This window comes from Stenotrophomonas sp. AB1(2024) (assembly GCF_037482345.1).
Lineage (GTDB): Bacteria > Pseudomonadota > Gammaproteobacteria > Xanthomonadales > Xanthomonadaceae > Stenotrophomonas.
Genome location: NZ_JBBHKO020000001.1, coordinates 513,896 through 565,738, shown reverse-complemented (window position 1 = coordinate 565,738; position 51,843 = coordinate 513,896). Strand labels below are relative to the sequence as shown.

At 64.3% G+C, this 51,843-nt stretch carries 77 protein-coding genes, 6 tRNA genes and 1 pseudogene (2 of these 84 only partly in view); 55 read left to right on the top strand and 29 right to left on the bottom strand.

What is annotated here, in order from left to right:
• From uvrB to hemN, 18 genes are all read left to right on the top strand, one after another.
• Positions 1-242, top strand: partial view of an excinuclease ABC subunit UvrB gene (gene uvrB, locus WIX41_RS02740; protein ID WP_339445642.1) — the end only. The gene continues 1,783 nt to the left of window position 1, outside the view; 242 of the gene's 2,025 nt are visible here — the last part of the coding sequence; its start codon lies off the left edge, out of view; the stop codon is at positions 240-242.
• A gap of 106 nt (positions 243-348) precedes the next feature.
• Positions 349-423, top strand: a tRNA-Val gene (locus tag WIX41_RS02735).
• 172 nt (positions 424-595) lie between these two features.
• Positions 596-3,022, top strand: a complete 2,427-nt coding sequence (locus WIX41_RS02730; protein ID WP_339445641.1) for a DNA internalization-related competence protein ComEC/Rec2 — start codon at positions 596-598, stop codon at positions 3,020-3,022.
• Between the two features lie 3 nt (positions 3,023-3,025).
• Positions 3,026-3,703, top strand: coding sequence for a MotA/TolQ/ExbB proton channel family protein (locus WIX41_RS02725; RefSeq protein ID WP_339445640.1), 678 nt, complete (start codon positions 3,026-3,028; stop codon positions 3,701-3,703).
• Positions 3,704-3,706: 3 nt separating this feature from the next.
• The gene (locus WIX41_RS02720) at positions 3,707-4,129 is read left to right on the top strand and encodes an ExbD/TolR family protein (protein ID WP_070209310.1); all 423 of its coding nucleotides are present in this window, start codon (positions 3,707-3,709) and stop codon (positions 4,127-4,129) included.
• A complete protein-coding gene (gene msbA / locus WIX41_RS02715; RefSeq protein ID WP_339445639.1) occupies positions 4,126-5,874 on the top strand; it encodes a lipid A export permease/ATP-binding protein MsbA in 1,749 nt (582 codons plus the stop codon). Before WIX41_RS02720 ends, msbA begins: the two co-directional genes overlap by 4 nt.
• Entirely contained in the window at positions 5,874-6,896 is a 1,023-nt protein-coding gene (lpxK, locus tag WIX41_RS02710; RefSeq protein ID WP_339445638.1) for a tetraacyldisaccharide 4'-kinase, read from the top strand. The genes msbA and lpxK overlap by 1 nt, the downstream gene beginning before the upstream one ends.
• A gap of 43 nt (positions 6,897-6,939) precedes the next feature.
• On the top strand, positions 6,940-7,737 hold the full coding sequence (gene kdsB / locus WIX41_RS02705; protein WP_339445637.1) for a 3-deoxy-manno-octulosonate cytidylyltransferase: 798 nt from the start codon (positions 6,940-6,942) through the stop codon (positions 7,735-7,737).
• A 24-nt stretch (positions 7,738-7,761) separates the two neighbouring features.
• A complete protein-coding gene (locus WIX41_RS02700) occupies positions 7,762-9,177 on the top strand; it encodes a hypothetical protein (protein WP_339445636.1) in 1,416 nt (471 codons plus the stop codon).
• Positions 9,174-11,021, top strand: a complete 1,848-nt coding sequence (gene uvrC, locus WIX41_RS02695; protein WP_339445635.1) for an excinuclease ABC subunit UvrC — start codon at positions 9,174-9,176, stop codon at positions 11,019-11,021. Before WIX41_RS02700 ends, uvrC begins: the two co-directional genes overlap by 4 nt.
• 9 nt (positions 11,022-11,030) lie before the next feature.
• Complete coding sequence (gene pgsA / locus WIX41_RS02690) at positions 11,031-11,654, top strand: CDP-diacylglycerol--glycerol-3-phosphate 3-phosphatidyltransferase (protein ID WP_339445634.1); 624 nt, start codon at positions 11,031-11,033, stop codon at positions 11,652-11,654.
• Positions 11,655-11,700: 46 nt separating this feature from the next.
• Positions 11,701-11,776: transfer RNA gene (locus WIX41_RS02685), tRNA-Gly, on the top strand.
• A gap of 211 nt (positions 11,777-11,987) precedes the next feature.
• Positions 11,988-12,063, top strand: a tRNA-Gly gene (locus tag WIX41_RS02680).
• Between the two features lie 146 nt (positions 12,064-12,209).
• Positions 12,210-12,285 (top strand) — tRNA-Gly (locus WIX41_RS02675).
• A gap of 47 nt (positions 12,286-12,332) precedes the next feature.
• Positions 12,333-12,406, top strand: a tRNA-Cys gene (locus tag WIX41_RS02670).
• 299 nt (positions 12,407-12,705) lie between these two features.
• Positions 12,706-12,942: a hypothetical protein gene (locus tag WIX41_RS02665; protein WP_409187303.1), complete on the top strand. Its 237-nt coding sequence runs from the start codon at positions 12,706-12,708 to the stop codon at positions 12,940-12,942.
• Between the two features lie 134 nt (positions 12,943-13,076).
• Positions 13,077-13,514, top strand: coding sequence for a group III truncated hemoglobin (locus WIX41_RS02660; protein ID WP_339445632.1), 438 nt, complete (start codon positions 13,077-13,079; stop codon positions 13,512-13,514).
• A 45-nt stretch (positions 13,515-13,559) separates the two neighbouring features.
• The gene (gene hemN / locus WIX41_RS02655; protein ID WP_339449397.1) at positions 13,560-14,969 is read left to right on the top strand and encodes an oxygen-independent coproporphyrinogen III oxidase; all 1,410 of its coding nucleotides are present in this window, start codon (positions 13,560-13,562) and stop codon (positions 14,967-14,969) included.
• A 178-nt stretch (positions 14,970-15,147) separates the two neighbouring features.
• Here the strand turns inward: hemN and WIX41_RS02650 are convergent, their stop codons facing one another.
• The 29 genes and pseudogenes from WIX41_RS02650 to WIX41_RS02510 form a co-directional block, all read right to left on the bottom strand.
• The gene (locus WIX41_RS02650) at positions 15,148-16,092 is read right to left on the bottom strand and encodes a tyrosine-type recombinase/integrase (protein ID WP_339445631.1); all 945 of its coding nucleotides are present in this window, start codon (positions 16,090-16,092) and stop codon (positions 15,148-15,150) included.
• 56 nt (positions 16,093-16,148) lie between these two features.
• Positions 16,149-16,244, bottom strand: a pseudogene (locus WIX41_RS02645) (hypothetical protein); the annotation flags it as partial.
• Positions 16,245-16,261: 17 nt separating this feature from the next.
• Positions 16,262-16,450 (bottom strand): hypothetical protein, encoded by a 189-nt coding sequence (locus WIX41_RS02640; RefSeq protein ID WP_339445630.1) that lies wholly within the window; start codon positions 16,448-16,450, stop codon positions 16,262-16,264.
• Complete coding sequence (locus tag WIX41_RS02635) at positions 16,450-16,602, bottom strand: hypothetical protein (protein WP_339445629.1); 153 nt, start codon at positions 16,600-16,602, stop codon at positions 16,450-16,452. Before WIX41_RS02635 ends, WIX41_RS02640 begins: the two co-directional genes overlap by 1 nt.
• On the bottom strand, positions 16,602-16,832 hold the full coding sequence (locus WIX41_RS02630; protein ID WP_339445628.1) for a hypothetical protein: 231 nt from the start codon (positions 16,830-16,832) through the stop codon (positions 16,602-16,604). The genes WIX41_RS02635 and WIX41_RS02630 overlap by 1 nt, the downstream gene beginning before the upstream one ends.
• Positions 16,822-17,007 (bottom strand): hypothetical protein, encoded by a 186-nt coding sequence (locus WIX41_RS02625; protein ID WP_339445627.1) that lies wholly within the window; start codon positions 17,005-17,007, stop codon positions 16,822-16,824. The genes WIX41_RS02630 and WIX41_RS02625 overlap by 11 nt, the downstream gene beginning before the upstream one ends.
• Positions 17,004-17,336, bottom strand: coding sequence for a hypothetical protein (locus WIX41_RS02620; protein WP_339445626.1), 333 nt, complete (start codon positions 17,334-17,336; stop codon positions 17,004-17,006). Before WIX41_RS02620 ends, WIX41_RS02625 begins: the two co-directional genes overlap by 4 nt.
• Entirely contained in the window at positions 17,333-18,694 is a 1,362-nt protein-coding gene (locus WIX41_RS02615; RefSeq protein WP_339445625.1) for an RNA-directed DNA polymerase, read from the bottom strand. The genes WIX41_RS02620 and WIX41_RS02615 overlap by 4 nt, the downstream gene beginning before the upstream one ends.
• Entirely contained in the window at positions 18,691-19,131 is a 441-nt protein-coding gene (locus WIX41_RS02610) for a four helix bundle protein (protein ID WP_339445624.1), read from the bottom strand. The genes WIX41_RS02615 and WIX41_RS02610 overlap by 4 nt, the downstream gene beginning before the upstream one ends.
• 26 nt (positions 19,132-19,157) lie before the next feature.
• Positions 19,158-19,748 carry a DUF1566 domain-containing protein gene (locus WIX41_RS02605; protein ID WP_339445623.1) on the bottom strand — a complete coding sequence of 197 codons (591 nt, stop codon included), beginning with the start codon at positions 19,746-19,748 and terminating at the stop codon, positions 19,158-19,160.
• Entirely contained in the window at positions 19,745-20,077 is a 333-nt protein-coding gene (locus tag WIX41_RS02600; protein WP_339445622.1) for a hypothetical protein, read from the bottom strand. Before WIX41_RS02600 ends, WIX41_RS02605 begins: the two co-directional genes overlap by 4 nt.
• The gene (locus tag WIX41_RS02595; RefSeq protein ID WP_339445621.1) at positions 20,074-20,259 is read right to left on the bottom strand and encodes a hypothetical protein; all 186 of its coding nucleotides are present in this window, start codon (positions 20,257-20,259) and stop codon (positions 20,074-20,076) included. Before WIX41_RS02595 ends, WIX41_RS02600 begins: the two co-directional genes overlap by 4 nt.
• Before the next feature lie 88 nt (positions 20,260-20,347).
• The gene (locus WIX41_RS02590) at positions 20,348-20,614 is read right to left on the bottom strand and encodes a hypothetical protein (protein WP_339445620.1); all 267 of its coding nucleotides are present in this window, start codon (positions 20,612-20,614) and stop codon (positions 20,348-20,350) included.
• A 21-nt stretch (positions 20,615-20,635) separates the two neighbouring features.
• On the bottom strand, positions 20,636-21,406 hold the full coding sequence (locus WIX41_RS02585) for a lambda exonuclease family protein (protein ID WP_339445619.1): 771 nt from the start codon (positions 21,404-21,406) through the stop codon (positions 20,636-20,638).
• Positions 21,406-22,329, bottom strand: a complete 924-nt coding sequence (locus tag WIX41_RS02580) for a recombinase RecT (protein ID WP_339445618.1) — start codon at positions 22,327-22,329, stop codon at positions 21,406-21,408. Before WIX41_RS02580 ends, WIX41_RS02585 begins: the two co-directional genes overlap by 1 nt.
• Positions 22,326-22,583 carry a hypothetical protein gene (locus tag WIX41_RS02575; protein ID WP_339445617.1) on the bottom strand — a complete coding sequence of 86 codons (258 nt, stop codon included), beginning with the start codon at positions 22,581-22,583 and terminating at the stop codon, positions 22,326-22,328. The genes WIX41_RS02580 and WIX41_RS02575 overlap by 4 nt, the downstream gene beginning before the upstream one ends.
• On the bottom strand, positions 22,571-22,930 hold the full coding sequence (locus WIX41_RS02570) for a hypothetical protein (protein ID WP_339445616.1): 360 nt from the start codon (positions 22,928-22,930) through the stop codon (positions 22,571-22,573). The genes WIX41_RS02575 and WIX41_RS02570 overlap by 13 nt, the downstream gene beginning before the upstream one ends.
• Complete coding sequence (locus WIX41_RS02565) at positions 22,920-23,138, bottom strand: hypothetical protein (protein WP_339445615.1); 219 nt, start codon at positions 23,136-23,138, stop codon at positions 22,920-22,922. Before WIX41_RS02565 ends, WIX41_RS02570 begins: the two co-directional genes overlap by 11 nt.
• Positions 23,135-23,263, bottom strand: coding sequence for a hypothetical protein (locus WIX41_RS02560; RefSeq protein ID WP_339445614.1), 129 nt, complete (start codon positions 23,261-23,263; stop codon positions 23,135-23,137). The genes WIX41_RS02565 and WIX41_RS02560 overlap by 4 nt, the downstream gene beginning before the upstream one ends.
• Positions 23,260-23,511: a hypothetical protein gene (locus WIX41_RS02555; protein WP_339445613.1), complete on the bottom strand. Its 252-nt coding sequence runs from the start codon at positions 23,509-23,511 to the stop codon at positions 23,260-23,262. The genes WIX41_RS02560 and WIX41_RS02555 overlap by 4 nt, the downstream gene beginning before the upstream one ends.
• Positions 23,508-23,705 carry a hypothetical protein gene (locus WIX41_RS02550; protein ID WP_339445612.1) on the bottom strand — a complete coding sequence of 66 codons (198 nt, stop codon included), beginning with the start codon at positions 23,703-23,705 and terminating at the stop codon, positions 23,508-23,510. Before WIX41_RS02550 ends, WIX41_RS02555 begins: the two co-directional genes overlap by 4 nt.
• Entirely contained in the window at positions 23,702-23,890 is a 189-nt protein-coding gene (locus WIX41_RS02545) for a hypothetical protein (protein ID WP_339445611.1), read from the bottom strand. The genes WIX41_RS02550 and WIX41_RS02545 overlap by 4 nt, the downstream gene beginning before the upstream one ends.
• Positions 23,887-24,183: a hypothetical protein gene (locus WIX41_RS02540; protein WP_339445610.1), complete on the bottom strand. Its 297-nt coding sequence runs from the start codon at positions 24,181-24,183 to the stop codon at positions 23,887-23,889. Before WIX41_RS02540 ends, WIX41_RS02545 begins: the two co-directional genes overlap by 4 nt.
• Positions 24,184-24,211: 28 nt before the next feature.
• Positions 24,212-24,616 carry a DUF1566 domain-containing protein gene (locus tag WIX41_RS02535; protein WP_339445609.1) on the bottom strand — a complete coding sequence of 135 codons (405 nt, stop codon included), beginning with the start codon at positions 24,614-24,616 and terminating at the stop codon, positions 24,212-24,214.
• Between the two features lie 26 nt (positions 24,617-24,642).
• On the bottom strand, positions 24,643-25,062 hold the full coding sequence (locus WIX41_RS02530) for a DUF1566 domain-containing protein (protein ID WP_339445608.1): 420 nt from the start codon (positions 25,060-25,062) through the stop codon (positions 24,643-24,645).
• A gap of 3 nt (positions 25,063-25,065) precedes the next feature.
• On the bottom strand, positions 25,066-25,230 hold the full coding sequence (locus tag WIX41_RS02525; RefSeq protein WP_339445607.1) for a hypothetical protein: 165 nt from the start codon (positions 25,228-25,230) through the stop codon (positions 25,066-25,068).
• Positions 25,231-25,391: 161 nt separating this feature from the next.
• A complete protein-coding gene (locus WIX41_RS02520) occupies positions 25,392-25,763 on the bottom strand; it encodes a hypothetical protein (protein WP_339445606.1) in 372 nt (123 codons plus the stop codon).
• Positions 25,745-26,173 carry a hypothetical protein gene (locus WIX41_RS02515; RefSeq protein ID WP_339445605.1) on the bottom strand — a complete coding sequence of 143 codons (429 nt, stop codon included), beginning with the start codon at positions 26,171-26,173 and terminating at the stop codon, positions 25,745-25,747. Before WIX41_RS02515 ends, WIX41_RS02520 begins: the two co-directional genes overlap by 19 nt.
• 319 nt (positions 26,174-26,492) lie before the next feature.
• Positions 26,493-26,987, bottom strand: a complete 495-nt coding sequence (locus WIX41_RS02510) for a helix-turn-helix domain-containing protein (RefSeq protein WP_339445604.1) — start codon at positions 26,985-26,987, stop codon at positions 26,493-26,495.
• Positions 26,988-27,091: 104 nt separating this feature from the next.
• On the opposite strand from WIX41_RS02510, the gene WIX41_RS02505 reads away from it, so the two are divergent.
• From WIX41_RS02505 to WIX41_RS02325, 37 genes are all read left to right on the top strand, one after another.
• Positions 27,092-27,310: a helix-turn-helix domain-containing protein gene (locus tag WIX41_RS02505; protein WP_339445603.1), complete on the top strand. Its 219-nt coding sequence runs from the start codon at positions 27,092-27,094 to the stop codon at positions 27,308-27,310.
• Position 27,311: 1 nt separating this feature from the next.
• The gene (locus WIX41_RS02500) at positions 27,312-27,821 is read left to right on the top strand and encodes a hypothetical protein (protein WP_339445602.1); all 510 of its coding nucleotides are present in this window, start codon (positions 27,312-27,314) and stop codon (positions 27,819-27,821) included.
• A gap of 99 nt (positions 27,822-27,920) precedes the next feature.
• On the top strand, positions 27,921-28,106 hold the full coding sequence (locus tag WIX41_RS02495) for a hypothetical protein (protein ID WP_339445601.1): 186 nt from the start codon (positions 27,921-27,923) through the stop codon (positions 28,104-28,106).
• Between the two features lie 450 nt (positions 28,107-28,556).
• Entirely contained in the window at positions 28,557-29,036 is a 480-nt protein-coding gene (locus WIX41_RS02490; protein ID WP_339445600.1) for an endonuclease domain-containing protein, read from the top strand.
• 2 nt (positions 29,037-29,038) lie between these two features.
• Positions 29,039-29,896 (top strand): YdaU family protein, encoded by an 858-nt coding sequence (locus tag WIX41_RS02485; RefSeq protein ID WP_339445599.1) that lies wholly within the window; start codon positions 29,039-29,041, stop codon positions 29,894-29,896.
• Positions 29,823-30,272: a hypothetical protein gene (locus WIX41_RS02480; RefSeq protein ID WP_339445598.1), complete on the top strand. Its 450-nt coding sequence runs from the start codon at positions 29,823-29,825 to the stop codon at positions 30,270-30,272. The genes WIX41_RS02485 and WIX41_RS02480 overlap by 74 nt, the downstream gene beginning before the upstream one ends.
• The gene (locus tag WIX41_RS02475; protein WP_339445597.1) at positions 30,269-30,466 is read left to right on the top strand and encodes a hypothetical protein; all 198 of its coding nucleotides are present in this window, start codon (positions 30,269-30,271) and stop codon (positions 30,464-30,466) included. The genes WIX41_RS02480 and WIX41_RS02475 overlap by 4 nt, the downstream gene beginning before the upstream one ends.
• Complete coding sequence (locus tag WIX41_RS02470) at positions 30,463-30,639, top strand: hypothetical protein (RefSeq protein ID WP_339445596.1); 177 nt, start codon at positions 30,463-30,465, stop codon at positions 30,637-30,639. The genes WIX41_RS02475 and WIX41_RS02470 overlap by 4 nt, the downstream gene beginning before the upstream one ends.
• Positions 30,636-31,109: a hypothetical protein gene (locus WIX41_RS02465; protein WP_339445595.1), complete on the top strand. Its 474-nt coding sequence runs from the start codon at positions 30,636-30,638 to the stop codon at positions 31,107-31,109. The genes WIX41_RS02470 and WIX41_RS02465 overlap by 4 nt, the downstream gene beginning before the upstream one ends.
• Positions 31,106-31,594, top strand: a complete 489-nt coding sequence (locus tag WIX41_RS02460; protein WP_339445594.1) for a hypothetical protein — start codon at positions 31,106-31,108, stop codon at positions 31,592-31,594. Before WIX41_RS02465 ends, WIX41_RS02460 begins: the two co-directional genes overlap by 4 nt.
• Positions 31,591-31,959 (top strand): Ref family recombination enhancement nuclease, encoded by a 369-nt coding sequence (locus WIX41_RS02455; RefSeq protein ID WP_339445593.1) that lies wholly within the window; start codon positions 31,591-31,593, stop codon positions 31,957-31,959. Before WIX41_RS02460 ends, WIX41_RS02455 begins: the two co-directional genes overlap by 4 nt.
• The gene (locus WIX41_RS02450) at positions 31,956-32,243 is read left to right on the top strand and encodes a hypothetical protein (protein ID WP_339445592.1); all 288 of its coding nucleotides are present in this window, start codon (positions 31,956-31,958) and stop codon (positions 32,241-32,243) included. Before WIX41_RS02455 ends, WIX41_RS02450 begins: the two co-directional genes overlap by 4 nt.
• Before the next feature lie 219 nt (positions 32,244-32,462).
• Entirely contained in the window at positions 32,463-33,074 is a 612-nt protein-coding gene (locus tag WIX41_RS02445) for a hypothetical protein (protein ID WP_339445591.1), read from the top strand.
• A 133-nt stretch (positions 33,075-33,207) separates the two neighbouring features.
• Positions 33,208-33,600, top strand: a complete 393-nt coding sequence (locus WIX41_RS02440; RefSeq protein ID WP_339445590.1) for a dATP/dGTP diphosphohydrolase domain-containing protein — start codon at positions 33,208-33,210, stop codon at positions 33,598-33,600.
• Between the two features lie 113 nt (positions 33,601-33,713).
• On the top strand, positions 33,714-34,733 hold the full coding sequence (locus tag WIX41_RS02435; RefSeq protein ID WP_339445589.1) for a hypothetical protein: 1,020 nt from the start codon (positions 33,714-33,716) through the stop codon (positions 34,731-34,733).
• Between the two features lie 79 nt (positions 34,734-34,812).
• The gene (locus tag WIX41_RS02430) at positions 34,813-35,268 is read left to right on the top strand and encodes a hypothetical protein (RefSeq protein ID WP_339445588.1); all 456 of its coding nucleotides are present in this window, start codon (positions 34,813-34,815) and stop codon (positions 35,266-35,268) included.
• Positions 35,250-35,336, top strand: a tRNA-Ser gene (locus WIX41_RS02425). Before WIX41_RS02430 ends, WIX41_RS02425 begins: the two co-directional genes overlap by 19 nt.
• 275 nt (positions 35,337-35,611) lie before the next feature.
• Positions 35,612-36,073 (top strand): lysozyme, encoded by a 462-nt coding sequence (locus WIX41_RS02420; RefSeq protein ID WP_339445587.1) that lies wholly within the window; start codon positions 35,612-35,614, stop codon positions 36,071-36,073.
• Positions 36,074-36,087: 14 nt separating this feature from the next.
• A complete protein-coding gene (locus tag WIX41_RS02415) occupies positions 36,088-36,249 on the top strand; it encodes a hypothetical protein (protein WP_339445586.1) in 162 nt (53 codons plus the stop codon).
• A 10-nt stretch (positions 36,250-36,259) separates the two neighbouring features.
• Complete coding sequence (locus WIX41_RS02410) at positions 36,260-36,814, top strand: trypsin-like serine peptidase (protein WP_339445585.1); 555 nt, start codon at positions 36,260-36,262, stop codon at positions 36,812-36,814.
• Positions 36,815-36,826: 12 nt separating this feature from the next.
• Positions 36,827-37,204, top strand: a complete 378-nt coding sequence (locus tag WIX41_RS02405; RefSeq protein WP_339445584.1) for a hypothetical protein — start codon at positions 36,827-36,829, stop codon at positions 37,202-37,204.
• A 117-nt stretch (positions 37,205-37,321) separates the two neighbouring features.
• Positions 37,322-37,522 carry a hypothetical protein gene (locus tag WIX41_RS02400; RefSeq protein ID WP_339445583.1) on the top strand — a complete coding sequence of 67 codons (201 nt, stop codon included), beginning with the start codon at positions 37,322-37,324 and terminating at the stop codon, positions 37,520-37,522.
• 10 nt (positions 37,523-37,532) lie between these two features.
• On the top strand, positions 37,533-38,177 hold the full coding sequence (locus WIX41_RS02395) for a hypothetical protein (protein ID WP_339445582.1): 645 nt from the start codon (positions 37,533-37,535) through the stop codon (positions 38,175-38,177).
• Between the two features lie 25 nt (positions 38,178-38,202).
• Positions 38,203-38,367 (top strand): hypothetical protein, encoded by a 165-nt coding sequence (locus WIX41_RS02390; protein WP_339445581.1) that lies wholly within the window; start codon positions 38,203-38,205, stop codon positions 38,365-38,367.
• A 151-nt stretch (positions 38,368-38,518) separates the two neighbouring features.
• Entirely contained in the window at positions 38,519-38,788 is a 270-nt protein-coding gene (locus WIX41_RS02385) for a hypothetical protein (RefSeq protein WP_339445580.1), read from the top strand.
• The gene (locus tag WIX41_RS02380) at positions 38,760-40,031 is read left to right on the top strand and encodes a PBSX family phage terminase large subunit (RefSeq protein WP_339445579.1); all 1,272 of its coding nucleotides are present in this window, start codon (positions 38,760-38,762) and stop codon (positions 40,029-40,031) included. The genes WIX41_RS02385 and WIX41_RS02380 overlap by 29 nt, the downstream gene beginning before the upstream one ends.
• Positions 40,031-42,259 (top strand): portal protein, encoded by a 2,229-nt coding sequence (locus WIX41_RS02375; protein ID WP_339445578.1) that lies wholly within the window; start codon positions 40,031-40,033, stop codon positions 42,257-42,259. The genes WIX41_RS02380 and WIX41_RS02375 overlap by 1 nt, the downstream gene beginning before the upstream one ends.
• A complete protein-coding gene (locus tag WIX41_RS02370) occupies positions 42,256-42,540 on the top strand; it encodes a hypothetical protein (RefSeq protein ID WP_339445577.1) in 285 nt (94 codons plus the stop codon). Before WIX41_RS02375 ends, WIX41_RS02370 begins: the two co-directional genes overlap by 4 nt.
• Positions 42,541-42,758: 218 nt before the next feature.
• Positions 42,759-43,670, top strand: a complete 912-nt coding sequence (locus WIX41_RS02365; RefSeq protein WP_339445576.1) for a hypothetical protein — start codon at positions 42,759-42,761, stop codon at positions 43,668-43,670.
• A gap of 15 nt (positions 43,671-43,685) precedes the next feature.
• Positions 43,686-44,675: an SU10 major capsid protein gene (locus tag WIX41_RS02360; RefSeq protein WP_339445575.1), complete on the top strand. Its 990-nt coding sequence runs from the start codon at positions 43,686-43,688 to the stop codon at positions 44,673-44,675.
• 61 nt (positions 44,676-44,736) lie between these two features.
• Positions 44,737-45,048, top strand: a complete 312-nt coding sequence (locus tag WIX41_RS02355; RefSeq protein ID WP_339445574.1) for a hypothetical protein — start codon at positions 44,737-44,739, stop codon at positions 45,046-45,048.
• 9 nt (positions 45,049-45,057) lie between these two features.
• A complete protein-coding gene (locus WIX41_RS02350) occupies positions 45,058-45,678 on the top strand; it encodes a phage adaptor protein (protein ID WP_339445573.1) in 621 nt (206 codons plus the stop codon).
• Positions 45,678-47,144, top strand: a complete 1,467-nt coding sequence (locus WIX41_RS02345; RefSeq protein ID WP_339445572.1) for a hypothetical protein — start codon at positions 45,678-45,680, stop codon at positions 47,142-47,144. Before WIX41_RS02350 ends, WIX41_RS02345 begins: the two co-directional genes overlap by 1 nt.
• A 241-nt stretch (positions 47,145-47,385) precedes the next feature.
• Complete coding sequence (locus WIX41_RS02340) at positions 47,386-47,859, top strand: hypothetical protein (protein WP_339445571.1); 474 nt, start codon at positions 47,386-47,388, stop codon at positions 47,857-47,859.
• Positions 47,856-48,746 (top strand): hypothetical protein, encoded by an 891-nt coding sequence (locus WIX41_RS02335; RefSeq protein WP_339445570.1) that lies wholly within the window; start codon positions 47,856-47,858, stop codon positions 48,744-48,746. The genes WIX41_RS02340 and WIX41_RS02335 overlap by 4 nt, the downstream gene beginning before the upstream one ends.
• A 12-nt stretch (positions 48,747-48,758) precedes the next feature.
• Positions 48,759-50,285, top strand: a complete 1,527-nt coding sequence (locus WIX41_RS02330) for a lytic transglycosylase domain-containing protein (protein ID WP_339445569.1) — start codon at positions 48,759-48,761, stop codon at positions 50,283-50,285.
• Positions 50,285-51,843, top strand: partial view of a hypothetical protein gene (locus WIX41_RS02325; protein ID WP_339445568.1) — the 5' portion only. Its footprint extends 175 nt past the window's final position; 1,559 of the gene's 1,734 nt are visible here — the first part of the coding sequence; it begins with the start codon at positions 50,285-50,287; its stop codon lies beyond the right edge, outside the window. Before WIX41_RS02330 ends, WIX41_RS02325 begins: the two co-directional genes overlap by 1 nt.

The following is a 51,843-nucleotide window of genomic DNA, read 5'->3' as shown; positions in this document are numbered from 1 at the left end:
ACGTGCTGGAAGGCGCGCGTTCGGAAGCGGCCGAGAAGGAAGCGCGTGGCAAGGGCAAGGGACGTGGTGGCCGGGTGGCCGAGGAGGCGGTGGACTACCGCACCCTGGAGCCGGCCCAGATCGCCAAGCGCCTGCAGGCGCTGGAGCAGCAGATGTACCAGCACGCCCGCGACCTGGAGTTCGAAGATGCCGCGCGCGTGCGCGACCAGATCCGCAAGCTGAAGGAGGCCAGCCTGGGCTGAACAACGCATTGTGAAATACCTTCACAAAAGTGTTGCTCTTCACACGCGACGTCCGTAATATACGCGGCCTGCACCGACGCAAACGCAACGGTGCAGCGAGACAGACGGGCGGTTAGCTCAGCGGTAGAGCACTACCTTGACATGGTAGGGGTCACAGGTTCGAACCCTGTACCGCCCACCACTCCAGTCCCAGCGACTGCGGTGGAACAACAGAAAAGCCGGCCATCAGGTCGGCTTTTTTGCGTCATGGGTTCAGCCGCTGCGGCGCTTCCCGACAGCACGCTGCACGCCCGCCCGATGGCGGCGTCATTCCCACAGGCCAAACATGCAGATTCCCGTGCGTGGTGGCCTGCATGTCGATCCTGTCGACGTTCCCTTACCGTTCGCTCTCCATCCCCCTGCCCATGTTCGGCAAGGCATGTGCGGCCGCACTGCTGGCCGGCGTGTGCGCCGTGGTGTTTGCGCCGGTGCTGGCGGCCCGGCTGCCCGCGTGGTGCGCGCTGGTCTGTGGCACGGGGCTCTGGTGGGGATGCCCGCGTGCGCGATGGTGCGGCGCGTTGTTGGCTGGCGTGGGCTGGGTGGCCGTGCACGCGCATGCCGGCCTGGCCCTGCAGTTGCCTGCCAATGCCGCGCCTGCCGATCATGTGCTGCGCGGCCGGGTCGCGGAGCTGCCGCAGCATGGATCGCGCAGTACCCGGTTCCGGTTCCGCGTGGATGACGATGCGACGATGCCCGTGCATCTGCGCGGCCGTGAGCTTGCGCTCGCCTGGTATGAGGCCGCCGCTGGGAAGACGACCATGAGCCCGCCTGGTGCCGCGCCGGTGCAGCGCCATGCGCTGCGCGCGGGGGCGCGCTGGCAGCTCCACGCGCGGTTGCGCCCGCCGCGCGGGCTGCGCAATCCAGGCGGCTTCGATGCCGAGCGACACGCATTGCTGCAGCGCTTGACCGCTACGGGACACGTGCGCGCACCGGCGATGGTGCTGGGTGACCCGACCGGGCTGTCGGCGTGGCGCGAGCGCATGGCGGACGCGATCGCGGCACATGTGCCGGGCCCGGGAGCGCGTTTCATACAGGCCCTCGCGCTGGGCGACACCCGTGCGCTGGGGCAGGGCGACTGGGATGACCTGCGCGCGCTGGGCCTGACCCATCTGGTGGCGATATCCGGTTTCCACGTCGGGCTGGTGGCAGGGGTTGCGGCGTGGCTGGCGGCGCTGGCGTGGCGCGCGCTTCCTGCGCTGGGCCGTTACTGGCCGCGGCCATTGGCGGCCGCGCTGGCAGCTGTCGCGGGCGCCGCGCTGTACGCGGCAGTGGCGGGCTTCGCCCTGCCCACGGTGCGGACCGTGCTGATGATTGCGGTCGTCGCGGCCGCACGTTGCGCGCGGCGACCAGCCACCGTTGGCCAGGCGCTGGGGCTGGCGGCCCTGGCGGTGCTGCTGGTCGATCCGCTGTCGGTGCTGGCGCCGGGCTTCTGGCTCAGCTTCGCCGGGGTGCTGTGGCTGGTCTGGTGCCTGCCGGGTCGCGACGTGCACTGGCTGCGGACGTTCCTGGCTGCGCAGGGCGTGGCCACCCTGGCGCTGTTGCCCTTGACCGTGGCGCTGTTCGGGCAGGCCTCGCGCGCGGGGCCGCTGGTCAACCTGCTTGCCATTCCGTGGTGGAGCCTGGTGGTGGTGCCGATGGCGCTGCTTGGCACCGGCCTCGAGGCGCTGGTCGAGGGGGCCGGGCGCTGGCCCTGGCGCTGGGCGGCCGCCTGTTTCGACGCGAGCTGGTGGTTGTTCGGTGCGCTGGCGCGCCAGTCCTGGGCATTGTGGTGGGCACCGCAGGCGGGCATCGCGGCGGTGCCTGCCGCACTGCTCGGGGTGTTCTGGTTGTTGCTGCCGCGCGCCGCCGGGATGCGCCTGCCGGCGCTGCTGCTGTGCCTGCCGCTGCTGTGGCCCGCGCGCGCCCGGCCCGCGCCCGGCGAGGTTGAGCTGGTGGTGATGGACGTGGGGCAGGGCCTGGCCGTGTGGGTGCGCACCCGCCACCACCGTCTGCTGTACGACGCCGGCCCGGCTGCCGAGGGGGGATTCGATGCCGGCGAACGGGTCGTGGTGCCGACCCTGCATGCGCTGGGCGAGGCCGGGCTGGACCGGGTGCTGCTCAGCCATGGCGACCGCGACCACGCCGGTGGCATGCCGGCGGTACGCCGCGCCTTCCGCGACCCGCTGCTGCAGGCGCCGCCCGGTGCGGTGCCCGGCATCGGGTTGACGTGCAACCGTGGCGACGCCTGGCGTTGGGACGGAGTGGAGTTCGCCGTGCTGCACCCGCCGCCCGGCAGCGACTACGCCGGCAACGCCAGCAGCTGCGTGCTGCGCATCCAGGCTGCCCATGGGGTGGTGTTGTTGACCGGCGACATCGGCCAGGCCGAGGAGGCCGCGCTGATCGCCACGGCGCCCACCGCGCTGCGCGCCGACGCGGTGCTGGTGGCGCACCACGGCAGTGCTGGCTCGTCCAGCGCCGACTGGGTGCAGGCGGTGTCGCCACGGCTGGCGATCGTCTCGGCCGGGCATGGCAACCGCTTTGGCCACCCGCGGGCGGAGGTGCTGCAGCGCTGGCGGGCCGCCCCTGCCGAGGCGCTGAACACCGCCGACAGCGGCGCACTGCGCCTGTGGCTGGGTCGCGACGGGCTGCAGGTGCGCGAACAGCGTATTTTCGAACGCCGGTGGTGGGATGCCGCGGAGCGGGCGCGGTCGGCTGCTATCCTATCGGCGGTCATACAGGCGGCCAATGGGCCGGAGGGTTGAAACGTGTGGGAACTGGTCAAGGCCGGTGGCTGGCCGATGGTGCCGCTGCTGCTGTTGGGCGTACTGGCTTTGGCAATCGTCCTGGAGCGTTTCTGGACCTTGCGGCGCAATGAGGTCCTGCCCCCGGGGCTGGGCCAGGAAGTGCGCAACTGGGCCGCGCGCGGCAAGCTCGATCCGAATCACATCCAGTCGCTGCGGGCCAACTCGCCGCTGGGCGCGTTGCTGGCCGTGGCGCTGGAAGCGCGCAACCGTCCGCGCGACCAGATCCGCGAACGCATCGAAGATGCCGGCCGGCACCTGGTGCACCGCATGGAGCGGTTCCTGAACGCGCTGGGCACCATCGCATCGGCAGGCCCGCTGCTGGGCCTGCTCGGGACCGTGGTGGGCATGATCCAGATGTTCCTGGGCATCCTCGACCACGGCGTGGGCGATGTGAACCAGCTGGCCGGCGGCATCGGCAAGGCGCTGGTGTGCACCGCCACCGGCATGATCGTGGCCATTCCGGCGTTGATGTTCCATCGCTACTTCAAGGGCCGCATCGGCGGTTACGTGATCGAGATGGAAATGGAGGCCTCGGCCCTGCTGGACGCACTGGACGGTCGCCCCGGCGTCATGAACGCAGCACCGCGCGCCGGCACCGCGCCGGCGGCCAGTGCCGCGCCCGTCACGGCCAAGGGCTGACGGATGCGCATCCGCAACGACCGGGTCCAGGACGAAGTGCACATCGATCTGGTGCCACTGATCGACGTCATCCTCGTGCTGATCATCTTCTTCGTGGTCACCACCACCTTCGACGCGCGCTCGACGTTGCAGCTGCAGCTGCCGACCGCCAGCCAGCAGGACACCACCGAGCCGCCGCGCTCGCTGAGCGTGCTGGTCAATGCCGAGGGGCGCTATTTCATCAACGACCAGGAAGTACTGCGCACCGACGTGGAGTCGGTCAAGCAGACGATTGCTGCTGTCGCCGGCAGCGATCGTGAGCAGACCGTGCTGCTGCGCGCCGATGCCCGCACCCCGTACCAGGCCGTGGTGACCGCCCAGGATGCCCTGGGCCAGCTCGGTTTCCGCCGCATCGCCATCGCTACCGCGCCGGAGGTGCGTCCATGAGTAAACAACACGCGCCGGTCTGGCCGATCTACAAACGCCTGCTGGGCTACACGCGCGCCTACTGGGTGTTCATGGTGGCCGCCGTCATCGCGATGGTGGTCGAAGCTCTCGCCGGCTACCACTTCACCAAGCTGATGGAACCGCTGGTCAATCGTGGCTTCGTCAACCCCGAGCCGCGCATGGCGGTGATCCTGCCGTTGACCATCCTCGGGCTGTTCATGATGCGCAGCCTGGCCACGCTGGTCAGCGATTACGCCCTGGCCCGCACCGGGCGCAGCGTGGTCCGTGACCTGCGCGAGCAGGTGCTGTCCAAATACCTGCACCTGCCGTCGTCGCACTTCGACAGCGAAGCCACGCCGGTGATGGTCAGCCGCCTGAACTACGACACCGAGCAGGTCACCCAGGCCAGCGCCGATGCGCTCAAGACCCTGGTTGCCGATACCCTGACCATCATCGCCATGCTGGTGGTGATGCTGCAGATGAGCGTCAAGGTCACCGTGGCGATGCTGGTGGTGGTGCCGTTGATCGGCGTGATCGTCTCGTTCGTGGGCAAGCGCTACCGGCGCATCAGCCGTGGCATCCAGGACGGCATGGGCAGCATGGCGCAGACCGCCGAACAGTCGCTGGCCGCGCAGCAGGAAGTGAAGGTGCATGGCACCCAGGCGCACGAGATATCGCGATACTCGCGCCTGGCCAACCGCATGCTCGGCCTGAACATGAAGGTCGAAACCACCCGTGCGCTGGCCTCCAGCACGGTGCAGTTCCTGGCCGCGCTGGCGCTCGCCGTGATCGTATGGGTATCCACCCGCGAGGCGCTCGCCGGGCGCTTGAATGCCGGCCAGTTCATGGGCCTGATGACCTCGATGATGGCCATCATCCCGTCGCTGCGCCGCCTGACCAGCGTGCAGACGTCGATCTCGCGCGGCGTGGCCGCCGCCGAGCGCCTGTTCGGCATCCTCGACCTGCCGGTCGAGCGCGACGAAGGCGGCACCCGCGCCCAGCGCGTACGTGGCGAGCTGTCGTTCGAGCACGTCATGCTGCGTTATCGCGAGGACACCGGCATCGCGCTGGACGACATCACGTTCGAGGCCAGGCCGGGCACCGTGACCGCCATCGTTGGCCGCTCGGGCAGCGGCAAGACCAGCCTGATCCGGCTGGTGCCGCGTTTCTACGAGCCCAGTGGCGGACGCATCCTGCTGGACGGGGTGCCGTTGGACGACTACCCGCTGGCCGACCTGCGCCGGCAGGTGGCGATGGTCGGGCAGAAGGTCATGTTGTTCGACGACACGGTGGCGGCCAACATCGCCTACGGCATGGACGCAAGCGAGGAGCAGATCCGCGCCGCGGCCGAAGCGGCCAATGCGTGGGAGTTCATCGAACGCATGCCGCAGCAGCTGCAGACGCCTGTCGGCGAGAATGGCGCGCTGTTGTCCGGCGGCCAGCGCCAGCGCCTGGCGATCGCCCGCGCCATCCTGCGCGATGCGCCGGTGCTGATCCTCGACGAAGCCACCGCCGCGCTGGACAACGAGTCCGAGCGGCTGGTGCAGGACGCCCTGCAGCGCCTGATGCCCGAGCGCACCACGCTGGTGATCGCGCACCGCCTGTCCACCATCGAACACGCCGACCAGGTGCTGGTGATGGACCATGGCCGCATCGTCGAACGCGGCACCCACAACGAGCTGTTGGCGCTCGGTGGCCTGTATGAGCACCTGCACAAGATGCAGTTCCGCGAAAGGCAGCCCTGATGGCGTCCACAGGTTCCCAGACGCCGTCGTACTGGTACGACGGCAGTGCGATTCCGTTTGCCGCGCGCCTGCTGGCGCCGGTGTACGGCGCCGTGGTGGCACTGCGCAGATCGGCTTATCGGCGTGGCTGGTTCAAGCGCCACGCCTTGCCGGTACCGGTGATCGTGGTGGGCAACGTGACGGCCGGCGGCACCGGCAAGACCCCGCTGACCATCGCCCTGGTCGACCGCCTGCGCGAGGCCGGCTGGAAGCCCGGCGTGGCCAGCCGTGGTTACGGGCGCGAAGAGGCCAAGGTGCCGCGCTGGGTCGAGGTGGGCACGCCGACCGCGCTGGGCGGCGATGAGCCGGTGCTGATCGCCTGGAAAACCGGCGTGCCGGTCCGGGTCGATGCCGACCGCGTGGCGGCCGGCAGGGCGCTGGTCGAGGCGGGCTGCAACATCATCGTGTGCGACGACGGTCTGCAACACTACCGGCTGGCGCGCGACATTGAAATCGAAGTGGTCGACGCACAACGCCGCTACGGCAATGGTCGCTTGATCCCGGCTGGACCGTTGCGCGAGCCGGCCGAGCGCGCGCGCGACTGCGACTTCCACGTGGTCAACCTGGGCCAGGCCAGCGCCGATCCGTCCGTGCTGGCCTCCTGCGGTTTCGGCGAATGGGCGATGCAACTGCACATCGACAGCGCGCAGCCGCTCAACGGCGGCCGCGCCCGCGCGCTGTCGCATTTCCGTGGCCAGCGGGTGCACGCCGTGGCCGGCATCGCACACCCGCAGCGCTTCTTCGACATGCTGCGCGCGCACGGTATCGGCGTGGTCCCGCATGCCTTCGCCGATCATCATGCGTACCAGGCGGCGGACCTGCGCTTCGGCAGCGAACTGCCGGTGCTGATGACGGAAAAGGATGCGGTGAAGTGCAAGGTGTTCGCCAACGAGTGGCATTTCTCGGTGCCGTTGTCGGCCGATCTGCCCGCCGCGTTCTGGGTCAACCTGCTGGACCGCGTCGACAAGCTCGGCAAGCGCTGAGCACCGCTGAATCCCGTTCCCTGCGTTTTTCGAGAGGTCCCGCATGAGCCAGCCCGTCGATTTCGTCGTTGCCATTCCCGCGCGCTACGCCGCCTCGCGGCTGCCTGGCAAGCCGCTGCGGTTGCTGGGCGGCAAGCCGCTGGTGCTGCGCGTGGCCGAACGCGCATTGCTGGCCGGCGCACGCGAGGTCTGGGTGGCCACCGATGACGCGCGCATTGCTGAGGCCCTGCAGGGCCTGGACGGCGTGCAGGTGGCGATGACCGCCGCCAGCCATGCTTCCGGCACCGACCGGCTGGCCGAATGCGCCCGGCAGGCCGGCTGGCCCGATGACACCGTGGTGGTGAACCTGCAGGGCGACGAGCCGTTCGCTCCGGCTGAGGGCATCCGGGCGGTGGCCGAAGCGCTGGTCTACAGTGGTGCCGAAATGGCCACCTTGGCCACGCCGGTGGAGGACGCCGAGACCCTGTTCGATCCCAACGTGGTCAAAGTGGTGCGCCAGCAGAACCTGGATGCACTGTATTTCAGCCGTGCCCCCATTCCATGGCACCGCGATGCCTTTGCGCGCTCGCGCGAGAGCCTGTCAGGCCCGCATTGGCTGCGCCACATCGGCATCTACGCCTATCGCGCCGGCTTCCTGCACCAGTTCGCCGCGTTGCCGCCGGGTGCGCTGGAGCAGCTGGAATCGCTGGAGCAGCTGCGCGTGCTCGAGGCCGGGCATCGCCTGAGCGTGGCGCTGTCGCCGGCCGCGTTCCCGCCGGGGATCGATACCCCCGAGGACCTGGAGCGCGCCGAGGGCTGGCTGGCCCGTCGCGAAATTGACGGTGACACGACGGTTGCATGACGCCGACTCCGGCATAATCACCGCATGAACGTACAGCCCGTCCAGGATCTGCCCGAGTTCGCCACGTGGCTCAACGCCACCCCGACCACCTTGACCGAACTGCGCGGTCGCCCGGTGGTACTGGCGTTCGTCAATGCCGCCTCTGTGTGGTGCGCGCACCGGCTGGCCGAGCTCGGCCAGTGGCAGTCGCGCAACCCCGGAAAACTGCAGTTGCTGATCCTGCAGGTGCCACGCTTCGACTGCGAACGCGAACCAGAGCAGACCCTGAAGCTCCTGCGCCGGCAGGGCCTGACCGCGCCGGCGCTGCTGGACGCGGACTGGGATGGCTGGCGCCGCTTCAACGTGACGGCGTGGCCGACGCTGGTCCTGCTCGACGCGCAGGGGCGTGAGGTCGACCGCCTGGTCGGCTTCGGCGATGAACTTGATCGCGCGCTCAACGCCCTGTGCCAAGGGACCTCGAGCCCGCTCGATGGCGATGCCTCGCGCCAACGCGAGCTGCGGCCGGAGCCGCGCCTGCCGCTGCTGTTCCCGACTGCACTGGCGGTGAGCACCGAGCGGTTGTATATCGCTGACAGCGGCCACCATCGCATCCTTGAATGCAGCCATGCCGGCCGCGTACTACGCCAGTTCGGCCTGGGCACCGCCGACATGATGGACGGCGGCCCGGGCGAGGCCGCGTTCAACCGGCCGCAGGGCCTGGCCCTGGAGCGGGAGTGGTTGTACGTGGCCGACACCGGCAACCACGCGCTGCGCCGGATTCAGCTTGTCACCGGACAGGTCGATACGCTGTGCGGCAATGGCCGCCCCGGCGACCCGCGCGAAGGTACGGTGAGCGATCCCCGCCAGACCGCGCTGAACCATCCGCAGGGCCTGGCGGTGGCCGACAATCAGGTCCATATCGCCATGGCCGGCGACAACCGGATCTGGAGCTACCACCTGGGTCAACGCACGCTGTCCTGGCGCGCCGGTTCCGGGGCCATCGACGAACGCGACGGCAGTGGCCACCTGGCCGCTTTCGCGCAGCCGGCCGCACTCGCCGCCGTGCAGCAGATGCTGTACGTGTGCGATGCGCTGGGTTCGTCGATCCGTTCGATGCAATTGCGCGGTGATCTGGTGCAGACGCTGGTCGGGCAGGGGTTGTGGTCGTTCGGCGACCAGGATGGTCCGCGTACCACGGCCCGGCTGCAGTACCCGCAGGCGATCGCGATGAGCCCGGATGCGCCGGTGTTGTGGATCGCCGATGCCGGCAACGGGCGCCTGCGCACGCTGCGGCTTGGCGGTGGCGAACTGGGCACCGTGGAACTGCCACGCCGCCTGCATGGCCCGGCTGGGCTGGCGCTGGGAGGCGGGACGGTGTGGATTGCCGAAACCGATGCGCACGCCGTGTTGCGATTCGATCCCGTCAGCGGCGTACTGAGCGACGTACCCATCAGCGAATGACCCAGCCTACCGCTCCGGCCTTCGATGGAAAGGCGTTCGCGGCCCACCTGAGTACCGCGCCCGGCGTGTACCGCATGTACGCCGCCGACGACACCCTGCTGTATGTCGGCAAGGCGCGCGCCTTGCGCAACCGCGTTGGCAGCTACTTCAATGGTGCGCCGAAGACGGCGCGGATCATGTCCATGCTGTCGCAGGTCGCGCGCATGGATGTGACCGTCACCCGTTCCGAGGCCGAAGCGCTGTTGCTGGAAAACCAGCTGATCAAGTCGCTGTCGCCGCGTTACAACGTGTCGTTGCGCGACGACAAGACCTACCCGCAGGTGTTGCTGACCCGCGAAGACTGGCCGCGCATTGCGCTGCACCGGGGGCCGCGCGCGGTGCCAGGCCGTTATTTCGGGCCGTACCCGGGCGTGACGGCGGTACGGGAAACGCTCAACCTGATGCACAAGCTGTTCAAGCTGCGCAGCTGCGAGGACAGCGTGTTCCGCAACCGGTCGCGGCCCTGCCTGCAGTACCAGATCGGCCGCTGCAGCGCGCCGTGCGTGGATCTGGTCGCAGCCGAGGACTATGCCGAGTCGGTACGCCGCGCGTCGATGTTCCTGGAAGGCAGGAGCGACCAGCTGGCGCGCGAACTGGGCACGCAGATGCAGGCGGCCAGCGAAGCATTGGAATTCGAGCAGGCCGCACGCCTGCGCGACCTGGTCACCGCGCTGCGCAGCATGCAGACCCGCCAATACGTGGACGGACGCGCCGCCGACCTGGACGTGCTGGCCTGCGCCACCCGGGGCGCCAGTGCGTGCGTGATGCTGCTGGCCTTCCGGGATGGCCGCAACATGGGCACGCGGCCGTTCTTCCCGCGCACCAACGGCGAGGAAAGCGCGGAGGAGGTGTTGGGGGCGTTCGTATCCCAGTACTACGCCGAACATACGCCGCCGCGCGAGATCCTGCTCGACCGCGAGATTCCCGATGCCAGCCTGATTGAATCGGCCCTGAGTGCCTCGGCCGAAGTCAAGGTGCAGCTGAAATGGAACGTGCGCGGCGAACGTGCCGGTTACGTCGAACTGGCCAGCCGCAACGCGCAGATCACCTTGGCCAGCGAGCTCACCAGCCGCAGCGCCCAGCATGCGCGCAGCGAGGACCTGCGGCAGATGCTGGGCCTGGCCGAACAGGTCAAGCGCGTGGAGTGTTTCGACATCAGCCATACCATGGGCGAGGCCACCGTGGCGTCGTGCGTGGTGTTCGACGCCAGTGGCCCGGTACGCAGCCAGTACCGCCGGTTCAACATCAGCGGGATCGAACCCGGCGATGACTACGCCGCCATGCGCCAGGCCATCGACCGCCGCTTCCGTCGCGCAGTGGAAGAGGAGGGCGTGCTGCCCGACCTGCTGCTGATCGACGGCGGCGCCGGCCAGCTGGCCCAGGCGCAGGCCGCGCTGGCCGACCTGGGCGTGGAAGGCGTGATGCTGGTAGGCGTGGCCAAAGGCGTGGAGCGCCGCGCCGGGCACGAGGCGCTGGTCATGCCCGATGGCCGCGAGCTGCGCCCGGGCGCAGCGTCGCCGGCGCTGCAGTTCATCCAGCAGGTTCGCGACGAGGCGCACCGTTTCGCCATTACCGGCCACCGTGGGCGTCGCCAGAAGGCGCGCATGACCAGCAGGCTGGAGGACATTCCCGGCATCGGGCCGCGTCGGCGTGCCAGCCTGCTCAGGCATTTTGGCGGGCTGGTCGGTCTGAAAGCGGCCGGTGAAGCGGAAATCGCCAAAGTTGAAGGCATCAATGCTGCCCTTGCCGCACGCATCTACGCTAACCTTCATGGACTGCCCACGCCCCCTGCGGCCGGCGAGTAGAGAGACGCAATGAAGTTGACCCTCCCCACCTGGCTGACATTGCTGCGGATCGTGATGATCCCGGTGCTTGTGCTGGTGTTTTACCTTCCCTACACGTGGACCAATTTTGCCTCTGCGGCGATCTTCGGCATCGCGGCGTTGACCGACTGGCTGGATGGCTGGATCGCCCGCCGCTACGACCTTGCCTCCGCCTTCGGCGCGTTCCTTGATCCGGTTGCCGACAAGCTGATGGTGGCCGTGGCGCTGTTCCTGATCGTGCAGGCACACCCGACCCCGTGGATGGCGTTCTGGGCCGCAGTGATCGTCGGCCGCGAGATCGCCGTGTCGGCGCTGCGCGAGTGGATGGCCGAAATCGGCCAGCGTGCGAAGGTGCGCGTGGCGTTGATCGGCAAGATCAAGACCACCGCGCAGATGGTCGCGCTGCTGTGCCTGTTGTATTCGGTCGCACCGAATACGCCGGTGTCCGATATCTGGATGGGCGAACCGGTGTTCCATATCGGCGACTGGACGTTGGCGATTGCAGCCGTGCTCACCTTGTTCTCGGGCCTGCAGTACCTGCACGCGGCGTGGCCGAGCCTGCGCGAGGACGAACGCGCCGCACGTGAAACCGCGCGTGCGAAAAAGAAAGGCTGAGGGCTGTTGACAGCACCGCGTTTGGCTGTAGAATTTCGCCTCCCAAGCGGGAATAGCTCAGTTGGTAGAGCGCAACCTTGCCAAGGTTGAGGTCGCGAGTTCGAGTCTCGTTTCCCGCTCCAGATTCAAGAAAAAAGCGACCTTCGGGTCGCTTTTTTCGTTGGCGCCGCCATCCCCTGGCTGCGGCGTCGGGTAGCCGAACAGGTCCGTTTCCACCGGCGCGGCATGCGCATGCACGGCTGAACATCGCGGCATCAAACATATTGACGGCGTGAAGGAATCCCGACACAATAGCGCTCCTTCGACGCAGGTCGAGGGGAAAGCAGCAGATCTGCGGGAATAGCTCAGTTGGTAGAGCGCAACCTTGCCAAGGTTGAGGTCGCGAGTTCGAGTCTCGTTTCCCGCTCCATATTTCGACAGGGCCCCCTTGGGGCCTTGTTTTTCTCCGCGGTGGCACGCGGACGTCGACGCCGGGAACCCCGCTGGCGATGTAGGAAAAAGCGTGAAAGGGCTGGTGTGTTACTCGCGGTTTCGGTAACATATGCGCCTGATTTTGCGGGAATAGCTCAGTTGGTAGAGCGCAACCTTGCCAAGGTTGAGGTCGCGAGTTCGAGTCTCGTTTCCCGCTCCAAATCCTGACCAGGCCCCGTTCTCGGGGTCTTGTCTTATAGGGTCACCGGCCTGGTGGCAGAGTGGTCATGCAGCGGACTGCAAATCCGCGTACGCCGGTTCAATTCCGACCCAGGCCTCCAGCAGTTCGAAAACCCCCGCTTCGGCGGGGTTTTTCGTTTCTGCCCTTCACCGGATGGGCTGACATGAGGGTGTCAACGATCAGGCGGCATGCTGTCTGCGCGCGGTCAGCCTGAACATGAACGGTTCATGGCATGTTCGATCGCCCGTTCATCATTGGTTGACTTGGCGCGAAGGGCATGAAAGGGTGGGGTGAAACGTGGGTGAAGTCCCGCCGCCGCCCAGCGGCGGGGCGGCAGGTGCAGGCCTGGCAGGGGGAATTGCTCGTCCATAGATGCAGAGCAGGTCCAAGGGAGGTCGTATGCAGTACGGCGCGAATGACTTGGCTGACGGCGTCCGCACAGAGCTGGAAGCCAGCTACAGCAAGCATGGCTGTGGGCCGGAGTTCTGGACCACTTACCAGCAGGTGCTGGAACGCCTGGTGCCGCAGGGCCGCAGCCGGACCCAGGTAACAAACGAACTGGCGTTGATCATCGAGCAGCTCGGCATCGTCCGGCGGGCGCAGATGGTGCCGCCGCGCAGCAGCTGCACGCGCTGACGCCGCCTGGCGGGTCGTTCAGCATGGCCAGGGCCTGCGCACCAGGCCCTGCGACATCACGCCACATTGATCCTGATCGGGGCGGCATAGCATCATTCCCGCGCCCCCGTATAGTGTCCGTCGTCGAGGAAACCATGTCGTCCGCCGTCGTCCCCGAACTGCCTGCCGCCTCCGCGACGCTGTGCAGCGAGCAGGAAGTCACCTGCCTGGTGCACGACTTCTACGCGCGCGTGCGCCGGGAGGAGCGGCTGGGCCCGGTGTTCGAAGCGCGCATCCACGACTGGGACGGGCACTTGGCCCAGCTGGTGGATTTCTGGTCGGCCATGCTGCGCGGCACCCGCCGTTTCAACGGCAACCCGATGTCCAAGCACATGGCCATGCCCGAGCTGGAGCGCGACCTGTTCGACCGCTGGCTGCTGCTGTTCCGCCAGACCACCGCCGAATCCGGCAACCGACCCATGCAGCAGCTGGCCGACGATGTGGCCACGCGCATCGCCGACACCTTCTGGCGGCGCATCCAGATGCAGCGCTGGCCCGAGCTGCCCATCGCTGGAAAATCGCGGCTGGATTGATCTGGCTCAATGCGTGGCGGCGCCCCGGCGCGCACGCTGACGGGCATGGACACCTTCCCGCCTGCCGTCGCCGGGCTCGCCTGGCACTTCGATCCCGAACTGCTGCGCCGCCACGACCGGCCCGGTCCGCGCTATACCTCCTATCCGACCGCGCCGCATTTCCACGATGGCTTCGGTGAAATCGAGCTGCGTGCTGCGATCGCGGCCAGCAATGTCGAGGCGCTGCCCTTGTCGCTGTACGTGCACGTGCCGTACTGCAGCAGTCCGTGCTTCTATTGCGGTTGCAACCGGGTCATCACTCGCGATCACGCCAAGGGCGTGGCCTATGTTGCGCGCGTACTCAGCGAAGCCGCCCTGATCGCGCCGCTGTTTGATGCCTCGCGCGAGGTGGTCCAGCTGCATCTTGGCGGCGGCACGCCCAATTTCCTGGCGGTCACGCAGATGCGCGAGCTGATCGAGGGCCTGCGCCAGCGTTTTTCGTTCAGCGCTGCAGCCAGCCGCGATTTCTCCATCGAACTGGACCCACGTTTTGTCACCCGCGGCGACATCGCGGTGCTGGGCGCGTTGGGGTTCAACCGCGCCAGCCTGGGCATCCAGGATTTCGATCCGGTGGTGCAGCGTGCGATCAACCGCGAGCAGGGCGTGGAGGCCACGCTGGAGGTGCTGCGTGCCTGCCGCGAACATGGCCTGGATTCGGTCAACGTCGACCTCATCTACGGGCTGCCGCACCAGACCCTGGAGGGTTTTGCGCGCACGCTGGAAACCGTGCTGCGCGAACGCCCCGACCGGTTGGCGATCTACGGGTATGCGCACCTGCCGAACCTGTTCAAGGCGCAACGGCAGATTCCGGATGCGGCCCTGCCGAGCCCGGAACAGAAGCTCGCCCTGTTGGGGTTGGCCGTGCGCCGGCTGACGCTGGCCGGGTACCAGTACATCGGCATGGACCATTTCGCGCTTCCGGACGAGAACCTCTCCCGGGCCCAGCGTGCCGGCCAGCTGCACCGCAACTTCATGGGCTATACCACGCATGCGCATACCGACCTGGTCGGGCTGGGCGCCAGCGCGATCAGTCGTATCGGCAGCAGCTACAGCCAGAACCCACGCGACCTGCCAGGCTGGGAGGCCGCGATGGATGCCGGGCGCCTGCCGGTGTGGCGGGGCCTGACCCTGGATGCGGACGACGCGCTGCGCGCGGAACTGATCAACCAGTTGATGTGCCAGGGCGAGGTGGATGGTCGCGCGCTGGGAGCACGTCATGGTGTCGATTTCGACCACTACTTTGCCGACGCGCTCACCGCACTGGCGGCGCTGGAGGCCGACGGGCTGGCCGGGTACCGTGACGGGGTGGTGCGCGCAACCGCACGCGGCCGCCCGCTGCTGCGGCTGCTGGCGATGTGCTTCGACCGTTACCTGGCCCAGCCCGAACAGCCGGTGCGCTATTCGCGGGCGATCTGACGCGTTCGCGGCGGCCGTTCGCGCGGCGTGGTGCCCGGAGCCGGAATCGAACCGGCATGGGGTTGCCCCCGGCGGATTTTAAGTCACCCGCTCAAGCGTAAGTTACTGAATCATAAGGGGCGATGCCGGACAGAAATGGCACCTTTGGCCCCATCGACTGCACAAAAACTGCACCGAATTACGCGAGCCGTTTAATGGCTTCGGCGAGGTGATCCGGCGCCAGATGCGCGTACCGCCGCGTCATCGCCGTGGAACTGTGGCCCAGCACCTCCGACACCGTGTGCAGCGGCACGCCGGCCTGCACCAGCCACGACGCGCAGGTGTGGCGCAGGTCGTGCCAGCGCACGTGCTGCAGCCCGCACGCGGCGCGTGCCTTGGCCCACGAATCCCGCACCTGGTCATCGGACACGCCCAGTGGCAGCCGGCCGGCGATGCCGATCACGCGCGGGTGCAGTGGGACCAGTTGCAGGGTCTTCGTCTTGCTGGTGCGGTCCAGGTGGATGAACTCCTCCCTCACCTCATGCGCGGTAAGCCGCAGCAGGTGGCCACGCCGGATGCCGGTGTAGGCAGCCAGGCGCACGTAGTCGCCCGCCGCCGGGTTGGGACATGCCCGCGCCAGCGCCTCAACCTGCTCCGTCGTCAGGAACGTTTCGCGCGGTTTCTCCGGCAGCAGGGCAATCACCGCCGGCCGCTCCAGCCACCCCCATTCCCGCCACGCCATCCGCGTCACCTGGCGCAAGATACGGCCCTTGTGGTTGACCGTCGCCGGGGCCTTGCCCATCTCCGCCGCCTTCACCTCCGCCCACACCTGCGACACCTCCGACAGCTTCCGCCCCCGGATGTACGGCAGCAGGGCGCGCACGTGCGCCTCCGTCTTCACTGCCGAACGCAGCCGGGGCACGTGGTCCACCAGCCACTTTTTCACCGCGTCCGCGATCAGTCTTTCCGGCTGGCGACCAGCCGCAATGTCGCGGACCGAGGCGAGCATTTTGCGCTCGTAGTCCTTGGCGTCCTTGAACGACCAGTGGCGAGAAGACTTTCGAGTTGTTCGTCCGCCGACGCTGACGGTAACTTGGTAGTGTCCATTTGGACGCTTGGTGACTGGCATGTCCTTACCTTGCATTTTGCCCACCAGGCGCTTAGGTCGGCGGGGTGAATTCTGTCGGATTTCGGCCCTTGCCCGAGGCGGCAGGCGGCGAGCTGGCCGGCATCGATAGCCCGGCGCAGGGTCTTCGTCGAGCACTCGCACTTGTCGGCCGCTTGGGTGAGGGTCATCAGTTTCTCGGCTGCGCTCATGCGAACAGATCCATCTGGGCAGGGAGGGCAGGTGCAACGGGTGCCGGTCGAAGCAGGGTTGCAGCGCGCCGCCGCGCGCTCTGGGCGCCCCGGAAGGCGAACCAGAACCCGTGGCTGTGCCGCCGACTGCGGCACTCGCTGAGGAACACCTGCGCCGTGTGCTTGGCCTGGGTGATCGCGTCCATCAGGCGGTCTCCTTTGTGAGAGCGGCCCGAATGAGGTCGATATCCTCGCCAGCCTGACCACTCGCGCCATGGCGGCGCCGCAGGGCCAGAATCCCGCGAATCAAAGCCTCAACGTCGGCCGCCGGGTTCTCTGGAAAGAGCAGAAGCTGCATCACACCCCCCCCAGCTTCGTCCGCAGGTCGCGCGGCGGGGTGACGGTGGCTAGGGTTTTGGGGATAGCGGGGCGCCGCTGATTCCACAGGACGAGCGGATCGCCCAGCTCATAGCCCGGCCCGAAGGCACTGCAGGTGTGGCATTCGACCCACTGCCCCACGCCCAGGTCGGAGTTCCCGCAAAATGGGCAAGGCAACAGCTCGCGGGCCTGTTCGATGTCAGCTTTCATCGCCTTCCTCTCCCTCGGCCAGTTCGCACCAGCCGTAGTTGAACTGGTTGAAGAACTCATCACGCACCATTTCCTCGATCTGCTCTTCAGCGGTGTCGTCGTCCACTTCGATAACGCCGCACGGCTTCTCGCCTGCGTAGGGCGTTTCTATGTGGTACTGGATGCGGCGGCTCACGATCCCGCTCCTGGCGCTGCATCGCGCTGGCTGTCGATCAGGGCCTTATCTGCCTCGTCAATCGCATAATCGAGGTCGTCCATGCACTTCGTGCCTCGCGTCTCCACTACGCGGTCGCGCATGTACTTTGCAGCAGCAACTAGGTTGAGAAGATGCTGCCCTAGGTCGATGCCCTGCGCGGGCGGGGCGGCGAGGCGGGGACGGGTTGTTTGACAATCAGGGCACGGAACCCCACCTTCGTCGGGGGCGTAGAAACTCGGGCCACCGATCAGCCCACAGCCATTGCAAGTTTCGCAGATCGGCGCCGCATCACTGATCTTGGTGTTCATGCCGTCTCCTTGTGCTGCCATTTAATCGAAAGGGTCCGCCGCTCCGCTTTGAGGCTGAATCGTCGGGGTCTGGCTGCGAACCGCAGCCACGGATATCGAGCGTGTACGCGCTGCATCAGGCGGTGAGTGCTGGCGTGGCGCAGGTGTCCGGCGAAGCTGGCGACGCGAGCTGCAACCTCGCGGAAATCGGCTGGCGTGCCGCGCAGGGTGTTGCCCGAAACGTGCATCCCCTCCCATTCGGCCAGCGCCTGTTGCAGATGGATCACAACGCGGCGCCGGGCCAGCGTGTGTGTCGGGTAGATGACGTAGCCCAAGAAGTCCAGGCCATCGGTGAGGCGGCACAGCTTCTGCTCGACCTTGAGCCGCAGGCCCAGCGTGTCGGCTAGGAATGCCTCGATCTGGTCCCGCCAGGCTGCCAACTGCTCGCGGTCGTGGTGGAACAGCACGAAGTCGTCCACATACCGCAGATAGCGCTTTGCCTTGAGCTGGTGCTTAACAAACTGGTCGAGCGCGTCCAGGTAGACGTTGGCGAAGAACTGGCTCGATAGGTTGCCGATGGGCAGCCCGCGTCCTGCCGGTGCGTTGGCCAGGCGCTTATGCGGCGGCACCTGGGCCAGTTCGGCGGCGGTAGCGCGCACCTGCACGCCGGCATGGAGCGGAGAGCGCCGGAGCAATGCATGGGTGGCCTGCTGGACCGCCGCCGATACCTGGCGCTCCTGCATGCGCTTGCGGAGCATCCGCCACAGGGTCGGCCGGTGGATGCTGTTGAAGAAGTTGGCCACGTCCAGCTGCAGATACCAGCCGCCGCCATGGCCGGAATGCACCTGCCGGATGAACTGCTGAGTCCGGTGCACTGCCGCATGACTTCCGCGACCCTTGCGGTTGGCATAGCTGTCGTGGATGAAGGTGGGCTCCCACAGCGCCTCAAGCTGCGGCACTAGCCAGTGGTGCACGACGCGGTCGGCGAAGTCCGGCGCATGGATCTCGCGCGCCTTGGGACGGGTGGCGATGAAGCAGGTGGACGGGCGCGGCTTCCACTGACCGGAAGAGAGCTCACGCTGCAGCTGCAGCAGCCCGTCGGCCCACTGGTGATCGAAACGCAACTGATTGAAGCTCGGAACCTTCTGGCGGCGTGCACGCCGCCATGCTTGGTACAACTCCTGCAGACCTACCTCTCCCTGAAACTCACCGGCACGACGCACGGCCAACGCGAACCCGTTGTTGTTGCGGTGGTTGTTGTTGACGTTGCCGTTGTTGAAATTGACGTTCCACGCGGAAGCCGAAGAGCCGGCCACCGCCTCCCCATACACTTGCGACCAGGTCGCGCATCCCTGATGCGGGTAGCGTGGCTTCGTCATGAATTGGCCCTCGCAAGGGCGGTACGGGTACTCAGTTTCTGGTCACGCTGCGCGGCGCCATGGGCTTGCGCATTCTGGACATTGGGGGAGATCAGCCGGCGGCGCCAGCCACCAGCCTGCGCGCCAAGCTCTTCAGCCTGGCGTGCCAACACCTCAAACTGACCGAAGCTGCCAAAAGCGCGCAGCAGCTTGGCCACCTGCAGGAACTGCTTCAGCTCATCGATAACCCATACCAGCTCTCCGACCAGCTTTGCCTGGGCAGAGCGATCCCGCCACGCCTTGCCGGCGCGGGTGAACACCTCCATCGCCTTGGCGCGGAGATCCGCACCGATCTGGTAGCGGTGGTAGCGCGGGAACCGCCGGACAGCCTGCTCAATCTCAACGACCAGGCGTTCTGCGCTTCGGATAATCGGCGGGGGCTGGAATCTTGAAGTCATTGTTCAACTCTTCTCAAAAAGGCCAATCACTGACCGGCACGACGCACGGCCAACGCGAACCCGTCGCCGCCGCGGCGGCCGTCGCCGACGCCGCCGTAGCTGAAATTGACGCCCCACGCGGAAGCCGAAGAGCCGGCCACCGGGCCTCCGTCTTCCGGAGCCAGGGCGGTACTGGTCCAATGCCAGCTGGGCTTCACTCGCGGGAAGAGGTCGGTGTCGATCGCTGGGTTCCGGCGGGTGTCATCCACCAGGGCAGCCAGTTCGGCACGGGTCGACATCCGCCAGTCGTCATAGCCCAGCAGGCGCAGGTCGGCGCAGGCCTTGGTGCAGGCCGCGTGGTCCTGGGAATCGCCGTCCTCGTCGCCGATGGACTCAACGGCCCACATCAGGCCCGTGGAGCGGTCCACCACGGCCACGTGGTCCGTTCGAGTCGCGGTGCCGTCCACCATCGTGCCGTCGGCCAGAATTTTGGTGTGGCCGGCAGTGGGGAAGGGGTTGGCGCAGGGCAGGTCATCGGTGAAAACTGCCTGCGGGCCGGGCTGGATGCGCTGCACGGCGACGTTGCCGTCGCTGACGGTGATCTCGGTTCCTTCGGTGCGGATGGTGACGGTGTTCATTGCGTCTCCTTACGGGTGGGTTGGGTGTCAATCAGGTACTGCGGGTCGATCTTCCAGCCGGCCTCGCGGGCAGCGATCAGGCGGATTTCGTTGGCGTCGAACTCGTCCAGCTCCAGAGCGGTGATGGCGAGTTCTACGTGGTGCGGTTGCAAGTGGCGGCCGGTACGCTGGAAAGTTCGCCAGACGCTGAAGGCTTGGCAGCCCCACACGCCGGCCAGCCACTTCAGGTCGTGCCTCGCCTCATGCAGGTGCCGGCGCAGGGTGTCCCGCGCGGTGATGTGAGCAGGCGCTGCGCGGCGGAGGCTGGACTTGCCGGCGAATGCCTTCATGCGGCCACCTGCATCGCCGCCAGGCGCTCCAGGCGCTCGGCCTCGGCGGTGAGGTGGTCGTAGCGCTCCTGGGCAGTGAAGAAGCCCTGATCGCCTGCGGTGAGCGCGAACTGCGCGGCCTCGCGGTGCTTTGCGGCCAGTACTGCCGGGTCGTGGTCGAAGATGTCGAGCTGGTTGTGCATGCTGGACTCCGTGAATGAGGTTGCCGGCGTTGGGGATCCCCAGCCGGCGCGGGGTGGTGCTGCCCGTGGGGAGCGGGCAGCTGGGGAGTCAGGCTGCGGCCGGGCGACCTTCGTAAATCCAGTCGACGCCGAAGCTCTCGCCATACAGGCGGTTTGCGTCATCAGCCCCTACACAGTCGGGGACAACAACCGGCTCGCGAGCGGCGGACGGCCAACCCAGCTTCAGGTGTCGAGCAATCGAGTAGGCGACCTCAAGGCGGGGGTCTTCCGGGTGAGCGCTGCTGGCGATCAGCTCTGCCAGCTCTCGCATGACCAGCTCTTCGTTCTCACGGTTGACGATGGTGTTCTTGCTCACGGGCATCTCCTGTGTGGTGAATCAAGCCGCCAGCGGCTGCTGCAGCTGTTGGTGGAAGGTGTCGACCAGATCGGCGAAGGCGCGCAGGTCGTGCTCCATGGCAGCGATGAAGGCGTCATCGCGCTGGAACACGCGCCACCACAGATGCCGGTCGCAGTTCACCAGGGCGGGGCAGTACAGGCCGACGTGCCATTCCTTCCGGCCGGTGATCCACATGCAGCCCTGGACCTGTTCGAAAACGTCGCTCGCGTCGTTGTCGATATGGAAGGCGCGAAGGAGTGCGGGGTCGAGGAAGCACTTGTACTCGGAACCACTGTCGTCCCCGATCAGGCCGTCGGCGGAGGCGCCGAACACGCCGTCATCGCTGAGCACGAATCCGGCACGCTTCACGATCAGGCCCGATTGCACCTCATGCTCGGCCCGAGCCATCGGTTCCAGGTCGTGGCCGCGCTTCATGGCATAGGTCTGGAAGCCCTCGTCCAGCGGCTCACCGTTGATCCGCTCAACAGCCAGGCGGAAGGCGTAGTTCTTGGCCTCCTCGCTGTAGTCGCCGACCGGCTCCCCGCGCAGCGCCTTATCGATGATTGCGGACTTCGGGGCAACCTTGTAACCGGCAAGCTCCTGCGCCACCTTCGGGGTACTGCCAGCGTGGATGGCCTGCACGTAGGTCCGCTGCCGCTGGTCCAGCTCACCGACACGCTTGCGGGCGACGCCAAACATGCTGGCGGTGATCACTCCGGCGCGGGCGCTGTGCCACTCAGGGCTGCCCTGCTCGCAGGTAATGACGCGCATCAGACAACCTCCTCTGCGCCAGCCTTCTCGGCTGCGGCCTTGAGCGTGGCGTGGCCGTCCTGACCGATCATGCGGCGTTCCTCGGCAGTGAGTGCCTTCCAGGCATCCGCGTACGCGTTAATTCCACCGGTGGTGATGTCCTGAAGCCGCAGGTACAACGCGTCTCGCTCAGGACTGTCTGCAGGCGGCGGAAGCGCCCCGCGCGGCACCGTCTGGCCCACCAAAGTGGCGAGGCCCTCGCCTCCGTCGGTGTTGAGGTGGTGGATGGCAGTGGCCAGACGCTCAGTCTTCGGCCAATACTTGTACTCGCGCTTCACCACCGTCTTCTTCGCCATCTCACCCCAGTCAGTCAGCCAAGGGCATGACTTCTGCTTTGATACCCATGCCTTCCAGGCTGCCGAGCGGTCGCGAACAGCGTTGATCTCATCGACCGACATTGCGCCAGTCAGGTAGTCACCGTCAGCGGTCTTCACAACCACGTAGACTCCCACGACCTCGCCCCGGTCCTTCGCGAAGGGGTTTCGCTGGTGGGTGGGCTGCTGATCGACGCCGTTGAGGGCGAAGGTGTCGGTCTCATAGACCAGCTCCGCCTGCCCCCAGCGGATCGACCCGGAGTCGATGGCCAGGTCCATCAGACCCATGTAGCTGATGTCCAGACAGATTTTCCCGTCGCGCGGCACCAGGTACGCCTGCTTCTTCGCCGGGTTCAGGCTGATCCCGATGGCGGCGATGTTCACGACAGCAGCAGTGACCGAGGCGCGGTTCTGCATCGCAATCTTCATCGCGAAGTCGTTGCTGTAGAGCGCCTGGAGCGCGAATTCGCATTCCCGGTCGAAGTTGATGGACCGGTCGGTCAGCACCGAGGCAAACACGTCCTTCGTGCCGTACACGGAGTCTTCGATGGTCACAAGCTGAGTGCTCATTGCACGTCGTCCCTATGCGGGTTGATCCGGATCACCGGCGGAGACAGGCGCATCTCGCGACGTCGGGCCAGGTGGCGGGTGAAGGTCGGCCACGCGCGGTGGGTTTCGACCCAGCAGCGGCGGATGAAGAAGGCGGCTCCGGCCAGGCCGATCAGCACGAAGCTGGCGGCGTCGGTTTCAACGGCGCGCACGGTGAGCGCTAGGAACAGGCCGACGGCCAACATGCAGAAGAACGGGGCGATCAGGTGGCGCATTCCAGTTCTCCTGCTACAACGCCTTCATGGAATTCCTGAACTTCCTGCTCGGACCTGCCTGTGGCCTTGGCAATGAAGCCGCGCAGCAGGCACAGGGATTTCTGTCCATCCGCCCGAATGCGCCATGCATCGACTGGATGCCGCAACAGGGCTTCGTAGACGAACACGGCCACTTCCAATCCTTCGGGCGCGGCGATGATCGCGAGCCGATTGCGATTCGCACGGGCGATGTTGGACGCCTTCTTCCCTTGCCAGTGCAGCCTCGCCACCGGCTGATCGCGCTCATCTACCACCATGCCGGGCTGGGCGTCGCTGATTCGCCATGGACCGATTCCGTTACTGCTCATCACTCTCTCCTTGTGCGCAGACGCCGTAGTTCGTCTCGTCGGCGTCGATGGGGTCCAGGTAAACGCGGCGCATTGGAATTGGCTCAATGCGGAACTTGTCCCCGTCGCGGGTGACCCGCATGACGCTGGTCGATTCCAATGCGTCCGGCTTCGGGATGGGCGGAAACACCTCGGTGAAAAGGCGGTCCAACTCGGAACTGGGTGTCATGCCACAGCTCCTTGAACCAGCAGGGAGACGACCGCGCCGACGATGAAACCGCCGATGCCACCGAAGATGAAGAACGTGCGCGACACGTCGCGGGTGACGTTCTCGACCAGCTCCTCGACGCTCATTTCGCACCGCCTTTGACGCGGGCGAGCGCAGCCTTTGCCTTTGCAACGGTTTCCGTCTGATGAACCTTCAGCAGGATTTCGCAACCGATTGCATGGGTCACCAGATCGTCAGCGGCCTCGATAAGCTCGGCAACTGCGGCGCGTGCCGAGATCAGATCCGCCGCGTACGGATTCACGGGCTCGCCTTCGACCCACAGGCCGCGCGCAGCCGCGTCCATCACCGCCAGCACATCTACAGCGGCGCTCATGCTGCACCTGGCGCGGTCGCCGATTCGTAGGGGTAAGGCACAACCTGATGCGCCTGAGCGCGCAGGGTGCCGGGGCCGCAGGGGTGCGCATGCCGGGCGAGCATCAGCTGCGTCACACGGCAGTACCCACGGCGCTTTGCCTCGGCCACCACCAGCTGCTGCAGGCGGCGCTTGCTGTCAAAGTCGATGATCATGCTGCGTTCTCCTTGTAGGCGGCTGAGGCCTTGGCCGGCGCGGTGGCCTGCTGGGCGTTGATGGCGGCGAGGTGACGCTGGATGTCGCGCTGCGCGATAGAAACCTGCTCGCGGTTCACCGGCTCGAACTCCACGAATTCGACGGTCAGGCCGCTGTGGTCGAAGGTCTTCTCGACGATCTTCATGCGGCATCCCGCACGTCGTCGTAGGCGACGACCTTCATCTGCTCCTCCACACGGCCGGAGACGTTCCGGACCAAGTCGGCCAGATCGCGGGCGTAGGGGATCAGGTGCGCCGGCAGCGCGGCCGACATGAGGTGCGACATCACCAGCTCGGCGTTGCTCAGCGTCGCAACCAGCTGCGCGGTTTCGGACTCGGCCTCCAGCTCTGCCGCTACCTGGTCGCAGGCGAACTCATAGGCAATCCCGTCCGCTTCCGGCTCATCGTCACTACGGCTGGTTTGATAGTCGGCTTTCATGTCATTGCACCTATGTCAAAAAGGCCAATTACTGACCGGCACGACGCACGGCCAACGCGAACCCGCTGCTGAGGCGGAGGTTGTTGAGGACGTAGCCGTGGCTGAAATTGACGCTCCACGCGGAAGCCGAAGAGCCGGCGTACAGATCCGAGGTCCAGAACCAGCCGCACTTCGGGAAGTCAGGGAAGGCGGCGATGTCGATGGCCGGCTCGATGCGGCTCAGGTCGACGATGCTGCAGAGTTCCTGCCGGGTCGGAAGGCGCCAGTCCGTGTGGCCGGCGAAGTCCAGCGCAGTGCAGGCGTCGATGGCGCCCTGGTGGTTGAACTCGCCCGACAGAGGCTTTGCCGTCCACTCCAGCCCGGTGGTGGCGTCGATCACGGTCAGGACGCCGCCGTGGGTCTGGGTGAAGCGCTGCTGATTCTGTGCGGTCATTTCATTCTCCCGAGGCAAAGTGCAAATCACTGACCGGCACGACGCACGGCCAACGCGAACCCGTAGCTGTAGCGGAGGTTGCCGAGGACGCCGCCGTAGCTGAAATAGACGACCCACGCGGAAGCCGAAGAGCCGGCCACCGCAGTGCTGGTCCAGAACCAATCGCTCGGAATGTCACGGAAGTAATCGGTGTTGATGGCCGGGTGCCGGCGCGTGCGGTCGACCAGCAGCTGGAGCTCGTCGAGAGTCGGCATGTCCCACTCGGCGCCGAACATAGTCACGGCCTTACAGGCGGCTTCGCACTTTGCGTGCGGGACATCGCGGTCAAGGACCGGCGAGGCGGTGAAGGTCAGGCCGTGCTGCGGGAGCTCAACGGCTACCCATTCTGCGGCGGCGGCGGCCAGGCGGTTGCCCTCTGCGTCCAGCTTGATCAGTTCGAGGGTCATGGCTCAGGCCTCCTCACCGTCTGCATCAAAGCAGGGCCCAGAGATCGCCTCGACCACACCCTGAAGTTCGGCAGGGATTCCGTAGGCGTACTGCTGAATCTGGCTGCGGCAGTATTCGATCAGGACTGCCAGCTGTTCCGGGGTTGCGGTGAGTGCTTGGACGTTCACGGCTTCGTTCTCCTGCCCCGGCCCGGGATGGGTGGTGGGGCGTTGGAGAGACTGTATGCAAACACGCATAGTTCGTCAATGCACAAATGCAACAAAATGCAGATTGGCCGACGAACGGTAGGTAGGACTTATGAATAGCGCGGTCCCGCAACCCGGGCGGGTTAGAACCTACGCTCTGCCTTTAGGCAGGTTCCCCAGAATGCTGCCTTAGAGTCAGGTGCCGGGGGATCGACCCGCATAAGAAAGAGAGAGCCTGTGTAACGGTTGAGGGAGAGGGAGTAGCGAGAGCCGGTCTCGGGCACCTCAACCAAGCCTGTGTAGTTCTTGGCTCCTGCACTCAGGATGCCAATGGCGTCACCCTCTGGAGTCCATATCTTTGCCCTGAGCGTGGTGTCTGACATCTCAAAGACGATGGAGTTTGTTCCAACAGATCCCCCGATCACAGACTCGCCGGCGCAATAAAGCTCCAGCGCATGACCGCTGAAGCTTGCGCCCATGAGTGCCGCCAGTGCGACTACTTTGAGGGTGCGCACGGCGATAGCCGGTGGATTGCGCCGAGAATTGCGGTAGAGGTGTCCACCCTGGGGATGGGATTCCCGGCAAAGGCTGGACGATCTGCGTCAATCATCTTCCGCATCTCGTCAATAACTTGGTCGGTGGTCAGGGTCTCGTTGAGACAGACACGGGCACCTTGGACTGTGTAATTGGGCGTGGATGTGACAGTGGCCGCGACCGCCTGAACCATCCCCTTGCAGAGCTCCACCGTAAGCCCAGCAATAGCCTGTTCCTCGGGCGAAGCGCCTTTTAGGTATTTGGGTGCCTCCCGCATGGACTGGCACACATCCACGAAGGCTATGGCGCTGGTTACTGCACCTAAGTCCTCTGGGGTTGTCTCAGAGGCCGTGGCGGCGGCCAAGTACAGAACCACTCCTGCAATGCTCATGCTCTCTATCCTTAATGATTAGGGGTACTGCGACTTGATGAGGCCGGCATCCTCAAGAAGGATGCCTTCTGCTATGCAGTCCCGGGCTCGCTCCATATCTCGATGAAGGGAGAGGAGAGCTTCGTCCCCAAGGTGCTCGGGCCCCGAGAGGCCAAACGTGTGCTGCTTAACAAGAAATTGGAGCCTATAGGTCCGCTGCAGCCAGCGGATCCTCTCCAATCGGCACGTGCGGCTTACTGGATCCGTGTCAAATTCGTCCAGCCTGTCAACTGCTACCCGTGGGGCCCTCCCCTTGGACGGGGCACAGCCACCCATCGCCCTACTGAGCCTTTCGGCCAGCTCGGTGATCCTCTTGTCGTTCAGTGCCATTTTTCACCCCCCTCTCTAACCGCTCAACGTACTTCGTCATGAAATCGAGAACATTAGAGGAGCTGTACGCTTCCTCGGCCTCCTCAATGATCTCGATAGCCACCAGCAGCGCCTGGGCGTCGACTTGTGGGAGGGGTTCCTGGCGGATCCGGGATACCTCAGTCAGTAGCTTCAGCGCGGAAGTAAGGGTAGGGGCATCCAATCCCACAGGCTGCGACCCTACGGGTGGGGCGGCTACGGTGAGGTCGTCGTTGACTAGGCTGTCCATGGACACGCCAAAGAATCTGGCGATCTTCTGAACGGTCTGGTAGCCCGGATCGGTCGTTTTGCTCGCCATGATTCGGCTCAGGGTGGATTGGTCAACCCCTGTTGCGCGGCCGATTTCAGTCTGTTTGATGTTCCGGTGTGCCGCTAGGGCCCTAATGTTGGCGATCAATTTACTCATTTGCGAATGGTCCGCCCTACCGTTCGTCGGGTCGAATGCAAATGCTCATTGATTTACCCTCAAGACCGTTGACGGAACTATGTAAGTATGCATAATTCGGACTCATGGACCCCTCAACCGCCATTGACCGCCTCCGTAATGCTGGGCTCACCGACCAGGCCATAGGCACTGCGGTGGGTGCGCATCAATCGACCATCAACCGGATTCGCAATGGCGATACGAAGCAACCCAACTACGAAGTGGGCCGGGCGCTGGTCGTCTTGGCCGAGTCCATGGCTGGCGAGGAGTCGGCCGGCCCACCCACCCAGCAGGAGGCCGCCTGAGATGGCTACCTCAACTAAACCCGTGATTCCTAAAGTCGATGGTCGGGAGCGGGATGTGCTCGCCAGTTCTGTACCGAGCATCACAGACATTGCAGTCGAGTGTGACATCGCCCAGCCGAGCAGCACGCTGAAGGACGGACTTGACCCCCTTGTCGTAGCAGGTTTGACACAAGTGGTGGACCGGTTCGACGGCTTCTGGACTGACGCCATTCCCTGCTGGGGTGTCCTTGAGGCGGTAAACGAATATGCCGTCGGTGAGCTCGACAAGCGTGTATCGCGCGCGGTCTTCAAGGGCGTTCTGGAGTTCGGAAAGCTCACGACGCTTTTGCTCCAGCTCCGCCTGCAACTTCGTGGTGAAGTCGAATTGAACCAAGAGGTTCTGCTGAGCCTTGAGCAATTCGTCAGTGATCTTGCTGATGGCCGCGCCAGCCGCATTGAAGTCACGGACAGCGAGAGCCGCCTGCGCAGCGTCCTTGAGCGTAGCCAAGGTGCTGAACGCAGAAATGATTGAGCCGATTTCCATTCGATTTCCCAAGTAGTTGGCCGACAGGCCAATCGTACTCGGACTAGCAGCGCCAATACCTCCCTCACTGACTACCTCCATACGGACATGTACGCAGACCCGACACACATCCGCGACAACGAAGTAAAGATCCGCCTCAACGACGACGAGCTCGCCGTGATTGAGGCCCTTGCCCGATTCAACCAGCAGCAGCGCGCAGTGTTTGTACGCAAGGTGTTGCTGGCCGGTGTTCAGAGCATGCAGAAGAGTAGCCGAGCGCTACACGCCGCCTGAAGGCCGGTTCCAGGCCCGGTGGAGGCCCTGTGGAGACAACGAATCTCAGCCGCGCGGAAATGGAAGCGCTGCGGCAGCTGGCAGACCGTTTGGGAGTAACGGTCGAGGAGGCGGCGGAGGCCGCTATCAGGCGAGGACTGAACGACATGTTCCGCCTGTCTCAAATTGAGGCCCGGGTCATCCCCTTTGAGGGCCTCAATCGGCCCCGGCAGGACCCGGCAAACAAAACCAATGACCGTGAAAGGTGAATGCTGTGGCTGACGAAATCGACCGGGCCAGTGACCTGGAGTGTGCCGAGCGTGACCACGCCCTGCGCGCCCACCTGAGCCGCCCAATGAAACCCGTCCCGCCCTGCGAAGAGTGCGGCGACCAGCGCTGCCACGTAACCGCCCTGGGCGTCGTGTGGCGCTTCTGTGCCGACTGCGCCGAGCAGCGCCTGCGGGGGCAGTAATGAAGAAGGACGGCTGGCGCGATTGGCTCTCTACCCGATATGCCGGGGAAAAGTCGGACAGCCCTATCGAGGCGCTGTACACGGCCGCTTTCGACTTGGTCCGAGACCGTCTAGCGGTTCCTCGGGCGCCGCTGGTGCGGATGGAGCAGCAGGCGAAACTTGGGCCATACCGTGCGGACGTTTTGTTCACGTGCGCGTCTGCGGATGGTTCGGCAAGGCGACTGGTGGTTGAGTTGGACGGGCATGAATTCCATGAACGCACAAAGGAGCAGGCGGCAAAGGACCGATCCCGCGACCGTTGGATGCTGGCCCAGGGCGTGACCGTCATTCGCTTCACTGGAAGTGAAGTGTGGAACGACCCGTTTTCCTGTGCAGATCAGACCGCCGACCAGATTCACCAGCTTGTTCATGGCACCACGCGAAAGGCCGCTAAGGCCGCCGCGTGTATGGCCTACATGCGAGCCCTGTTCGAGGACTGACCGTGAATTATTACGAACACCACATCGGGGACTACGCAGCGGCCACGGCGCACCTGTCACTGGTCGAGGACGCGATCTACTCGCGGCTGCTGCGCAGGTACTACCTCCAGGAGGAGCCGCTGCCAACCGATGTCCGGCAGGTTGCTCGCCTAGTGGGTGCCCGTTCGCCGGGCGAAGTCGAAGCTGTCGATGTGGTGCTGGGGGAGTTCTTTGTGCTGGCCGACGACGGCTGGCACAACAAGCGCGCTGACGAAGAGATCGAGCGCTACCAGGTCAAGCAGGACAAGGCGCGTGCCAGCGCAAATGCCCGCTGGAGCAGGGATACACAGCAGGCGCAATGCGAAGGCAATGCGAACGCACTGCGAACGCATAGCGAAGGCAATGCTCTCCAGACACCAGACACCAGTAACCAAGCAGAAAAGCAAAAAGCAGGAGCGGCGCGTTCGCCTAACGGCTCCCGCCTCCCCGCCGACTGGGCTCCCTCCGCCGACGACATCGACTTCGCGGTTGCCGAGCGGCCGGAGGTCGATTGGCGCGCCGAGGCCGAGAAGTTCCGCGACTACTGGCACGGCGTCGCCGGGGCCAAGGGTCGTAAGGCGAACTGGCAAAGCACCTGGCGAAACTGGATCCGCCGAGCAGACTCGCCGCGCGGCGTCGCCCGGGCCGGGCCCGGAAACGTCCAGCAGATGGGCAAAACGGCGCAAGCGTTGATGGCATTGGAGGAATTCGGAAATGGCGGACTGGATCAAGCGGGAAATTTCGGAGGGCCTGAAACGGCTCATGTGCTTGGGCAAGGAGCGGACACCGGCGGCAGAGGTTATCCAGCTGACCGCCGCCGTCTGGTTGGAGGCGGTAACTGAGGGGCGTCAGTTCGACCAAGAGCAGGACGCGCCGCGATTCCGCAAGGGCTTCGCCGTCCTGTGCCGCGAGAGCGCGACTTGGCCGCAGCCCGGCGACCTGCTGAAGGCGATGCCGCCACGCGGACAGTTGACGCTGACCAAACAGCCGATTCCGGCTGATCCGGACTCCCCGGAGATGAAGAAGAAGTTCGATCAGATCGCCAAGCTGTTCAAGCCGTCGGCGCGGCGGCACGACAACAGTCACGGGCACGTGACCCCACGCGCCGATGGTATCCGCGCGCGCTGCGGCGGCCCGGGCATCTGCGACGTGTGCAACAAGGAGCTGCAGTCGCTAAAGGCCACGGCCCAGGCGAGGGCGGTTGGAGCCATCCCATGACCAAGGCAGACACCATCCGTTTCCTGCGCTCGGAGCGATGCTCAGCTTCGGAGATCGCACTGGCGGTCGGCTACAGGGAGAAGACAGTGAAGGCGATTCTCGACCACAAGCAAAGCCTATACATGAGTCGGCGCGCGCGCACATTCAATTCCTGGCGTGGTACGGCGCTTAGCGACAAGGTGATCTCGCTATGACCCCCGAACAACTCCACGCCGCCCACCAGTCGGGCCGCTACATGCGCGACGCGCACAAGGACCGGTCGTCGGTCCCGATGTTCGAAATGGGCCCCGACGGGCATGAGCTGCGCAAGGAGTGGCAGGCCGGCTGGGACGAACGAGACAGCGAGATCAAGAGGAGGGCGGAATGAACGACATTGAAAGCCGGGCGCGGGAGCTGCTGGCGGCCAAGTACAGGGCATCCGGAAGTCAAGTAAAGCAGTCATTCGCGCGCCAGCTTTTAGCGGGGCGAGTGGAGGGTTTTGAGGATGAGTTAGCCGCCATCGTCGCAGCCCTTACGCTGCCTAATGGTTTCGCGCTGGTCCCTGGTGTCGCAATGATCCGATATCTAGTTGTCGCGGTCTTCGCATGGGCGCTGGCCTCCTGCATTCTCTTCCTGCTCGGATCATTCACTGCCGCGACCCTTGACCCACTGGAGTGGGCCCCGCCTGGTCGATTCTTCATCGCCCTGCTTAGCCTTGTGTCTGGGTTGGCCTGTGGCGCATGGGCGTATGCGAAAATCGAGGATTATCACCGCCTGATTCGGATCGACCTAGCAGGTAGGGAAGCTAGCGCTCGGTGGCATCGAGACTGGGTTCGACGTCCGGAGGTGCAATCGTGACCTCCCTCCGAAAGACTCCGGCGACCGAGCGCTTCGCCCTGCGGGTGGACAAGGGCTGCTTCCGGGTGGCCGACACCACCACTGCCGCCCGGTTGCGCCAACGATCCTACAGCGTGGGCGACCTGGTCTTCGCCGAGTTCAAGAAGCCGCGAAACCCGAAGTTCCACCGGCTGGCACACCAGCTGGGCATCCTGTGCGCCGAGAACCTGGACGCCTTCACCGGCATGGACCCGCACAAGGTGCTCAAGCGCCTGCAGGTCGAGTCGGGCGTTGGTTGCGAGGAGATCGCCTGCCTGCTGCCCAGCGGTGGCGGCTCCTACGTGGCGCGTATCCCGCAGTCCCTGTCGTTCGAGTCCCTAGACGAGGGCCAGTTCCGCGAGGTCATGCGCGGCCTGTGCCGGCATCTGGCCGCGACCTACTGGCCGAAGTGCACCGCCGAACAGATCGAGTCGATGGCCGGCTGCATGGTCCAGGAGGCCGCATGAAGCGCGGACTGTCCACTGGACGGCCAACCAACGCAGAGGCGGCGCGCATCATGGCCTGCAAAGAGGGGCCGTGCGTCGCTTGCCTTGCGTGGGCGGAGGGCGATCAAGCCCCACTAGGGTTTACTCCGGTGTGTGGGTGCGACTATCACCACTTGCTTAGCGGGGGGCGGAGGCGCGGCCATATGTTCGGCGTGGGAGTCTGCCCTTGGCACCACCGTGGCGTTCCAAATTGGGGCTGCACGGTGAAGGAGATGCGGGTGCACTACGGTCCCAGCCTGATGGATGGATCCAGGTTGTTCCATGCCGCCTACGGCAGTGACGATGAACTTCTCGCAGGCCAGAACCTGCTGCTGGAGGTCGCATGAGAAGGGCGGCGAGGCGTGATGAGAACCATGCCGAGATCGTGGCTGGCCTGCGAAAGTCGGGTTGCGATGTTGTGGACCTGGGGGCCGTGGGTAATGGCTGTCCCGACCTGCTCGTTCGGCGGTGTGGCCGACTGATTCTGATCGAAGTTAAGGACGGCGCGAAGCCGCCCAGCGAACGCCGGCTGACGCCGGATCAGGTGAAATTTCATGCGCTGTGGGGCGACTCGGTGGTGGTGGTCACCTCCCTGACGGAGGCCCTCTCGGCTATTGGAGCTGTGTCGTGACCAGCCGCGTATGGCATGAAGAGCTCGGCGGTGTTCGCGATACAACGAACGTGAGGCTGGAAATGGCGATAAGGCTGGCAGACCAGTATCGGAACAGAGTGCCGACCCCCAAGGAGTTGACGGAACGCTACGGAATGCACAGGGCGACGGCATACCGGTGGATTCATGCACTGCGCTCCGCGCGCGGTCAACTTTCCAGACAAGATCAGGGGAACCCTCATGGTTGACGTACGCGAAAAGCTGGCCCAACTGAACCCGTCCTCGGTGCGGTACGACGTACTCCCAAGTGGTGCCGGTAGTACCGAAAACCCGTATGCCATGGCCCTCGGGTTTGTCCCTGCTGGAATGGGGCGCGACCTGCTGGAGTACCTGTACTGGACAGATGGCGCGGTTCGCCGTGGCGCGGCGATATACCAGGGAATCGCCAAGGTCGCGATGGGTGAGTGGGCTGAGCGGATGCGCAGGCACGCCGACGCGGGGTGTAACTATGGGCTGGCCGAGTCTCTGGCCAAGTTCAATGGCGACCGAAGCGAGGCCACCACCCGCCAGCGTTCAATTCTCCAGGCGCGTGTTGCGGTCGCGAGGGACAACCTGTGGCCGGAGAAGCTGCAGGACAAGCTGCCCATTCTGATTCCGATCCTCCTTCACACCATGAAGCGGGACAAGGAAGTGGACACGAACGAGAAGCGTGCCAAGCTGCTCGGTATGACTGAGGCTAGCTACCGGCAGACGTGGGCACCGGTCTACGAGTGGATGCTCAGCCGGATGATCGATGAGGAGCAGGCGGCGGCCCGCGCCATGGAGCAGGCGTTGAGGAACGAGGCGGCTTAATCGTGGTTGCTAGCCACGATGGAAGTGCGGATTATTCGTACCATGCGCGATCCGTGACGGTTTAACCCGCCACTTCCTCGCCCAATGATTGTTTAAAGCCCCGGCCAGTCCGGGGTTTTTCTTTGGAGCTACCGTGGCCTACCCCGACAACAACCCGAAAACGGCTGTCGGGGCCACGAAAGTGCCTCTACACCTCGTTCCGCCAAGCGCCAAGCACTACCTGGCACTGGCACTGGCCGATGGGGCGCGGAAGTACGGCCCGTATAACTGGCGGGATTCCAAGATCAGCGTCTCGGTGTATGTGGCGGCAATGCATCGCCATATCGATGCCTTCTGGGACGGCGAGGACTTCGCCGAGGACTCAGGCGTTCACCACTTGGCTCACGCGATGGCGTGTCTGGCCCTGCTGCTTGACGCCAACGGGGTGGGAATGCTGCAGGACGACCGGCCAACGCCCGGCGCAGTGGGTCAGCTTCAGTATGCATTTAGCAATAAAAACCTCCCACGAACCGATACGGGTGACTGATGAAATGCCCACGATGCGGTGAGGAGGGTGCGGTTAAGAACGGCGGGAACCGAACTGTTTGCCGCAAATGCAACAAATTCGGCGTAATCCGCCCGCAGGATCAGGAAGACCCGGTGCTGGCCGCCAAAGGTGGCTGGGCTCCGGAGCAGCAGATGGTCCACCCGGCGGCGCCAGGGTTCCAAGTTAAAGGAACCTCGACCCTCTACCGCACAGACGGCAGTGTCGCCGGCCAGTGGGTGAAAACGTCCCAGGACGGCGTACAGATGCAGGCCGCGCTTGAGGCGGCGGTTGTGGCGATGGCTGCGGACCTCCCCAAGGTCGCTCCACGCAAGGCTAGGGGTAGCTGGCGGACTGATCTGCTGGTCGGCTACCCCATCGGTGACCCCCACATCGGCATGTCGTCGTGGGGCGTGGAAACGGGCGAGGATTGGGATCTCCAGATTGCCCGGCGAGTGCACTGCGAGGCGATGGCGGCCCTGGTTGAGGCGGCTCCGGCAACGGAAACGGCGTTGGTGGTAAACCTGGGCGACATGCTGCATTACGACAGCATGGAAGCCAAGACTCCCCGCTCAGGCCACATGCTGGACGCGGACGGGCGGTACGCCAAGGTCATCGACGTGGCCGTGGCGACGATGCGGCAGTGCATTGAATCGGCGCTGTCCAAGCACAAGTTCGTCCACGTGGTGAACGTGGTCGGCAACCACGATGAGACCGGCGCACTCTGGCTGGCGCGCCTTATTGCCACCGTCTACGAGCGCGAACCCCGTGTCACCGTGGACGTGAATCCGTCCGTATTCAATTACTTCCGATTTGGCAAGGTGCTGGTCGGGATGCACCACGGCCATACCTGCAAACCGGAAAAACTGCCGGGCGTCATGGCGGCGGATCGCGCGACAGATTGGGGTGAGTGCCTGCACCGGTACTGGTGGCAGGGTCACATTCACCATGAGAGCAAGAAGGAATTCCCCGGTTGCTCGGTGGAAAGCTTCAACACCCTGGCCGCGAAGGACGCCTACGCCAACAACGGCGGCTGGCGCTCAGCCAGAACCATGCAGGCGGTGGTCTTCCACCGGGAGCATGGCGAGGTGGCTCGATCCCGCGTCAATGCGGCGATGTTTGAGGAGGCAGCATGATTGTCATCGGGCTGGTTCTGTACGTGGCACTCGTCGTTTACATGTGCGTTACCGACAATCCTGAGCATGGTGGCCCGCGATGACCACAATCGCAGTCCGCGACGGGATGATGGCTGCCGATACCCAGTTGTCCAGCGGAACCATCCATCGTGTGCAGAAGATATTTGAACTGCCTGGTGGTGGCTGCGTCGGTGGGGCCGGGGATTGGCCGAAAGCCTACGCTGCGATCAGTTGGCTACTGGGCGGCAGGCAGGGCGACTCCCCTGAATTTGAGGATACCGAGCTGGTGATACTCAAGCCAGACGGCTCGGTATGGATCGCATGTGAACGCTTCCCAGAGTTTCCAATTCTGGACGACATGGCGGCGATTGGCTGCGGCAGTGCTGCGGCGATGGCCCTGATGCACCACGGGCTGAGCGCTAAGGACGCGGTGCGCGCCACGTGCAAAACAGATCCAGGCTCGAGCGATCCGGTTCAGGTCTACAGGCTTCCGAAGAAACGGAAGATGCGATCAGAGGGTTGTTCCGCTGTGTAGGACGGCGAGCGGTCTTGAAAACCGTGGTGCCCCGAGGGGCAGGGGTTCGACTCCTCAGCAACCCGCCATTTCAACGCCCAGCCCCGGACCATAGCGCCGTGGATGCCTGCGCTTGCGCAGCGCTGGGCACCTTTTAACGCGACAGGGGATCGAGTGTGAATCAAGAGATGGTTAACGCGGCTGGCGCAGCTGCGGCCAAGAGTGCGCCGCCTTTGGCGGTTGTGGCCGCGTCAGTCGGCGGGGCCATTGACATGACGTTCCTTGTGGGCGCGGCGACCTTGATCTACCTGGCTGCGCAGATTGGTTACCTGATCTGGAAATGGCGCCGGGAAGCGAGGTCAAAATGAAGGGCAAAATCATCGGCGGATCAGCCGCGAGCGTACTGGTTCTGGCGCTGGCACTGGTCAAGCCCTGGGAAGGGTACGCCACGGAGCCCTACATCGACATCGTGGGCGTTGCCACCTATTGCTACGGCGACACCGGCCCGCATGAGCAGCGCAAGTACGGCGAGCAGGAGTGCGCGGCGAAGCTCAACAGCCGGCTGGGCCAGTACCTGACCGGTATCAGTGGTTGCATTAATCGGCCGATGCGTGAGCGCGAGTGGGCTGCGGTCCTGTCGTTCTCCTACAACGTCGGTGTCTCGGCCACTTGCCGCTCCACGATGGTTCGCCGCATCAACGATGGCGAGGTTGGACCGGGCTGGTGCGCCGAGTTGAGTAAATGGGTCTATGCCGGAGGAAAGCGGGTCAAGGGCTTGGTTAATAGGCGCGCCGCCGAGCGGAAGCTCTGCGAGGGCCGGTCATGAACGACTCTAGGTATATGAGCCGCAAGTTCCTGCTGGCGTGCGCCGGTTGGGCTGCAGGTGTTGTGTTCTTCGCTATTGGGAAGTTGGACGCGGCGCAGTGGATGAGCCAATCGGCATGGGTGCTGGGCCTTTACCTGGCTTCCAACGTCTCTGACCAGGCTGTAACCAAGACCTAGAGGGTCTGCCATGCGCTGCTTCGCCGTATCCCTGCTGTTTCTGATCGCGGGGTGTGCACAGGCGCGCCCATCCATTGAGCAGTACACCTACCGGATCGGCACGCAGGATGGCGGGCTGTGCAGCGCCACAGCGGTGGGTCGAGACGCCCTGCTAACGGCGGCGCACTGCGTCAAGCGGACCGACAGCTACCTCTACATTGGAACCGAGCGGGTCACGGTCAGCCACATCGAGATCGACTCCAGGGACCACGCCCTGCTGCGGGTGCAGAAGCGCCTCCCAGTCTGGGCTCAGCGCGGACCAAGCCCGAAGAAGGGTGATCGGGTCCAGGTGCTGGGAAATGTTGATGGATTTGAGCAGCTCTACCGGTTTGGCACCTTCGCTGGCTGGTATCAGGGTGCGTTGGTCTACGACATGACGTGCGGCAAGGGTGACTCAGGTGCCGGCATCTTCAACGAACAGGGCCAGTTGATTGGCGTGGTCAGTGCCGTGTACGTCGGCCCGATCATCCGGCTTTGCGTGTCCTACCCCTTTGCGTTCACTGTTCAGCAGTGGGCGAGCGTGTGATGGAGGCTGTCTGTGATCCCCTGGTACTTGAGCCCGAAGGTCTGGCTACTGGCCGCCCTTGTGAGCATTGCCGCGCTGCTGTACTGGCGAGGTGGCAGCGAGGCGAGGGAAGAGGTCCGGGAGCTGACGACGGACGCCAGGGCAACGGCGAAATCGAACGAGATCAGCCGTTCGACACAGCAACGGATCGAGACTGAAGGCTATGAGACTCAGCGACAGGCACAAGAGCGTGTGGCGCGGGTACAGGAGCGTATTGCTGCTTCTCCTGATAGCAGCCACCTTGATGCTGACATCCTGCGCGAGTCTCGGGAAGCGTGGGCTGCAGCGATTCGCAGTGCCTGCAGGCTGCGCCGAACGTTCGATTGCCCTGCGGCCGACGCCGCCCCCTGAGAGTACGGACTGGCGCGTGTGGGCGCTCGCCTACATTCGGGCAATGGCAGCGTACGAAGACAGCGAGAACAAGAGAGCAGCAACAGCCGAATGTCTGGACCAGCACCGGAGCGGCAAATGAACCACATGGACGAGCTGGCCCAGGCGTTCGTTGAGGAGTGCCACGAAAGGTCCTCCTTCGCGGCAGCCATTCGCGTGCTGGATGACAGCAACGTACGAATCATCTGCCGGAAGGTGCCCATGGGCGCCCTGGCATCACTGCTGCGCAAGGCGGCGGACATTTGCGACAAGCAAGCCGATACAGACCGGCTCAACTGAGGGGAGAGATATGGCTGAGCCGAGTAAGGCCCGTAACTTCTTTGGGCGGGTAGTAGACCGCATCCTGCCGGGCAGCAACTACGACTCCAGCACGGGGACGTACAGCAACATTGGGAAGGGCGCCCTGGGCCTCGGCGCACGACTGGCGGCAACTGCATTCGCGGGGCCGGCAGTGGGTGCACTGGTTGGCAGGGGCGCCGGCTATCTGATCGATCACACGGGTAACAAGGTAAGCGGCGTGCAGCCCGAGAATGTCAACCCCTATGGGCCGGTGAACGCCGGGTACGCCAACGGGGTGGGCATGCCTGCAACGCCCAACCTGGGCCTCGGCGCACAGACGCCGGGCAACACCTGGGCGGGCTATCTGCAAGGGCAGGGATCGACAAACAACCTCGGCAACACGCAGTTCGGCAATGGCATGGCAGGCATCCCGGGTAGCTGGGGAGCGCAGAGCCAGTGGGGCCAGCAGATTACAGCGCAGCCTGCCGCTCAGGGATCAAACCTTGGGTTCGGCAGCAACGTTCAGAGCTTCGCGGGCGGTGGTGGGGGCGGTGGAGGTGGGGGCGGTTCGTCCATGGGCGGTAGCGGCATGGGGGGCATCGTCGGCGGTCGACTTGCCAATGAGTCGATGCTCGACGTTAGGCGACGCTGGTAGTGAAGAGCAATCAACAGGAGCAGACATGCCGACTTGGCTGAGTGGTAAGCAGATTGTCCTGACCAAGACACAAAACGGTTGGTCGGTTGGTCCCGATAAGGGGACTTTGCCTGAGCAATGTGTCGTATTTGAAACATTCGCCGCACTGACGTACTGGCTGGATGCGAACTGGGGCAATCCGGCTCCGTGATTACGTAATGCCAAACCGGCGCAGAGCCTTGCGGGGCAATGGGCCGGTGTGCTGGTTGCGTAACCAATCTCCATTGTCCCGGATTGCAGGACGAGACGCCTAGTCGCCCTAATTAAAAGTCAATAGGCAATCTGAACTAGAGGCAACAAGAATGGCTCGTCCCAAGGGGCTGCCCAAGACTGGCGGTCGCCAGAAGGGTGTGCCCAACAAGATCAACAAGGACCTCAAGGAGATGATCCTTGGGGCTCTAGATAAGGCCGGTGGGGTTGACTACCTGGTCCGACAGGCGGGCGAGAAGCCCGCAGCATTCCTTGCACTCGTAGGGCGCGTCCTGCCCATGACGGTTGCGAGCGATCCAGACAACCCTCTCCTGACCGGTATCACGGTGACCCTTGTCCAGCCTGAGCATCCAGATCCCTGAGAAGCTCGGGTTCTTGTTTGCGCCTGCGCGTTACAAGGTGGTCCACGGTGGTCGAGGGTCGGGTAAGAGTTGGGGTATCGCCAGGGCGCTCATCATCCTGGCGGCCAAAACCAAGATGCGCATCCTTTGCACCCGAGAGGTGCAGAAGTCGCTGAAGGACTCGGTTCATAAGCTGCTGGCCGATCAGATCGAGGGCATGGGCATGTCGGCCCTGTTCGACGTGCAGGCAAACGCGATCAAGGGTGTTAACGGGTCGGAGTTCATTTTCGCTGGCCTGAGCGACCAGACTGCTGAGTCGATCAAGTCCTACGAGGGCATCGACATCGTGTGGGTGGAAGAGGCGGCCAACGTCTCTGACCGTAGTTGGACGATCCTAACGCCCACGATCCGCAAGCCGGGCTCTGAGATTTGGGTCAGCTTCAATCCCGGCCTAGACACGGACCCGACGTACCTGCGATTCGTAGTTGAGCCGCCGTCTAGCGCGGTGGTTGTCCAGATGAACTACGCGGACAACCCGTGGTTCAAGGACACCGAGCTGGTCTCCGAGCGCGAGGACGACGCTCTCAAGCTGCCCGAGGCTGACTACAACAACAAGTGGCTTGGCAAGTGCGTTCCCGCCGTCTCTGGCGCGATCTACGCAGATCAGGTGGCATCCGCAGTCGAAGCCAACCGGATCGCTCAGGTGCCCTACGACCCGCGCCTCAAGGTGCACGTCATCTTCGATCTGGGCTGGAACGACGCCATGGTGCTGGGCTTTGTACAGAAGCACATCAGCCAGATGCGCCTTATCAAGTCGCTGGAGTATCGGGGTAAGACCCTGGAATACATCAGCGCCGAGCTAAAGCAGCTCGGCTACAACTGGGGAACGATCTTCCTACCCCATGACGGCGATCACGGCGACTACAAGACGGGCCTGACCGCCAAGCAGCTCATGCAGGGCCTTGGTTGGTCCGTAGAAGTCATCCCGACATACCCCGGCGCAGTCGAGGCCGGTATCCGCAAGGCCCGATCCATGTTCCCCCGCGTCGTCTTCGACAAAGACGAGTGCAAGGGACTGATCGAGAACCTTCGCCGCTACCGACGCGCCATCCCGCAATCCACGGGCGAGCCGGGCAGGCCGGTGCATGACGAACATTCCCACGGCGCGGACATGTTCCGGTATGTCGCCGAGGCCGAGCAGCAGATGACGAATGACACCTGGGGCGAAACCCCGGCGCATCGCCCCAACATGAGGCTTGTTTGATGGCTGACGACTACGACGCAATCACCGAGGAAGACGAGGAGTCGCATGCTCCCGAGCCTGGGATGACCGACGAAGAGCTGGCGGCCCTGATCGACCGCGAGAGTGCGGTGGCGATTGGTATTAATGACCAGTTCGCCTCCGACCGCGAGGAGATGCGCTACTTCTACATGGGCGAGGCACGCGGCAAGCTGTCTCCGCCTGATGCAGAGGGCCACTCGCAGATCGTGTCCAAGACGTTGATGGATACAGTGGAGTGGATCATGCCCTCCCTGATGAAGATGTTCTCTCAGGAGGGCGTGGTTGTCTTCGAGCCGGAGAGCCGCGAGGACGAGAAAGACACGCAGGACGCCTCGACCTACTGCAATTACCTGTTCTTCAAGGAGAACGAGGAGGGCTTCACGACCCTCCACGACGCGATCAAGTCCTGCCTGATCTTCCGTATGGGCGTCACCAAGACGTGGTGCGAGAAGGCGTGGGATGAGCGCCAGGAGATCTACCGGAGCGTGTCCTCGGCTGAGATTGAGGCGCTGTCGCAGGATGAGGGTGTTGAGATCGCCTCCATTGAGGAGGTTGGCCAGCTGTCGCCGGAACAGTTGCCGGAGGGCGCGCCACCTGAGGCCGCGATCCTTTACGACGTGACGCTCAAGCTGCGGGAGCAGAAGAACAAGATCAAGGTTGATGGCGTCCCGCCGGAAGAGATCCGGATCGCCCGAGACACTCGCACCCTAGCAGACGTGCGCTATATCGCCCATGTGGTCGAGCGCACCCGTTCGGACCTACTCTCTGAGGGCTGGCCGGAAGACGAGGTAGACACCTACTGCGGCGACCAAGAGGCCGGGCAGTGGGAGAAGAACGAGCGCCACGAGTACGACGGTTCCGAGGACTACGACGACAACGAGGGTGACGAAAGCCAGCGCAAGATCACGGTCACCGAGGCTTACATCAAGGTTGACTTCGACGGTGACGGCATTGCCGAGTACCGCCGCGTGGTCAAGGCTGGCCGGTATATTCACTCCAACGAGGTGACGGACGACCATCCGTTCTCGCTGGCGACGCCGATCCTGATGCCTTACAAGCTGATCGGGCTGAGCTTCTACGACCTTGTGGAAGACCTGCAGCGTATCCACACGGTGCTGACGCGCCAGATGATGGATAACGCCTATCTGGTCAACATGCCGCAGACCACGGTGGTTAACGGCCAGGTCAACCTTGACGACCTGCTTAACCCGCGACCCGGTGGTTACCGCCGTGTTAACAGCCTGGAAGCACTGCGGGTAGACACCACGCCGTTTATCGGGCCACAGGTGCTGACCCTGCTGGACCACTTCGGGCAGGTGCGCGACACCCGTACCGGCGTCACTGAGATGAATTCCTCGCTCAACGCCGACAGCCTCGCAAAGGGGAATATCGGGTCTGAGGGTATTTCCGAGCTGATCTCGCAGGGTGCCCAGCGCATCGAGCTGGTAGCCCGCGTCATCGCCGAGACCTTCATGCGGCGTCAGTGGCGCTTGCTGCTCAAGATGGCGAAGCAGTACACCGACCGAGAGCGCGAGATCAAGGTTAACGGTGAGTGGTTGCAGATCGACCCGCGCCAGTGGAAAAACCAATACCGCATGTCGGTGTCGGTGGGCGTTGGCAATCAGGGCGAGGCCAAGAAGATGATGGGCCTGCAGCTCATCGCCAGCACGCAGGAAAAGGCTTTCGAACTCGGTATTGTGACGCCCGAGAACGCCATGAACTTGGCGCTGGACATTGCCCGTGCAGCGGGTGAGAAGCAGCCAGAGCGCTACTTCAGCCCAGCACCGCCTCCGCAGCCTGATCAGGGGCCGCCACCGGAAGTGCAGATCGAGCAGATGAGGCAGCAGGGCCGCCTGCAGGAGATCCAAGTCAAGGCGCAGACCGATATTCAGGTAGCCCGCATGACGCAGGAAGCGCAGGCCCAACAGGCGATGCAGGAGACGCAGCTTGAGGCCCAGCGCAACGAGCTGGACCGTCAGGCGCAGGCCGACCAGGCAGCGCTGAAGCTCAAGTACGACGCGCAGCTCGCTCAGCTCAAGTTGCAGTACGAGGACGAGGACCGGCAGAGGGAGCGCGACTTCCTGCGCTGGAAGGCTGAGCTGGAAGCCTCGGTGAAGATCGAGACGGCCAATATCAGTTCCAAGGCCAAGATCGACAACGCGGCCACTGATACGGCCACCGCTGAGATCGCCCAGGAGGTGCAGCAGTGACGCCTGAAGAAGAGGTTCAACGTGGTCTAGACGCAGAGCGGCTCCTTCGGGAGCCGTTGCTCGTTGAGGCCTTCGAAATCCTTGAAACGGAGTACACCCGAGCATGGCAGACCAGCCCGGTAAGAGACGCGGAAGGCCGCGAAAAGTTGTTCCTGACCCAGTTGATGCTGACCAGGGTCAAGGATCACTTGCGAATCGCGATGCAGGATGGCCAGTTGGCTCAGAAAAGGTCGCTGGCGGAAAGGGCCCGGCAGGTTGGGCGGAAGTTGTTGCGCGACTGAGCGCCGTTGATGGCGTTGTAACCGGGATCACGGTGTCTTTTGAGGCATTCCCGGCGTTGTACGAAACCCCGCACTACGGCGCGCCCGTGTGTCAGGGCGAAACCTTCGAAATCCGCATGGCCGATGGAACCCGACTGGGTTAACCGAGCGCCGCAACCAAGGAAACAGATATGACGAGTCAACCCTCCGGGGAACTCGGCCCTAGCGAGCCGAGCCTGATGGATATTGCCGCTGATATGGACGAGCAGCCGGGCGAGGCAGTCGAAACCGAGGAATTGGACGAGGAACAGGCGCCCGAGGAAGTCGAGGAAGAGGCCGAAGAAGAGGCATCGGAAGAAGAATCTGAGGAAGAAGAAGAAACCCCGCCGGAAGACCCCGAATTCGAGGTTGAGGGCGCAAAGGTCAAGTTGTCCGAGCTTCGTGCCGGATACATGAAAGACGCAGATTACCGACGCAAGACGAGCGAGGTAGCCGAAACCAAGCGCGCCGTAGAGGGTGAGCGACACGAGGTGCAGCAGCAGCGGGAATATCTCGCCAAGCAGACTGCACCTCTGTTGGGCCTTTTGCGCGAGCAGTTGATCGGTAGCCAACAGCGGCTTGCACAGCTGGCGAACGAAGACCCCGCAGCCTGGGTGTCGGAGAACCAGCAGTTCCAGCAGCGGGCGCAGATGTTTGATGCCTTGCTGGCTGAGAACGACCGGCTTGCCGGACAGCAGAAGGCGGATCAGGAGCGTCAGGAGGCCGAGCTTGCCAAGAGTGAGCGCGTAGTCCTCCACGAGAAGCTGAAGGAGTGGAATGACCCGAAGGTCGCAGCCGCAGAACAACAGCAGATCGCGCAGTACCTGATCGACCTGGGCTATTCCCAGGATGAGCTGAACATGCTCACCGACCACCGGGCATTGCTCGCGGTCCGTGACGCCGCCAAGTGGCGCGAACACCAGAAGACGGTTGCATCGGCCAAGGCCAAGAAAGGCCAGCCCGCACCGCCTGAGCGTGTCGTCAAGGCAGGCGCAGCCAAGGTCCCGCCGACCCAGCAGCAGCGACGTATCGCAGAGGCCAGTAAGCGCCTCAACAACAATCCCAACGATCTCCGTTCACTCGCAGCCTTGGCGCGCGAGGGCGGATTCTAATCTCAAGGACCAGAAATGCCCGCAAACACCCTGATCACCAACAGCGTCGTTCGCATCGCCGAGGACGTTGAGGACAAGGTTTACAACTTCCGCCCGAGCGACACCCCGCTGGTGTCCTCGATCTCCCGCGTCAAGGTCGAAAACCGGTTCCATGAATGGACGGCTGACACCTACCGCGCCCCGAACCCGGCCAACGCCGCGATTGAAGGTGCTGATGCGACCTACGCAGCCATCACCCAGCCGGGCCAGTACAACAACCGCACGCAGATCATTCAGGACACCCTGTCGATCTCCGGCACCACCGAGGCTGTGCGCAAGTACGGCCGCAGCTCGGAAGTGTCCTACCAGCGCACCAAGAAGATGGTAGAGCTGAAGAAGGACATCGAGGCTGCGGCGATCTCCAACGCCACTGCTGTTACCGGCACCTCCGGCGTGGCGGGTCAGATGCGTGGCCTGTACGGGTTCATCGCGACCAACAACAGCCTGGGCGTCGGCGGTGTGGCTCCGAACCCGCAGACCAATACGGCCCCGACTGCGGGTACGCTCCGCGCGTTCACCGAGCCGTTCCTGAAGGCGGTCATCCTCGGTGCGTACACCAACGGTGGCAGTTGCGATGCGCTGTTGGTTTCCCCGGCGCATAAGCAGGTTGTCTCGACCTTCACCGGCAACGTGCAGCGCACCAATGAGGTGGCCACGCAGGGCGGGGTGAATACCAAGTCCACCCCCAACCCGGTGATTCTGCAGACCTCGTTCACCTTCTACGGCCACGACTACGGCGTTACCAAGGTGATTCCGAACCGCGTGATGTCGGGCTCGGTCGCGGGTCTGGTCAACACTTCGTATCTGGTGGACTTCGACAAGCTGAGCCTCGGCCAGCTGCGTCCGTTCCAGTCGAAGGAACTGGCGCAGGTCGGTGATGCGGTCAACTACCAGATCCTGACCGAGGTCACCCTGGTGGTGCCGCAGGAAGGTGTGCTGGGCGCTGTGCGTGACCTGAGCCCGTAATTCGGGCGCTGTGGACTGAGCTGGGGCGGCCTTCGGGTCGCCCCTTTTCTTTGGAGGATCGATGCAGGACGGAATCAAGCGGGTCATGACCCGAGATGGTGAGAACGCCATCGACCTGGTTTACGCGGACATGGATCAGCTCAAGGGACTGGAGCATCACTGTTCCACCATGAGCAAAGATCAGTCCCACACCTCCGGCGACGTTGTGATGCTCGCCGAGGTTCCAGCCGAGGTGCTGGAGAAATATTGCAACGAACGTGGCGTGGCATGGGCCGAGTTCATGCGGTCGCGCGACATGCAAACCGAATTTATCAATAGCGAGTATGCCCGCCCATTTCGGGTGTGGGGACGTACTGGCAACAAGAAGTTCTGAGGAGGCGGCGTGGCGGTTATCGTTGACTATTCGACACTGAAGGCTGCCGTCGCCGACGAGCTTGCACGTGCCGACCTCACCGGCGCAATTCCCGGCTTCATCCAGCTGGCCGAGGCGGATCTTAACCGCCAGTTGCGCGTGCGCCAGATGATGTCCACCTCGACCGGCACAAGCGCGGGGAACACGATCACGCTGCCTGCCGACTATCGCGAGATGCAGGGCGTCTATGTGAACTTCGGCGGCCTTCGCCAGAGCCTCACCGCATTGACCCCGGATGCGCTGGCAACCAACGCCAACTATTTCGGCGGACCGCCTATCGGCTACGTGGAACAGGGCAACACTCTGACGCTGGTGAACGGTCCCGGCAACATGGACTACACGCTTACGTATTTCGCCACGATCCCGTCGCTGTCCGATGCCAACCAGCAGAACTGGCTGATCACGCGCGAACCAGGCCTATACCTGTACGCCTCGCTGACGCACTCCGCACCATACATCCAGGATGACGAGCGCATCCAAGTGTGGGCAGCTATCGCCAAGGCGACGCGCGATGGCATGAAGGCCGAGGACGACGGCGCGCGTTACGGCTCGGGGGCCATGATTCGCACCGCCCGTAGGAATTTCCCCTAATGCGCGCTCAGCTCGTTGGCTTCGCGCCGGATCTGGATCCGGAGACCCCGGGCATCCTGACCGACTGCGATGCCATCATTCCGACCACGCAGGGCCTGTCTGCGGCCAATTCCCTTGTTGATGCCAATCTACCGGCCCTGGCATCTCCGGCTACCAGCGCCTTCATTGCGCTCCTTCTGGACGGCACCAAGCGCGTCCTGGTGGCCGATGGGCCGCGTATCGAGGAGGCTTCCTCTGGCGCGTGGGTGGATAGGTCGCGAGTCGGCGGATATTCCGGCACCAATCGGATGCGCTGGGCGGTATTTGGCAACAACGTGCTGGCCGCCAATCGCACTGAGGTGATCGGTCAGGCAGTCCCTGGATCCGGGTTTACCGACATCGCAACGTCTCCGGCCGCCTCGATCATCGTGACCGCTGCGGGCTTCGTGATGGCCCTGAACGTGAATCAGGCCCAGTACGGCGACGCCCCGGATGGTTGGCATTGCTCGGGCATCCGCAATCAGGCTACATGGACCGCTGCTGCAGCCACGCAGTGCGCTTATGGCCGCCTGCTGGACTCTCCTGGCGCCATCAAAGCGGGGGCAGCGCTGGGCAGCGACGTGGTGGCCTACAAGGACACCAGCATGTACCTGGGTCGCTACGTTGGCCCTCCGCTGGTGTGGCAGTGGGATCGTGTACCGGGCGACATCGGCTGCTCGGGCAACGAGTCGGTCGTGGTGGTGGGTACGCAACAGTTCTTCATCGGTCCGTCCGACTTCTATGTCTACGACGGCACGGTGCCGCGTCCGATTGGTGGTGCAACCTTCAACAGCACGGCGACACCAGTCCGCGAATGGTTCTTTGCCAACCTCAACCAGCAATATCGGGAGCGCATTTTCGGTGTTGCCGATATCCCGCGCGACCTTGTGTACTGGTACTACCCCAGCACGGCCAGCTCCGGCGAACTTGATTCTTGCCTGATCTACAACTTCCGTACAAATCAGTGGGGAAGGCAGGCAGTGGGAGTACAGGCGGCACTGCTGTATTCGTCCGGTCAGATCACCTATGACGGCCTGGGCGGACTGTACGCCACCTACGACGACCTGCCGGATATCGCCTATGACTCCAGCTTCTGGCTGGCCGACTCGCAGGCTCCTGCGGTAATTCAGGACGGGGTGTTGAAGACCATTACCGGCGAACCCGGGCCATCGTGGCTGGTCACTGGCGACTTCGGCGACATGGCGAGCTACTCCATGCTCAAGCGCGTGGTGCCTCGTTACATCGTCAGCCCCGCATCGGCCACTGGAACGAACTTTTACCGTGCATCCCTGGGCGAATCTAGGGTTCAGGACTTCACCGTGGACATGGCCCGAGGCCGGTTCGACTTCCGGCGTTCTGCACGCTGGCATAGCTACCGCCTCGACTTCCCGGGCCGCATGTCGATCAACGGGCTGGATATGGAACTGACGGGGGCAACGCCGGAATGAGAGTGCAGACACAGCTCCGGCTTCCGGGCGATGACACCGCGCAGACCCGCCATCTGACGACTTCATGGGCCGCACTCACAACCCAGCTCAATCAGCTCTCTGAGGGGCAGGTCGTCGCAGCTACCAATGCCGCGACGGCCGCCCCGACGGGTAGTGCGACCACCTACAACCAAGGCGATTTCATCCGCAACTCAGCCCCTGTCGTGGCCGGCACTGCCGGCTCTCGCTACGTGGTCATGGGATGGGTCTGCGTCGCCGCTGGCGCACCTGGCGCCTGGGCCGAATCTCGCACATTAACGGGGACCTGATGGAACTCATCATTATTAAACCGGACGAGCTTCGCGCTCACTGGCCGGTGATTGCTCCTGCGCTGGATTCGGTCATTGCGGCCACTTCTCCTGACTGGATCAAGGAAGACGTGTTTCACCGGATCAAGTCCGGCGAGGCGGTGCTGCACGTTGTTTACGGATTGGGCCAGTACAAGTGCATGTTCATCCTCACCCGCGAGGTAGAGGAGTACAGCGGCAATCCCAGCCTGCATATCTGGATTGCTCACAACGGTGGCGATGCCGAGTCCTACAACTTCGGCCTTGAGCAGATCAAACAGGCAGCACGCCACTTTGGCGCCACGCGCTTGACCCTTGAATCGCCCCGGCTCGGCTGGGCAAAGCGGTTCCGTTTGGTTTCCGCAACCTACGAGGTGCCGCTGGCATGAGTTCCGGAAAGAAGAAGACCACCAACACCACGGTTAACACCAACGATCCGCCCGCATGGTCGGTTCCGTACTATCAGGACGCACTGTCGCGCGCCTCGTCGCTGTCCAAACAGCCCTACATGGGCTATGGCGGCCCAACCGTGGCCGGATTCAGTGGCGATCAGGAGAGCGCCTTTGAGATGGCGCGCGGCCAGGCGGCGCAGAACGGCCAGTGGCAGGCCAATGCCGGCGACTACATCAATCGGACCATCGGCGGCGAGTACGACAACCCGTATCGCGATCAGACCAATCAGTATGCCGGCGAGAACCCGTACCTTGGCAAAATGATCACTGCGGCCAACCGCGATATTACCAAGAACTACACCGACTCCACGCTACCGACCCAGCTTGCCCAGTTCAACGCTGGCGGCGCCTATGGTGGCTCCGCCATGCAGCAGGCGCTGAGCCAGGGGCAGCAGAACCTCGCCCAGCAGCTCAGCGATACCAACTTCCAGTATCGAAACGCCGATTACGACCGGCAGGCCCAGCTCGCCGAATCGGGCCTGAATCGAAACGCCAGTATCTGGAATCAGGACCAGCAAAACCGGCAGGGGGCAATGTCGTTCCTGCCCTCGCTGCAGCAGATGGGCCAGAGCGATGCCAACCAGCTTCTGCGTAACGGCTCCTTGCAGCAGGCACTGCAGCAGCAGGCGATCAACGACGACCGCGACCAGTTCAACGAGTACCGCGATTGGGATGCCAACCGTCTGGGTCTGCTGAGCAACGCGCTGGGGTCGATCAAGGGTGGCACGGGAAGTGAGACGGTGACGGGCGACAATCCCAAGTACAAGAGTGCCGCCGAAAATGGCGCGGCATATGCGCAGATCATTGCATCACTGTTCGGCTAATGGAGTGCAGTCATGGCGTTTAATCTAGGCGGTCTCCTTGGCAACTTCATTCCTGAATCCTATGGTCTAACCGATCAGGACAAGCGCGCCCTTGCCAAGCAGGGGCTGCTTGCGTCTGGACTGGCGATGCTGTCCTCCCAGAGTGGTGGCAACTTCAGCCAGTCGCTAGGTGAGGGGCTTCAGTCTGGTTTGCTGGCGGTCAATCGCGGCGCAAATAGCGTGGGCGAACAGCGTTACCGGCAGCAGGCGATGCAGCAGCAGCTCGGCGGCGGCACCGACTTCCGGGCACTGGACGCCAAGGCCCGCGCTGCAGGCTTTGAGCCGGGTACGGACGAGTACAAGCGGGCATTTCAGGTGGCACTCGGCACTGAGGGGCGCGCATCCAGCGCTGGCTACGGCTTCTTTGAGTTCGAAGGGTCTGATGGCCGTAAGCGCATGGGTCGCAACAATCCGCGAACCGGTGAGCGGGAGGTCTATGACGAGGCAGCCGGGGAGTTTGTTCCGCTTGGTGGAATGGGGGACGGTGTTCCGACCGCCCCGCCAGCTACTCCGGGCTTTGGCATTGCTGAGACCGACAACTACGTCCGCAAAATTCTGAGCAACGTGGCTGTTGATCCGAATGCGACGCCGGAACAGCAGGCTGCACAGATCCTCCCGGCCCTTATCCAACAGGAGAGCGGCGGGAATGCGGCTGCGGTTTCACCCAAGGGCGCGGTTGGGCTGACCCAGGTCATGCCCGCCACGGGTGCGGATCCGGGCTTCGGCGTGTCCCCACTGCAGAACGGCTCTCCGGAGGAGAATGTCCGCCTCGGTCGCGACTACCTAACCGCCATGCTGAAGCGCTACCCGGGCCGTCCAGACCTCGCTCTGGCTGCGTACAACGCAGGACCGGGGGTGGCTGACCGATTCGCGAGTCCGCAGGCATCCGCGCGTCCCGGCATCGCGACGGGGCGCCGTCCGGAAGACGAGGCTGCTGCCGTTGAAGCCGCAAAGCGCAACGTTGAGCTTAGCGTGCTGCCAACCGAGCTAAACCTGCGCACTAATGCGGCCCTGAATGAGGCGAAGGGCAAGGCCGATATTGCCACGCAGGCCGAAGTGGAGGCACAGGCCGCTACCAAGCGGCGTGATGCCAATGTCGCCCTGGACCTGATCAAGCAGGCTCGCTCGGTTCTTCCGCAGGCCACAGGCGGCGGCCTTGGGGCGTCCTACGACAAGGCAAACGCATGGTTTGGCAAGGGGACGGCGGGTGCCAACGCAAACGCCAAACTGCAGACCATTGCAGGACAGATGACCAGCAAGATGCCTCGCATGGAAGGCCCGCAGTCTGACCGTGATGTCGAGATGTACAAGCAGATGGCCGGCGACGTAGGCAACGCCAGCTTGCCCGTGTCCACTCGCCTTGCTGCGCTCGATCAGATCGAACTGCTCAACCTTAAATACGCGGATCAGAACATCCCCGGCACTGCCGCAGCTCCCGCCGCAGCCAAGCCCGCGCCCCGCCGCCTGAAGTTCAACCCCGCAACCGGGAAGATCGAATAATGCCCATCGAAGTCGAACTGCCGGACGGCAACATTGTCGAGTTTCCGGACGGCACGTCGCCGGGGACGATGGAAATGGCACTGGCGAAGTACCGTCAGAAGCCCGCGCGTGCCGATTTCTCGGGTGTGCGGGCGTCGGTAGACTCCACCGCTCAGGCCGTGCCGGGCCTGCAGCGCCTGGAGGGTGCTGAGAGCCTGGGCGGGATGGGCGCGGAGCAGCTTGCTGCTGAAAACCGCATCCGCCGCTCCCAGTTCGACCCGCAGGCTGCTGCTGCTGCCGAGCTGGCGAATCGCCAGCAGTCGTTCCGGCAGGCCCCGTTGCTGGCGCAGGCGGCAGCGGGCGCAGGGTCACGCGTGGCCTCGGCTGCGTTGGGTGCTGGGCAGCTGGCCGGAATTGCCGATGGGCAGGACGCAGCCCGTCAGCGGCAGGAAATGCAGTTCATGGACGGCAGTGGCGCAGCCACCGCAGGCAAGATCGCGGGTGACGTTGGCCTACTTGCTGTTCCGGGTGGCGGTGTGGCGAGGTTGCCCACGTTCGGCGCCCGACTCGCCGGCAACGCAGCTCTTGGTGGTGGGTATGCCGCACTTGCTCCCGTGCTGGACGATGAGAGTCGCCTGGAGAATGCCGCCATCGGCGGTGCCGCAGGTGCGGCGGGTGGCCTGCTGCAGAGCGGCCTTGGGGCGCTTGCGGGGCGCGCCAAAGCGGCGGTCGATCCGATCCGTCAGCGCGCCTTGGAGGTCATGCGGGAGCAGGGGATTCCCCTGCATCTGTCGCAGCTGTCTGAGTCGCTGCCGATCAAGACCATGGCTAGCGTGGCGAAATACCTTCCCTTCTCGGGGGCCGGCAGCGCCGCAAAGACCCAGCAGCAGGCATTCAACCGTGCCGTGGGCAAGACTTTCGGTGCCGATGTCCCGCAGTTCACGGACGAGGCCCTGACCACTGCGCGCAAGGGTATGAGCGGTCGGTTCCAAGAAATCTACGACCGGAACAATATCCCGCTGGATGAGGCTGCGGCCAGTCGTCTGTCTGCTCGGCAGGCGGAGGCCACCGAGCCCCTGTTGCGCGAAGAGGCAGCGGTAGTTGAGCGTTACGCACAGAAGATCCGTGATGAAGTGCAGGACGGCCAGATTACCGGCCCGATTTACCAGCGCCTGCGCACCAACCTGCAGGAGGCTGAGCGACGCGCGAATCCTGGTGTCGCCAACGCCATCAAGTCGCTACGCGGGGAACTGGACGACATCGCGGCTGAGTCTGTGGGAGTGGCAGATGCTGCGGCTCTGAAGGCGCTGCGCAGCCAGTGGGCGAACTTCCGCACCACCGAGGGCGTACTGAAGCAGGTGGCGGGCGCAGGCGGTGACGTGCGTCCTTCGGCGTTGTGGCCTGCAATCCGCAAGGGCAGCACCAAGGAAATGCGCGATCTAGCGCGATCTGGGCAGGTGGTACTCAAGGACCCTATTCCGGACAGCGGCACGTCTGGGCGTCTGATCGCGGGTAGCCTGCTGAGCGGTGGCGGCATTGCGGGGGGGCTGGGTGCGCTACCGGCCATCGGTGGCCTACT

Bases quoted from the DNA above. Each gene is read 5' to 3' on its own strand.
- WIX41_RS02730 (WP_339445641.1), top strand. From the start codon at position 596: ATGTCGATCCTGTCGACGTTCCCTTACCGTTCGCTCTCCATCCCCCTG.
- WIX41_RS02720 (WP_070209310.1), top strand. From the start codon at position 3,707: ATGCGCATCCGCAACGACCGGGTCCAGGACGAAGTGCACATCGATCTG.
- msbA (WP_339445639.1), top strand. From the start codon at position 4,126: ATGAGTAAACAACACGCGCCGGTCTGGCCGATCTACAAACGCCTGCTG.
- lpxK (WP_339445638.1), top strand. From the start codon at position 5,874: ATGGCGTCCACAGGTTCCCAGACGCCGTCGTACTGGTACGACGGCAGT.
- kdsB (WP_339445637.1), top strand. From the start codon at position 6,940: ATGAGCCAGCCCGTCGATTTCGTCGTTGCCATTCCCGCGCGCTACGCC.
- WIX41_RS02700 (WP_339445636.1), top strand. From the start codon at position 7,762: ATGAACGTACAGCCCGTCCAGGATCTGCCCGAGTTCGCCACGTGGCTC.
- uvrC (WP_339445635.1), top strand. From the start codon at position 9,174: ATGACCCAGCCTACCGCTCCGGCCTTCGATGGAAAGGCGTTCGCGGCC.
- pgsA (WP_339445634.1), top strand. From the start codon at position 11,031: ATGAAGTTGACCCTCCCCACCTGGCTGACATTGCTGCGGATCGTGATG.
- WIX41_RS02665 (WP_409187303.1), top strand. From the start codon at position 12,706: ATGCAGTACGGCGCGAATGACTTGGCTGACGGCGTCCGCACAGAGCTG.
- WIX41_RS02660 (WP_339445632.1), top strand. From the start codon at position 13,077: ATGTCGTCCGCCGTCGTCCCCGAACTGCCTGCCGCCTCCGCGACGCTG.
- hemN (WP_339449397.1), top strand. From the start codon at position 13,560: ATGGACACCTTCCCGCCTGCCGTCGCCGGGCTCGCCTGGCACTTCGAT.
- WIX41_RS02650 (WP_339445631.1), bottom strand. From the start codon at position 16,092: ATGCAAGGTAAGGACATGCCAGTCACCAAGCGTCCAAATGGACACTAC.
- WIX41_RS02640 (WP_339445630.1), bottom strand. From the start codon at position 16,450: ATGGACGCGATCACCCAGGCCAAGCACACGGCGCAGGTGTTCCTCAGC.
- WIX41_RS02635 (WP_339445629.1), bottom strand. From the start codon at position 16,602: ATGCAGCTTCTGCTCTTTCCAGAGAACCCGGCGGCCGACGTTGAGGCT.
- WIX41_RS02630 (WP_339445628.1), bottom strand. From the start codon at position 16,832: ATGAAAGCTGACATCGAACAGGCCCGCGAGCTGTTGCCTTGCCCATTT.
- WIX41_RS02620 (WP_339445626.1), bottom strand. From the start codon at position 17,336: ATGAACACCAAGATCAGTGATGCGGCGCCGATCTGCGAAACTTGCAAT.
- WIX41_RS02615 (WP_339445625.1), bottom strand. From the start codon at position 18,694: ATGACGAAGCCACGCTACCCGCATCAGGGATGCGCGACCTGGTCGCAA.
- WIX41_RS02610 (WP_339445624.1), bottom strand. From the start codon at position 19,131: ATGACTTCAAGATTCCAGCCCCCGCCGATTATCCGAAGCGCAGAACGC.
- WIX41_RS02605 (WP_339445623.1), bottom strand. From the start codon at position 19,748: ATGAACACCGTCACCATCCGCACCGAAGGAACCGAGATCACCGTCAGC.
- WIX41_RS02600 (WP_339445622.1), bottom strand. From the start codon at position 20,077: ATGAAGGCATTCGCCGGCAAGTCCAGCCTCCGCCGCGCAGCGCCTGCT.
- WIX41_RS02595 (WP_339445621.1), bottom strand. From the start codon at position 20,259: ATGCACAACCAGCTCGACATCTTCGACCACGACCCGGCAGTACTGGCC.
- WIX41_RS02585 (WP_339445619.1), bottom strand. From the start codon at position 21,406: ATGCGCGTCATTACCTGCGAGCAGGGCAGCCCTGAGTGGCACAGCGCC.
- WIX41_RS02580 (WP_339445618.1), bottom strand. From the start codon at position 22,329: ATGAGCACTCAGCTTGTGACCATCGAAGACTCCGTGTACGGCACGAAG.
- WIX41_RS02575 (WP_339445617.1), bottom strand. From the start codon at position 22,583: ATGCGCCACCTGATCGCCCCGTTCTTCTGCATGTTGGCCGTCGGCCTG.
- WIX41_RS02570 (WP_339445616.1), bottom strand. From the start codon at position 22,930: ATGAGCAGTAACGGAATCGGTCCATGGCGAATCAGCGACGCCCAGCCC.
- WIX41_RS02565 (WP_339445615.1), bottom strand. From the start codon at position 23,138: ATGACACCCAGTTCCGAGTTGGACCGCCTTTTCACCGAGGTGTTTCCG.
- WIX41_RS02560 (WP_339445614.1), bottom strand. From the start codon at position 23,263: ATGAGCGTCGAGGAGCTGGTCGAGAACGTCACCCGCGACGTGTCGCGC.
- WIX41_RS02555 (WP_339445613.1), bottom strand. From the start codon at position 23,511: ATGAGCGCCGCTGTAGATGTGCTGGCGGTGATGGACGCGGCTGCGCGC.
- WIX41_RS02550 (WP_339445612.1), bottom strand. From the start codon at position 23,705: ATGATCATCGACTTTGACAGCAAGCGCCGCCTGCAGCAGCTGGTGGTG.
- WIX41_RS02545 (WP_339445611.1), bottom strand. From the start codon at position 23,890: ATGAAGATCGTCGAGAAGACCTTCGACCACAGCGGCCTGACCGTCGAA.
- WIX41_RS02540 (WP_339445610.1), bottom strand. From the start codon at position 24,183: ATGAAAGCCGACTATCAAACCAGCCGTAGTGACGATGAGCCGGAAGCG.
- WIX41_RS02535 (WP_339445609.1), bottom strand. From the start codon at position 24,616: ATGACCGCACAGAATCAGCAGCGCTTCACCCAGACCCACGGCGGCGTC.
- WIX41_RS02530 (WP_339445608.1), bottom strand. From the start codon at position 25,062: ATGACCCTCGAACTGATCAAGCTGGACGCAGAGGGCAACCGCCTGGCC.
- WIX41_RS02515 (WP_339445605.1), bottom strand. From the start codon at position 26,173: ATGAGCATTGCAGGAGTGGTTCTGTACTTGGCCGCCGCCACGGCCTCT.
- WIX41_RS02510 (WP_339445604.1), bottom strand. From the start codon at position 26,987: ATGAGTAAATTGATCGCCAACATTAGGGCCCTAGCGGCACACCGGAAC.
- WIX41_RS02505 (WP_339445603.1), top strand. From the start codon at position 27,092: ATGGACCCCTCAACCGCCATTGACCGCCTCCGTAATGCTGGGCTCACC.
- WIX41_RS02500 (WP_339445602.1), top strand. From the start codon at position 27,312: ATGGCTACCTCAACTAAACCCGTGATTCCTAAAGTCGATGGTCGGGAG.
- WIX41_RS02495 (WP_339445601.1), top strand. From the start codon at position 27,921: ATGTACGCAGACCCGACACACATCCGCGACAACGAAGTAAAGATCCGC.
- WIX41_RS02490 (WP_339445600.1), top strand. From the start codon at position 28,557: ATGAAGAAGGACGGCTGGCGCGATTGGCTCTCTACCCGATATGCCGGG.
- WIX41_RS02475 (WP_339445597.1), top strand. From the start codon at position 30,269: ATGACCAAGGCAGACACCATCCGTTTCCTGCGCTCGGAGCGATGCTCA.
- WIX41_RS02470 (WP_339445596.1), top strand. From the start codon at position 30,463: ATGACCCCCGAACAACTCCACGCCGCCCACCAGTCGGGCCGCTACATG.
- WIX41_RS02465 (WP_339445595.1), top strand. From the start codon at position 30,636: ATGAACGACATTGAAAGCCGGGCGCGGGAGCTGCTGGCGGCCAAGTAC.
- WIX41_RS02455 (WP_339445593.1), top strand. From the start codon at position 31,591: ATGAAGCGCGGACTGTCCACTGGACGGCCAACCAACGCAGAGGCGGCG.
- WIX41_RS02450 (WP_339445592.1), top strand. From the start codon at position 31,956: ATGAGAAGGGCGGCGAGGCGTGATGAGAACCATGCCGAGATCGTGGCT.
- WIX41_RS02445 (WP_339445591.1), top strand. From the start codon at position 32,463: ATGGTTGACGTACGCGAAAAGCTGGCCCAACTGAACCCGTCCTCGGTG.
- WIX41_RS02430 (WP_339445588.1), top strand. From the start codon at position 34,813: ATGACCACAATCGCAGTCCGCGACGGGATGATGGCTGCCGATACCCAG.
- WIX41_RS02420 (WP_339445587.1), top strand. From the start codon at position 35,612: ATGAAGGGCAAAATCATCGGCGGATCAGCCGCGAGCGTACTGGTTCTG.
- WIX41_RS02415 (WP_339445586.1), top strand. From the start codon at position 36,088: ATGAGCCGCAAGTTCCTGCTGGCGTGCGCCGGTTGGGCTGCAGGTGTT.
- WIX41_RS02410 (WP_339445585.1), top strand. From the start codon at position 36,260: ATGCGCTGCTTCGCCGTATCCCTGCTGTTTCTGATCGCGGGGTGTGCA.
- WIX41_RS02400 (WP_339445583.1), top strand. From the start codon at position 37,322: ATGAACCACATGGACGAGCTGGCCCAGGCGTTCGTTGAGGAGTGCCAC.
- WIX41_RS02395 (WP_339445582.1), top strand. From the start codon at position 37,533: ATGGCTGAGCCGAGTAAGGCCCGTAACTTCTTTGGGCGGGTAGTAGAC.
- WIX41_RS02390 (WP_339445581.1), top strand. From the start codon at position 38,203: ATGCCGACTTGGCTGAGTGGTAAGCAGATTGTCCTGACCAAGACACAA.
- WIX41_RS02385 (WP_339445580.1), top strand. From the start codon at position 38,519: ATGGCTCGTCCCAAGGGGCTGCCCAAGACTGGCGGTCGCCAGAAGGGT.
- WIX41_RS02375 (WP_339445578.1), top strand. From the start codon at position 40,031: ATGGCTGACGACTACGACGCAATCACCGAGGAAGACGAGGAGTCGCAT.
- WIX41_RS02365 (WP_339445576.1), top strand. From the start codon at position 42,759: ATGGATATTGCCGCTGATATGGACGAGCAGCCGGGCGAGGCAGTCGAA.
- WIX41_RS02360 (WP_339445575.1), top strand. From the start codon at position 43,686: ATGCCCGCAAACACCCTGATCACCAACAGCGTCGTTCGCATCGCCGAG.
- WIX41_RS02355 (WP_339445574.1), top strand. From the start codon at position 44,737: ATGCAGGACGGAATCAAGCGGGTCATGACCCGAGATGGTGAGAACGCC.
- WIX41_RS02345 (WP_339445572.1), top strand. From the start codon at position 45,678: ATGCGCGCTCAGCTCGTTGGCTTCGCGCCGGATCTGGATCCGGAGACC.
- WIX41_RS02340 (WP_339445571.1), top strand. From the start codon at position 47,386: ATGGGTCTGCGTCGCCGCTGGCGCACCTGGCGCCTGGGCCGAATCTCG.
- WIX41_RS02335 (WP_339445570.1), top strand. From the start codon at position 47,856: ATGAGTTCCGGAAAGAAGAAGACCACCAACACCACGGTTAACACCAAC.
- WIX41_RS02330 (WP_339445569.1), top strand. From the start codon at position 48,759: ATGGCGTTTAATCTAGGCGGTCTCCTTGGCAACTTCATTCCTGAATCC.